The organism is Nonomuraea sp. NPDC002799 (assembly GCF_053592075.1).
On sequence record NZ_JBSFVA010000029.1, the window covers coordinates 74171 to 131841 of the forward strand.

The 57671-nt window shown below is 70.3% G+C and carries 51 protein-coding genes (1 of these 51 cut by a window edge); 35 read left to right on the forward strand and 16 right to left on the reverse strand.

What is annotated here, in order from left to right; all coding sequences use genetic code 11:
* The 3 genes from ACWD0F_RS37860 to ACWD0F_RS37870 form a co-directional block, all read right to left on the reverse strand.
* Window positions 1–1187 (reverse strand): High-affinity nickel-transporter (locus tag ACWD0F_RS37860; RefSeq protein ID WP_449884999.1); only part of this gene is annotated, 1187 nt, incomplete at its 3' end.
* Window positions 1184–2383 carry a tetratricopeptide repeat protein gene (locus ACWD0F_RS37865; RefSeq protein ID WP_449885001.1) on the reverse strand — a complete coding sequence of 400 codons (1200 nt, stop codon included), beginning with the start codon at window positions 2381–2383 and terminating at the stop codon, window positions 1184–1186. The genes ACWD0F_RS37860 and ACWD0F_RS37865, both read right to left, overlap by 4 nt.
* Before the next feature lie 150 nt (window positions 2384–2533).
* The gene (locus tag ACWD0F_RS37870; RefSeq protein ID WP_449885004.1) at window positions 2534–3835 is read right to left on the reverse strand and encodes a DUF4331 domain-containing protein; all 1302 of its coding nucleotides are present in this window, start codon (window positions 3833–3835) and stop codon (window positions 2534–2536) included.
* Window positions 3836–4138: 303 nt separating this feature from the next.
* Here ACWD0F_RS37870 and ACWD0F_RS37875 point away from each other — a divergent pair, with 303 nt between their 5' ends.
* From ACWD0F_RS37875 to ACWD0F_RS37890, 4 genes are all read left to right on the forward strand, one after another.
* Window positions 4139–5845, forward strand: a complete 1707-nt coding sequence (locus ACWD0F_RS37875) for an ABC transporter ATP-binding protein (RefSeq protein WP_449885007.1) — start codon at window positions 4139–4141, stop codon at window positions 5843–5845.
* An 89-nt stretch (window positions 5846–5934) separates the two neighbouring features.
* Window positions 5935–6384, forward strand: coding sequence for a hypothetical protein (locus tag ACWD0F_RS37880; RefSeq protein WP_449885010.1), 450 nt, complete (start codon window positions 5935–5937; stop codon window positions 6382–6384).
* A 57-nt stretch (window positions 6385–6441) separates the two neighbouring features.
* Window positions 6442–8091: a urocanate hydratase gene (hutU, locus tag ACWD0F_RS37885; RefSeq protein ID WP_449885012.1), complete on the forward strand. Its 1650-nt coding sequence runs from the start codon at window positions 6442–6444 to the stop codon at window positions 8089–8091.
* 71 nt (window positions 8092–8162) lie between these two features.
* The gene (locus tag ACWD0F_RS37890) at window positions 8163–8996 is read left to right on the forward strand and encodes a MurR/RpiR family transcriptional regulator (RefSeq protein WP_449885015.1); all 834 of its coding nucleotides are present in this window, start codon (window positions 8163–8165) and stop codon (window positions 8994–8996) included.
* Here the strand turns inward: ACWD0F_RS37890 and ACWD0F_RS37895 are convergent.
* Window positions 8976–9725, reverse strand: a complete 750-nt coding sequence (locus ACWD0F_RS37895) for an ABC transporter permease (RefSeq protein ID WP_449885018.1) — start codon at window positions 9723–9725, stop codon at window positions 8976–8978. The genes ACWD0F_RS37890 and ACWD0F_RS37895 overlap by 21 nt on opposite strands.
* Window positions 9722–10675 (reverse strand): ATP-binding cassette domain-containing protein, encoded by a 954-nt coding sequence (locus ACWD0F_RS37900; protein ID WP_449885021.1) that lies wholly within the window; start codon window positions 10673–10675, stop codon window positions 9722–9724. Before ACWD0F_RS37900 ends, ACWD0F_RS37895 begins: the two co-directional genes overlap by 4 nt.
* A 186-nt stretch (window positions 10676–10861) precedes the next feature.
* Here ACWD0F_RS37900 and ACWD0F_RS37905 point away from each other — a divergent pair, with 186 nt between their 5' ends.
* From ACWD0F_RS37905 to ACWD0F_RS37970, 14 genes are all read left to right on the forward strand, one after another.
* Window positions 10862–11548, forward strand: a complete 687-nt coding sequence (locus ACWD0F_RS37905) for an SDR family oxidoreductase (protein WP_449885023.1) — start codon at window positions 10862–10864, stop codon at window positions 11546–11548.
* 31 nt (window positions 11549–11579) lie between these two features.
* A complete protein-coding gene (locus tag ACWD0F_RS37910; RefSeq protein WP_449885026.1) occupies window positions 11580–12854 on the forward strand; it encodes an allantoate amidohydrolase in 1275 nt (424 codons plus the stop codon).
* On the forward strand, window positions 12845–14167 hold the full coding sequence (locus ACWD0F_RS37915; protein WP_449885029.1) for a formimidoylglutamate deiminase: 1323 nt from the start codon (window positions 12845–12847) through the stop codon (window positions 14165–14167). Before ACWD0F_RS37910 ends, ACWD0F_RS37915 begins: the two co-directional genes overlap by 10 nt.
* Window positions 14168–14302: 135 nt before the next feature.
* Complete coding sequence (gene hutI, locus ACWD0F_RS37920; protein WP_449885031.1) at window positions 14303–15448, forward strand: imidazolonepropionase; 1146 nt, start codon at window positions 14303–14305, stop codon at window positions 15446–15448.
* Window positions 15449–15554: 106 nt separating this feature from the next.
* Window positions 15555–16496 (forward strand): sigma-70 family RNA polymerase sigma factor, encoded by a 942-nt coding sequence (locus ACWD0F_RS37925; protein WP_449885034.1) that lies wholly within the window; start codon window positions 15555–15557, stop codon window positions 16494–16496.
* A 61-nt stretch (window positions 16497–16557) separates the two neighbouring features.
* Entirely contained in the window at window positions 16558–17301 is a 744-nt protein-coding gene (locus ACWD0F_RS37930; RefSeq protein WP_449885036.1) for an MOSC domain-containing protein, read from the forward strand.
* 206 nt (window positions 17302–17507) lie between these two features.
* The gene (locus ACWD0F_RS37935; protein WP_449885038.1) at window positions 17508–18818 is read left to right on the forward strand and encodes an ammonium transporter; all 1311 of its coding nucleotides are present in this window, start codon (window positions 17508–17510) and stop codon (window positions 18816–18818) included.
* Entirely contained in the window at window positions 18815–19153 is a 339-nt protein-coding gene (locus ACWD0F_RS37940) for a P-II family nitrogen regulator (RefSeq protein ID WP_020546578.1), read from the forward strand. The genes ACWD0F_RS37935 and ACWD0F_RS37940 overlap by 4 nt, the downstream gene beginning before the upstream one ends.
* A gap of 68 nt (window positions 19154–19221) precedes the next feature.
* Window positions 19222–19371, forward strand: coding sequence for a hypothetical protein (locus tag ACWD0F_RS37945; RefSeq protein WP_449885042.1), 150 nt, complete (start codon window positions 19222–19224; stop codon window positions 19369–19371).
* Entirely contained in the window at window positions 19362–21593 is a 2232-nt protein-coding gene (locus ACWD0F_RS37950) for a [protein-PII] uridylyltransferase (RefSeq protein ID WP_449885045.1), read from the forward strand. The genes ACWD0F_RS37945 and ACWD0F_RS37950 overlap by 10 nt, the downstream gene beginning before the upstream one ends.
* Window positions 21594–21817: 224 nt before the next feature.
* A complete protein-coding gene (locus ACWD0F_RS37955) occupies window positions 21818–24919 on the forward strand; it encodes a nitrate- and nitrite sensing domain-containing protein (RefSeq protein ID WP_449885048.1) in 3102 nt (1033 codons plus the stop codon).
* 21 nt (window positions 24920–24940) lie between these two features.
* Entirely contained in the window at window positions 24941–25363 is a 423-nt protein-coding gene (locus ACWD0F_RS37960; protein ID WP_449885050.1) for a roadblock/LC7 domain-containing protein, read from the forward strand.
* Window positions 25364–25389: 26 nt separating this feature from the next.
* The gene (locus ACWD0F_RS37965; RefSeq protein ID WP_449885053.1) at window positions 25390–25752 is read left to right on the forward strand and encodes a DUF742 domain-containing protein; all 363 of its coding nucleotides are present in this window, start codon (window positions 25390–25392) and stop codon (window positions 25750–25752) included.
* Window positions 25753–25759: 7 nt separating this feature from the next.
* Entirely contained in the window at window positions 25760–26308 is a 549-nt protein-coding gene (locus ACWD0F_RS37970) for a GTP-binding protein (RefSeq protein WP_449885139.1), read from the forward strand.
* An 80-nt stretch (window positions 26309–26388) separates the two neighbouring features.
* On the opposite strand, the gene ACWD0F_RS37975 is transcribed toward ACWD0F_RS37970, so the two are convergent.
* Window positions 26389–27153 carry a TetR/AcrR family transcriptional regulator gene (locus ACWD0F_RS37975; RefSeq protein ID WP_449885058.1) on the reverse strand — a complete coding sequence of 255 codons (765 nt, stop codon included), beginning with the start codon at window positions 27151–27153 and terminating at the stop codon, window positions 26389–26391.
* Window positions 27154–27237: 84 nt separating this feature from the next.
* On the opposite strand from ACWD0F_RS37975, the gene ACWD0F_RS37980 reads away from it, so the two are divergent.
* Entirely contained in the window at window positions 27238–28176 is a 939-nt protein-coding gene (locus tag ACWD0F_RS37980; RefSeq protein ID WP_449885060.1) for an ATP-binding cassette domain-containing protein, read from the forward strand.
* A complete protein-coding gene (locus tag ACWD0F_RS37985) occupies window positions 28173–28985 on the forward strand; it encodes an ABC transporter permease (protein ID WP_449885063.1) in 813 nt (270 codons plus the stop codon). The genes ACWD0F_RS37980 and ACWD0F_RS37985 overlap by 4 nt, the downstream gene beginning before the upstream one ends.
* A 12-nt stretch (window positions 28986–28997) precedes the next feature.
* Here ACWD0F_RS37985 and betA read toward each other — a convergent pair whose 3' ends face one another.
* The 5 genes from betA to ACWD0F_RS38010 are packed head-to-tail and all read right to left on the reverse strand — an operon-like array spanning window position 28998 to window position 35519.
* The gene (gene betA / locus ACWD0F_RS37990) at window positions 28998–30644 is read right to left on the reverse strand and encodes a choline dehydrogenase (RefSeq protein ID WP_449885065.1); all 1647 of its coding nucleotides are present in this window, start codon (window positions 30642–30644) and stop codon (window positions 28998–29000) included.
* Complete coding sequence (locus tag ACWD0F_RS37995) at window positions 30620–31555, reverse strand: ABC transporter substrate-binding protein (RefSeq protein ID WP_449885068.1); 936 nt, start codon at window positions 31553–31555, stop codon at window positions 30620–30622. Before ACWD0F_RS37995 ends, betA begins: the two co-directional genes overlap by 25 nt.
* 54 nt (window positions 31556–31609) lie before the next feature.
* Window positions 31610–32584, reverse strand: coding sequence for an ABC transporter substrate-binding protein (locus ACWD0F_RS38000; protein ID WP_449885070.1), 975 nt, complete (start codon window positions 32582–32584; stop codon window positions 31610–31612).
* Entirely contained in the window at window positions 32581–34494 is a 1914-nt protein-coding gene (locus tag ACWD0F_RS38005) for an ABC transporter permease (protein WP_449885073.1), read from the reverse strand. Before ACWD0F_RS38005 ends, ACWD0F_RS38000 begins: the two co-directional genes overlap by 4 nt.
* Window positions 34491–35519 carry a quaternary amine ABC transporter ATP-binding protein gene (locus ACWD0F_RS38010; RefSeq protein ID WP_449885141.1) on the reverse strand — a complete coding sequence of 343 codons (1029 nt, stop codon included), beginning with the start codon at window positions 35517–35519 and terminating at the stop codon, window positions 34491–34493. The genes ACWD0F_RS38005 and ACWD0F_RS38010 overlap by 4 nt, the downstream gene beginning before the upstream one ends.
* A 364-nt stretch (window positions 35520–35883) precedes the next feature.
* Here ACWD0F_RS38010 and ACWD0F_RS38015 point away from each other — a divergent pair, with 364 nt between their 5' ends.
* From ACWD0F_RS38015 to ACWD0F_RS38030, 4 genes are read left to right on the forward strand one after another with little or no spacing between them, the layout of a single operon-like run.
* Entirely contained in the window at window positions 35884–38814 is a 2931-nt protein-coding gene (locus ACWD0F_RS38015) for a nitrate- and nitrite sensing domain-containing protein (protein WP_449885076.1), read from the forward strand.
* Complete coding sequence (locus ACWD0F_RS38020; RefSeq protein ID WP_449885079.1) at window positions 38811–39233, forward strand: roadblock/LC7 domain-containing protein; 423 nt, start codon at window positions 38811–38813, stop codon at window positions 39231–39233. The genes ACWD0F_RS38015 and ACWD0F_RS38020 overlap by 4 nt, the downstream gene beginning before the upstream one ends.
* A gap of 12 nt (window positions 39234–39245) precedes the next feature.
* Window positions 39246–39614, forward strand: coding sequence for a DUF742 domain-containing protein (locus tag ACWD0F_RS38025; protein WP_449885082.1), 369 nt, complete (start codon window positions 39246–39248; stop codon window positions 39612–39614).
* Window positions 39595–40161, forward strand: coding sequence for a GTP-binding protein (locus ACWD0F_RS38030; RefSeq protein ID WP_449885085.1), 567 nt, complete (start codon window positions 39595–39597; stop codon window positions 40159–40161). Before ACWD0F_RS38025 ends, ACWD0F_RS38030 begins: the two co-directional genes overlap by 20 nt.
* Window positions 40162–40229: 68 nt before the next feature.
* On the opposite strand, the gene ACWD0F_RS38035 is transcribed toward ACWD0F_RS38030, so the two are convergent.
* Both ACWD0F_RS38035 and ACWD0F_RS38040 read right to left on the reverse strand, forming a co-directional pair.
* Entirely contained in the window at window positions 40230–41189 is a 960-nt protein-coding gene (locus tag ACWD0F_RS38035; protein ID WP_449885088.1) for an SIS domain-containing protein, read from the reverse strand.
* Window positions 41186–42283, reverse strand: a complete 1098-nt coding sequence (locus ACWD0F_RS38040; protein ID WP_449885091.1) for a hypothetical protein — start codon at window positions 42281–42283, stop codon at window positions 41186–41188. Before ACWD0F_RS38040 ends, ACWD0F_RS38035 begins: the two co-directional genes overlap by 4 nt.
* 176 nt (window positions 42284–42459) lie before the next feature.
* Here ACWD0F_RS38040 and ACWD0F_RS38045 point away from each other — a divergent pair, with 176 nt between their 5' ends.
* The 4 genes from ACWD0F_RS38045 to ACWD0F_RS38060 are packed head-to-tail and all read left to right on the forward strand — an operon-like array spanning window position 42460 to window position 46267.
* On the forward strand, window positions 42460–43581 hold the full coding sequence (locus ACWD0F_RS38045; protein ID WP_449885093.1) for a polyamine ABC transporter substrate-binding protein: 1122 nt from the start codon (window positions 42460–42462) through the stop codon (window positions 43579–43581).
* An 11-nt stretch (window positions 43582–43592) separates the two neighbouring features.
* Entirely contained in the window at window positions 43593–44459 is an 867-nt protein-coding gene (locus ACWD0F_RS38050; protein WP_449885096.1) for an ABC transporter permease, read from the forward strand.
* Window positions 44452–45231, forward strand: a complete 780-nt coding sequence (locus tag ACWD0F_RS38055) for an ABC transporter permease (protein ID WP_449885099.1) — start codon at window positions 44452–44454, stop codon at window positions 45229–45231. The genes ACWD0F_RS38050 and ACWD0F_RS38055 overlap by 8 nt, the downstream gene beginning before the upstream one ends.
* Window positions 45218–46267, forward strand: coding sequence for an ABC transporter ATP-binding protein (locus tag ACWD0F_RS38060; RefSeq protein WP_449885102.1), 1050 nt, complete (start codon window positions 45218–45220; stop codon window positions 46265–46267). The genes ACWD0F_RS38055 and ACWD0F_RS38060 overlap by 14 nt, the downstream gene beginning before the upstream one ends.
* On the opposite strand, the gene ACWD0F_RS38065 is transcribed toward ACWD0F_RS38060, so the two are convergent.
* The gene (locus ACWD0F_RS38065; RefSeq protein ID WP_449885105.1) at window positions 46261–46866 is read right to left on the reverse strand and encodes a TetR/AcrR family transcriptional regulator; all 606 of its coding nucleotides are present in this window, start codon (window positions 46864–46866) and stop codon (window positions 46261–46263) included. The two genes, ACWD0F_RS38060 and ACWD0F_RS38065, sit on opposite strands and share 7 nt — an antisense overlap.
* A 125-nt stretch (window positions 46867–46991) precedes the next feature.
* Here ACWD0F_RS38065 and ACWD0F_RS38070 point away from each other — a divergent pair, with 125 nt between their 5' ends.
* From ACWD0F_RS38070 to ACWD0F_RS38095, 6 genes are all read left to right on the forward strand, one after another.
* Window positions 46992–48263: a glycosyltransferase gene (locus ACWD0F_RS38070; RefSeq protein ID WP_449885108.1), complete on the forward strand. Its 1272-nt coding sequence runs from the start codon at window positions 46992–46994 to the stop codon at window positions 48261–48263.
* 29 nt (window positions 48264–48292) lie between these two features.
* Entirely contained in the window at window positions 48293–49690 is a 1398-nt protein-coding gene (locus ACWD0F_RS38075) for an aminobutyraldehyde dehydrogenase (RefSeq protein ID WP_449885110.1), read from the forward strand.
* A 252-nt stretch (window positions 49691–49942) separates the two neighbouring features.
* Entirely contained in the window at window positions 49943–53218 is a 3276-nt protein-coding gene (locus ACWD0F_RS38080; protein WP_449885112.1) for a nitrate- and nitrite sensing domain-containing protein, read from the forward strand.
* Entirely contained in the window at window positions 53215–53637 is a 423-nt protein-coding gene (locus ACWD0F_RS38085; protein ID WP_425570490.1) for a roadblock/LC7 domain-containing protein, read from the forward strand. Before ACWD0F_RS38080 ends, ACWD0F_RS38085 begins: the two co-directional genes overlap by 4 nt.
* 20 nt (window positions 53638–53657) lie before the next feature.
* Window positions 53658–54062 (forward strand): DUF742 domain-containing protein, encoded by a 405-nt coding sequence (locus ACWD0F_RS38090; protein ID WP_241564763.1) that lies wholly within the window; start codon window positions 53658–53660, stop codon window positions 54060–54062.
* Window positions 54043–54621 (forward strand): GTP-binding protein, encoded by a 579-nt coding sequence (locus tag ACWD0F_RS38095; RefSeq protein ID WP_449885117.1) that lies wholly within the window; start codon window positions 54043–54045, stop codon window positions 54619–54621. The genes ACWD0F_RS38090 and ACWD0F_RS38095 overlap by 20 nt, the downstream gene beginning before the upstream one ends.
* Window positions 54622–54803: 182 nt before the next feature.
* Here the strand turns inward: ACWD0F_RS38095 and ACWD0F_RS38100 are convergent, their stop codons facing one another.
* Entirely contained in the window at window positions 54804–55268 is a 465-nt protein-coding gene (locus ACWD0F_RS38100) for a MarR family winged helix-turn-helix transcriptional regulator (protein ID WP_449885119.1), read from the reverse strand.
* A gap of 120 nt (window positions 55269–55388) precedes the next feature.
* On the opposite strand from ACWD0F_RS38100, the gene ACWD0F_RS38105 reads away from it, so the two are divergent.
* Entirely contained in the window at window positions 55389–56831 is a 1443-nt protein-coding gene (locus tag ACWD0F_RS38105) for a glycoside hydrolase family 6 protein (RefSeq protein ID WP_449885122.1), read from the forward strand.
* A gap of 78 nt (window positions 56832–56909) precedes the next feature.
* On the opposite strand, the gene ACWD0F_RS38110 is transcribed toward ACWD0F_RS38105, so the two are convergent.
* Window positions 56910–57671 carry the 3' portion of an ABC transporter ATP-binding protein gene (locus ACWD0F_RS38110; RefSeq protein WP_449885125.1) on the reverse strand. 9 nt of this gene lie beyond the right edge of the window, so only the last 762 of its 771 coding nucleotides appear in the window; the start codon falls outside the window, past its right edge; its stop codon occupies window positions 56910–56912.

Here is a 57671-nt window from a genome sequence, read left to right on the forward strand (position 1 = left end):
TGCCCATGCCCATGCCCATGCCCATGCCCATGCCCATGCCCATGCCCATGCCCATGCCCATGCCCATGCCCATGCCCATGCCCATGCCCATGCCCGTGCCCGTGCCCGTGCCCATGGCCGTGGCCGTGGCCGTGGCCGTGTTCGCCTTGGGTGGAGCGGCGGGCGTTCAGGAGGAGGCGGAGGCCGATGACGGCGATCAGCGCGCCGCTGGCCACCCCCAGCCAGGCCAGCACCGACTCCCCGGCCAGCGCCGTGAACACGCTCAGCAGCAGCCCCACCACCAGCACCCCGGCCGTGTGCGTGGCCGTCACCGTGGCGCCCACCACGACGGCGTCGCGGGGCCGCCCGCGCCGGCCCGCCAGGTACGCGGCCATGATGGTCTTGCCGTGCCCGGGGATCAGGGCGTGCCCGGCCCCGAGCACCACGGCCAGCCCGACCGCCAGCAGCCCGAGCGGCACCGTCAGCGAGTCCGAGCCGACCAGCGCGGTGAACGTCCGGTCCAGGGCCGCCAGCGCGTCCCCGACGGGCCCGAGCCCGCTGAGGTCGAACCCGCCGGGCAGGGTGCTGACCGGAGTCCCGGAGTCGTCCTGGGAGCCAAGGCCGGTGACGGTCATCGTGGCGGTCCGCTGGTCGAGCGGGTCGGTCAGCAGGTCGCCCGGATAGACCCGGAGCTCCTGGCTCACGCTCGTGGCCGGCACGGAGGAATCGGCCAGCCCGACCCCGTCCCCGACGGCGGTGATCTCCCGCCAGCCGATCCGGTCCTGCTCGAACCCGTCGGTGAACTCCACGGCCCCTGAGACGTGGACTTCGGCGACGAGCCGGCAGGTCAGGCGGCTGGTCTGGAGACCCCCTTCGCCGGGCTCATAGGCGAACTCCGAGCTCGCCACGCGCCACGGCACGGCCGCGCCGGCGACCGTGAGCCGCTGCGCGCCGGCCAGGGCGGCGCAGCGGCGGGCCGCGTACCCGGCGTCCACCTCCGGCGCGGCCTGCAAGGTCGGCAGTTCGGCCAGGTCGACGACGGCGAGGTTGCGCACGTCGGTGGCGGAGATCCGCAGGCCGTTGTAGTGGTTGACGGTGAAGTTGCCCAGCGGGTGCGCCTGCGCGGCGCCCGCCAGCAGCGTGGCGGCGAGCAGCGACAGGAGCACGCCCGCCACGGCGGAGACCAGGCCGAGCCGGAGCGCTCTCATGAGAACCTCGCCAACGCCGACAGAGCAGGATCGAAGCCGGGATCCACCCGCGCGGACCGGCCGAGCGCCTGCTCGACCCGGGCGCGGTGGTAGGTCAGCAGCGGGTTCTGCCAGCCGGTCGCGGTGGCCTTCTTCGCGTAGGTCAGCGCCTCGTCCGGCTTGCCCGCCTTGAACAGGGCCCAGGCCAGGGCGTCGGCGGCGACGAGGTTCGGGGAGCGCGCGTATTCGGCCCTGGCGTGCCGCACGGCCGCCGCCGGGTCCCCGTGGTCGGCCTCGAACTCGGCCCACGTCAGGTCGTCCCGCACGCCGGCGGCGGCGAAGAGCTTCCGCTGGGCCTTGAGCAGCGTCCAGTCGGCGGGCCTGCCCGCCTTGAGCCGGGTCTCGCCCTGCTCGATGAGGTACTGGGGGAGCGGCAGCCGGGCGACGACCTGGTCGTAGAGGCCGAGCGCCTCCGGCAGCCGGCCGCTGAGCGCGGCGGTCCTGGCCTGCCCGGCGAGGGCCGGGGTGTAGGCGGGGTAGGCCTGCAGCGATTTGGCGTACCAGCCGGCCGCCGTGGTCAGGTCGCCCGCGTGCAGGGCGAGCTCGCCCAGGTAGTAGCGGGCGTAGGCGACGTCGCCCGGCACGAAGGCGTCGTCGTGGGCCAGCTCCAGGTACTTACGGGCGCCGTCCCGGTCGCCGCGGAGCTCGGCCGCGTACGAGGCGCGGGCGAAGGCCGCCACCCCGGGGCGCAGGTTCATCATCTTGTCCACGGCCCGCTGCGCGCCGCGCAGGTCCCCGAGTTGTGTCCTGGCGTCCGCCAGTACGCCGTAGGCCGCGGCGCTGTACGGGTTGACGCCGATGGCGCGCTCCGACAGGCGTACCGCGTCGGTGAACTCGTGGCGGCCGGCGGCCAGCGCCGCCTGGCCGGTGAGCACCAGGTCGTCGTCCGGCCGCAGTCCGGCCGCGGTGGCGAGCGCGCCTTCCGCCTTGGTGTAGTACGCCGGGTCTCCGGTGACCCTGGCCTGGTCGACGTACTGGGAGGCGAGCTGGGCCCAGCCGCGGTAGTCGCCGGGCAGCCGCCGCAACCGCTCCTGGAGCGTCTCGGTGGCGGGCCGGTCCGCCGGCGGCACCGACTCGGGCGCCGCGGAGAAGGAGAGGATCGTGAAGACCATGGCCCCGACCAGGACCAGTCCGATGAGCAGGACGAGCGAACGCATCAAAGGCTCCAGAGCTGAGTGCGGGGCCGGCCGGCCGTGACGGGGACACGGCCGGCCGGCCCTCTTGTCAGGCGGCAGACGATGGGAGACGGGGGTCTGCCGCCAGGGTGGACCGGCCGGTTCTGGAGAGGGAGCCGGCCGGTCGGGTCCTTAGCGCTGGTTCACAGCCACGTTGCTGGGCAGCGGGATGTACGGGAACGACTGCAGGAAGGGCTTGTCGTTCTTGTCCACCTTGTCGGTCAACCCGGGCACCAGCTTGCCGGTCAGCGCGGCGCCGGCCACGGCCTGCAGTTCGATGTCCACGACGTCGTCGCTGAGACGGCGGCCGTTCGGGAAGCCCTGCAGGTCGCCGGCGAGCACGCCGAGCCTGTTCGGGTCCTTCGCGGGCGGGATCGACATGTTCAGCCGGAGCTGCTCGGAGGGACGGAACTTGCCCGCGTCCTTGTTGAGAACCTGCGAGTTCAGGTCGGCCTTGATCGGGCCGTTCTGCTTCGCGATGCCGGTCAGGAAGATCTCGACCAGGTCGTTGCGCGGGGTCGCGGGCGCCTTGATGCCGTAGATGGCCTGCAGCAGCCGGGCGACCTCGGGGTCGGTGACCCGGTCGACCAGAGCCTGGACGTCGGCGTCCTGCGACGGGTCGAGGGCGTTGTAGGCGTCCTTCAGGCCGGCCGGGGCGACGACCTCGTTCACCAGCGGGTTGCACAGGCGCGAGACCTGCACGAACGAGCTGCCGTTGTACTTGTCGGTGGTCGAGCAGACGCCGATCACCGGGTTGCGCTTGGCATCGCCCTTGAGCGCCAGCTCGGAGGAGGGCACCTGGAGCGCGACGCTGTTGACGTTGTAGCCCTTGGTGGTGTCCTGGCCGACCTCGGACAGGTTGCCGCCGTAGACGAAGTCGAAGATCCGCAGGTCCAGGAAGAACGCCTCGTCCGACTGTCCGGCGAACGTCTTGCCGCCGCCGGGCAGGCTCTTGATGGACTGGGCGCGCAGGGTGCCGTAGTTGGGCATCGAGGCGGGGCCGACGTTGCTCGGCGCGACGATCCCGTCGTCGACCAGCGTCTTGGTGTCGTCAGGGGTGATCCGCTTGAGCGTGTAGCGCTGGCGGAAGAGCAGGTTCTGGTCGTTCAGCGAGGTGACGGGGCCGTCGTTGTACAGGAACGTGACGTTGCCCCGCTTGTCCTCGTTGCGGAACGTCCACTGGTAGGTGATGTCGGTCTTGGCGTCACCATCGTTGTCGATCTTGATGTTGTATCGGGACTTGACGGCGAACGGATAGAAGTTCGGGCCCCCCTGGGGCTCCTCGAACGGGATCCAGTTGGCCAGCAAGGTCACTGTGTCGGCTTTGTCGGGGCTGACGAACGCGTACACGTCGGTGTTGTCGTGAAGCGGGTCGCCCGAGATCATCGGAGCCTCGCGGTGCGAGGAAGCGGTGCCGGAGTCGGTACGGAGCACGGCCAACGACGACGCGGCGATTGCAGCGGCGAGGCCAAGTCCGACTAGAGCGCGCCGGTTGATCCGGAGCTCCATTGTTCGGTCCTTTCGAAGGTGTTGATCGGTCCTGCGAGGTTCCGGCCGGGTTCCTCGACGGCCTATTCGTCCACGGGCGGCCTCCGGATGTCGTCTCCTCCTCAGGAAGGAGACGTCAACCAAAGTTGACATACTTAAGTCGTCAATTTAGGTTGACTTGCGAACGGGGTGCGGATCGACCGGTCCCGTTCGTTGGTCGATTCGGGATATGTCGTGAAAGGGGATGCGGTGGTCAAGGACTTACTCGCCTACGTCCGCCCGCACAGGAAGATCTTGATCCTGGGCGGGCTGCTGGGCTTGATCGGCTCAGCGGCGGGTCTCGCGATGCCGTTGCTGGCCAAGTACGTGGTGGACGCGTTCGGGCAGAACCAGTCCATGGCGGGGCCCCTGCTGGGGCTGAGCGTGGCCGTGCTGATCGGGGCCGTCGTGTCGGCCGGGGGAAGCTACCTGATGGAGCGCACGGGCGAGGGCATCGTGCTCGGCGCCCGGCGCAAGCTCGTCGACCGGCTGTTGCGGCTGCGGGTGGCCGACGTGGACCGGCTCAAGCCCGGCGACCTGCTGTCGCGGGTGACCAGTGACACGACGTTGTTGCGCGCGGTGCTGACCAACGGCGTCGTCGAGTCCGTCAGCGCGGCGTTCATGCTGGTCGGGGCGATCATCCTGATGGCGACCATGGACGGCGTGCTGCTGCTGGTCACGCTGCTCGTGGTGGTGGTGATCGGCGGTCTGGTGACGCTCATCATGCCGAAGATCCAGCGGGCGCAGCTCGCCGCCCAGGAGGCCGTGGGCGACATGGGCGCGGTGCTGGACCGGGCGTTGCAGGCGTACCGGACGGTGAAGGCGAGCGGCGCGGAGGAGCGGGAGATCGCCGTGGTCGGCGACGCCGCCGTGCGCGCCCGAGACAGGGGGCTGCAGGTCGCCGGCTGGACCTCGCTGGCGGGGGTGGCGACCTGGATGGCGGTGCAGCTCGCGTTCCTGTGCGTGCTGGCGGTCGGCGGCGCGCGGGTCGCCTCCGGCACGCTGGAGGTCTCGTCGCTGATCGCGTTCCTGCTGTACCTGTTCTACCTGGTGCCGCCGATCGGGCAGCTCGTCCAGGGCGGCGTGCAGCTCCAGAACGGCCTGGCCGCGCTGAAGCGCATCAAGGAGATCGAGGACCTGCCCGCCGAGCCGGTCAGCGCCGCGGTCGTGAGCGCCGCAGAGCCGGTGGGCGTGACGTTCGGCGACGTGGTCTTCCGGTACGGCGAGGACCGGCCGCTCGTGCACGACGGTGTCAGCTTCGAGGTCTCGTCCGGCGGGCTGACGGCGCTGGTGGGGCCGTCGGGAGCGGGCAAGTCCACGGTCTTCGGGCTGCTCGAACGTTTCTACGACCACCAGGACGGCTTCATCGGGATCGGCGGCAGGGACATCCGCGACTGGCCGCTGGGCGAGCTGCGCGCCACCCTCGGGTACGTCGAGCAGGACGCCCCCGTGCTGGCCGGCACCCTGCGGGAGAACCTGCTCTTCGCCGCCCAGGACGCCACCGACGAGGAGCTGCGCCGCGCCGTCGTCAGGACCAGGCTCGACGACCTGGTCGCCCGGCTCCCCGAGGGCCTGGAGACCGCGGTCGGGCACCGCGGCGTGTTGTTGTCGGGCGGCGAGCGCCAGCGCGTGGCCATCGCCAGGGCGCTGCTGCGCAAGCCCAGGCTGCTGCTGCTCGACGAGGCCACCTCGCAGCTCGACGCGGTCAACGAGCTGCGGCTGCGCGAGGTCATCGCCGAGGTCGCGGCCGAGACGACCGTCCTGGTCATCGCGCACCGGCTGTCCACGGTGACGAACGCGGACCGGATCATCGTCATGGAGGGCGGCGGCGTGCGGGCGATCGGCACCCATGATGAGCTCGTCGGCGGGGACACCCTGTATCGGGAGCTGGCGGCCACGCAGTTCCTCGTGAGTTAAGGATCTTGTTGATTTCCGGACATCCGAAATAGGGGATCGACCCCTACGGTCCGATCTTGACCTGTTTCGATCCCCATGAGGAGATTTCCGTGAAATTCGCCAAGATCGGCATCGCCGCCGCGGCCCTGGTGGGCGCCAGCATCGCTCCGCTCGCGCTCGCCGGGCCCGCCAGCGCCGCCACCTGCAGCGGCTCGCTGATCGACAACATCGCCGTCAAGAGCGGCAACACCACCTACGGCACGCTGAAGCTCTACTACAACTCGTCCACGGGCAACAACTGCGCCCGGCTCGACCGCGTGGTCAGCTACGGGACCGCGAAGGGCATGATCCTCTCCCTTTACGGCTGTGGCAGCGGCTGGACCGTGAGCAAGTGTCACCAGAGCTTCTACGACATCGGCCAGGACAGCGGCCAGTTCGGCCAGTACGCCGGGCCGGTGTCGGTCTACGGCAAGGGCCGCTGCGTCCAGGTCGAGGCGAGCGTGCAGGCCGCCAACAACTCGTGGGCCAACTACCACAGCCCGGTGTTCCACTGCGGCTGACGTCCCCGGCGAGGGTTAGTCTCTTCGTGAATGGGTTCATTCACGAAGGGACCGCCCATGAGCAGGACCGTCCGCGCCCCGCGAGGCACCAGCATCACGGCGAAGGGCTGGCCGCAGGAGGCCGCGCTGCGCATGCTGCAGAACAACCTCGACCCCGAGGTGGCCGAGCATCCCGAGCAGCTGGTCGTCTACGGGGGATCCGGCCGGGCGGCGCGTGACTGGCCCTCGTTCGACGCGCTGGTCAGGACGCTCACGACGCTGGAGGGCGACGAGACGCTCCTGGTCCAGTCGGGACGCCCTGTGGGCGTGTTCCGCACCCACGAGTGGGCGCCCCGGGTGCTCATCGCCAACTCCAACCTGGTGCCCGACTGGGCCAACTGGGAGGAGTTCCGGCGGCTGGAGGCGGCCGGGCTCACCATGTACGGGCAGATGACCGCCGGCTCCTGGATCTACATCGGCACGCAGGGCATCCTGCAGGGCACCTACGAGACGTTCGCGGCCGTGGCCGCCAAACGGTTCGGCGGCTCGCTGGCCGGGACCATCACGCTGACGGCCGGGCTCGGCGGCATGGGCGGCGCCCAGCCCCTGGCCGTCACCATGAACGGCGGCGTGGCCGTCTGCGTCGACTGCGACCCCCGCTCGGTCACCCGCCGCATCGAGCACGGCTACCTCGACGTCCAGGCGGACTCGCCGGAGGAGGCGCTGCGACTGGCGTACGAGGCGCGCGACGCCCGCCGGCCGCTGTCGGTCGGCGTCGTCGGCAACGCCGCCGAGCTCCTGCCGGACCTGCTGGCCGGCGGGGCCGAGATCGACATCGTGACCGACCAGACCTCCGCGCACGACCCGCTGATGTACCTGCCGCTCGGGGTGGCGTTCGAGGACATGGCGCAGGCGCGGGAGAAGGATCCGGCCGGGTTCACCGAGCGGGCCAGGACCTCGATGGCGCGGCACGTGGAGGCCATGGTCGGGTTCAAGGACGCGGGGGCGGAGGTGTTCGACTACGGCAACTCCATCAGGGGCGAGGCGCGGCTGGCCGGATACGCGCGCGCCTTCGACTTCCCCGGGTTCGTGCCCGCCTACATCAGGCCGCTGTTCTGCGAGGGGAAGGGCCCGTTCCGGTGGGCCGCGCTGAGCGGCGACGCCGCGGACATCGCGGCGACCGACCGGGCGATCCTGGAGCTCTTTCCCGACAACGAGCCGCTGGCCAGGTGGATCAGGAAGGCCGGGGAGCGGGTGCACTTCCAGGGCCTGCCGGCGCGCATCTGCTGGCTCGGCTACGGCGAGCGCGACGTCGCGGGGGAGCGGTTCAACGACATGGTGGCCTCGGGCGAGCTCCAGGCGCCCATCGTGATCGGGCGCGACCACCTCGACAGCGGGTCGGTGGCCTCGCCCTACCGCGAGACCGAGGCGATGGCCGACGGTTCCGACGCCATCGCCGACTGGCCGCTGCTGAACGCCATGCTCAACACGGCTTCGGGCGCCTCCTGGGTGTCGATCCACCACGGCGGCGGGGTCGGCATCGGGCGCTCCATCCACGCCGGGCAGGTGACCGTGGCCGACGGCACCGCGCTGGCGGGGGAGAAGCTCAATCGGGTGCTCACCAACGACCCGGGGACGGGGGTCATGCGGCATGTGGACGCGGGTTACGAGGAGGCCGCCGAGGTGGCCGCCGTGCGGGGGGTCCGGATTCCCATGCGGGAGTCCTGACCTCACGGTCTTTCACGGGGCATTCTCAGCAAGAGGGATGAGAATGTCGGGCGGACGACGTTGGAGGTGGCGTGGCGGACGGATATCACGGTGGGCTGAGCGTGCTGCTGGATGGCCGGAGGTTGTCGCCCGTGCAGCGGCGGATCGCGCATTATCTCAGCGAGCATCTCGACGAGGCGATCTTCCTGTCGAGCGTCGAGCTGGCCGAGCGCGCGGGGGTCAGCCAGCCGTCGGTGACGAGGTTCGCCATGGTGCTGGGCTTCGCCGGATATCCCGAGCTGCGGCAGGCGCTGCGGCCGCTCGTGCTGGGCGGCGACGTGGCGGCGCCGCAGGAGAGCCTGCTGCGCGGGGCGATCGACGGCGAGATCCGCAACCTCGCCGTCGTCAGGGAGCGGCTGACGGCCTTCCCGCTCAAGGAGCTGGGCGAGCAGCTCGCCGTCACCGAGCCGCTGCCCGTGGTGGGGCTGCGCGTCTCCTGCGGGCTGGCCACCACCTTCGCCTACTACGCCCGCCGCATCCATCCCGACGTGCGCCTGCTCACGCACGGCGGGTCGGAGCTGGCCGACGGGCTGCACGCGGCCCGGCGGGCGGGGGCGGAGTGGGTGGTGGCCGTGGTGCTGCCGCGCTATCCGACGGAGGTCGTGCAGGCGCTGGAGTACGCCGGGAAGCTCGGTCTCCGGGTCGCCGCCATCACCGACAGGGCCGACTTCCCGGCGGAGATCGTGCTGGACGCGCCCGTCGGCGACCGGCTGGTGTTCGACTCGCACGCGGCGCCGCTGGCCCTGGCCATGGCCCTGGTCGAGGCCATGGCCGACGCGGCGCCGCTGCGTACGCGGGCGCGGCTCGAAGAGTACGAGCGGATGACCGACGAGACCGGGACGTTCCTATCCGGCGATCCGGCGTAGCGACCGCATCGACCAGATCGTGGTGAGCACCGCCAGCACGACGAACACCCCGAACGCGATCGGGATCGACGAGTCCGTCAGCCGGCCGTCGAACAGCGCCCGCCCCGCCTCGACCGCGTGATAGAGCGGGTTGAGCGGGGCCAGAGTCCGCATCCAGTCGGGCGCGAAGGAGATCGGCACGAACAGCCCGGCCAGCAGCATGATCGGCAGCATGAACAGGTTGAGCGTCTGCGACATGCCGTTCTCGTCGCCCAGGGTCAGCGCCAGCCCCTGGGACAACCCGGAGGCGAACAACCCCGTCGCCGCCATGAGCAGCAGCACGAGGACCAGCTCGACGACCCCGATGCGCACGCCCATCGCGATGGCCACGACCAGCACCAGGATCGCCTGGCAGACCAGCACGATCATGTCCTTGGCCACCCGGCCGAGCACGATGGCCGGGCGCCAGGCGGGGCTGACGGCGTACCTCTCCAGCGAGCCGTTGCGCAGCTCGGCGATCAGCCCGAACCCGGAGAACAACGAGCCGAACACCGCGATCATCATCATCGACGCCGGCGTGAACATCCGCAGCGCGTCCACGATCGTGCCGCCCGGCGTCATCGTCCGCAACAACGGCGCGAACATCAGCAGGTACAGCACCGGCTGCATGAGGCCGAACAGCGGCCAGATCGGGTTGCTGAACGACTTCTTGAGCTCGTAGCCCGTGAACAGGGCGGTGTGGCGGATCATGCGTCGGCTCCGGTGTCACGAAGGGTCCGGCCGGTCTTGGCCAGGAAGACGTCGTCGAGCGTGGACCGGTCGAGCGCGATCGAGCTCAGGCCGATGCCCCGCTCCTCCAGCGCCCGCAGCAGCACGGGCAGCGTGTGCTCGCCGTCGTCCACGTAGACCCGCAGCAGGTCCTCGTCCACGCGGGTCTCGCGGGCCAGCGGCTTGAGCGTCTCGGCGGCGCGTTCCAGCTCGTCCACCCGCAGCGTGATCACGTCGCCGGAGACCTGCCGCTTGAGCTCGCCGGGCGTGCCCTCGGCCACGACCAGGCCGTGGTCGACGATCATCAGCCGGTCGCACAGCACGTCGGCCTCGTCGAGGTAGTGGGTGCTGAGCAGCACGCTGGTGCCCGCCTCGCGCAACTGCTTGATGCGGTCCCACAGGTTGGCGCGGTTCTGCGGGTCGAGGCCGGTGGTGGGTTCGTCGAGGAAGAGCAGCGGCGGGTTGTGCACCAGCCCGATCGCGATGGCGACCCGCCGCTTCTGGCCGCCGGACAGCGTACGGCCGGGGCGGTCGGCGATCTCGTCGAGGTCGAACCGCTCCAGTATCCCGGCCGTGGCCCGCTTCGCATCGGCCATGGCGTGGATCCTGGCGGCCATCAAGATCTGCGCCCTGGCGCTCGTGGTCTCCTCCACGCCGCCCGCCTGGCTCACGTAACCCAGCTCGCGCCGGATGGCGGCGGGCTCCTTGAGCAGGTCGTGGCCCGCGATGGTGGCGCTGCCCGCGTCGGGGGCGATCAGCGTGGCGAGCATCCTGATCGTGGTGGTCTTGCCCGCCCCGTTGGGGCCGAGCACACCGAAGATCTCGCCCTTGGCCACCGTGAGGTCCACGCCGCGCACGGCCTCGACGGTCTGTGCGCCCTTCCTGCTCCTGGTGGTGAACGTCTTACGCAATCCCGTAGCTTCGATGATCATTGGGAGGCCGACTCCTTCAGAGCACGCTTAGCTTGAGCTGATGCATCCTGCCATAGAACGTGTTGCGGAATCTCCTGAGTTTCCGGCCGGTCCGGCACCGTCCAGGGGCCGCTCGGAACGGGCCGGCGATCGGCTCGGCCTCGTGCCGGGCGGCAGCCGATCGACAACCTCAATATGCTGATCTTCATGAGTGAACGACCGACGGCGCTGGTCACCGGCGCCTCCCGGGGGATCGGCGCGGCCGTCGCCGCCGCCCTGGCCCCGACGCACCGCCTCATACTCGGCGGCCGGGACGAGAGCGCGCTCGCCGCCGTGGCGGCCGGCCTGCCCGACGCCCGGCCCTGGCCGGTGGAGCTGACGCGGGTCACGGAGGCGGACGTCGCCGGGATCGAGCGGCTCGACGTGCTCGTGCACAGCGCGGGGATCAGCCTGCTCGGCCGGATCGGCGACCTTCCCGCCGCCACCTGGCGCCGGACCATGGAGGTCAACGTCATCGCGGTCGCCGAGCTGACCCGGCTGCTGCTGCCCGCCCTCAGGGCGGCGGCCGGCCACGTCATCTGCGTCAACTCGGGCGCGGGCCAGCGGGCCAACCCCGAGTGGGGCGCCTACGCGGCGAGCAAGTTCGCGCTGCGGGCCTTCGCCGACGCGCTGCGGCTGGAGGAGCCGAGGCTGCGGGTGACGACCGTCTATCCGGGCCGTACGGCCACCGACATGCAGCGCGGGCTGCGCCGTTACGAGGGCGGCGAGTTCGAGCCCGAGAAGTACCTGACGTCCGAGAGCGTGGCGCGGGCCGTGCTGGCCGCCGTCCAGGCGGGTCCCGACGCCCATCTCACCGAGCTGACCGTTCGCCCGCGAGGCGGCCCGGTCAACTGACCTGAATGGATCCATTCACTACAGTGGGATCATGCTCGAACCACTCGCGCGCATAGGACGGGATCCGGCGACCGGCGGCTACGTCAGGGACGCCTGGTCGAACGCCGACATGGAGCTGCGCGAGTGGTTCGCGGGCGAGGCCGCGCGGCGGGGGCTCGACCTGCGCGAAGACCGTAACGGCAACCTCTGGGCGTGGTGGGGCGATCCCGCGCGCCGGCCGGGGGTGGTGACGGGCAGCCATCTCGACTCCGTACGGCAGGGCGGGGCCTTCGACGGGCCGCTGGGCGTCGTGTCGGCCTTCGCCGCCCTGGACATCCTGAAAAATCGCGACATAACGCCGTCGCGGCCCTTGGGCGTCGCCTGTTTCACCGACGAGGAGGGGGCCAGGTTCGGCGTGCCGTGCATGGGGTCGCGGCTGCTCACCGGCGTGCTGGCGCCGGACCGCGCCCTGGCGCTCACCGACGACGACGGCGACACGCTGGCGGACGTGCTGACGAGGGCGGGGCGCGCGCCGCACGCGATCGGGCGGGACGACGAGACGCTGGCCGCCATCGGCACGTTCGTGGAGCTCCACGTCGAGCAGGGGCGCGGGCTCGTCGAGCACGGCCGGGCGGTGGGGGTGGCGCGGGCGATCTGGCCGCACGGGCGGTGGCGCTTCGACTTCCTGGGGCGGGCCGACCACGCGGGCACCACGCTGCTGGGCGACCGGGACGACCCGATGTTGCCGTTCGCCCGCCTGGTGCTGGCCGCCCGCGACACCGCCGCGCGGCTCGGCGTGGTGGCCACGGTGGGCAAGGTGCGCGTCTCGCCCGGCAACGCCAACGCGATCCCCGGGCTGGTGACGGCCTGGCTGGACGCCCGCGGCGCGGACGAGGGCGCGGTGCGCGAACTCGTCGCCCAGCTCACGCGGATGGCGGCGACCGCGACACCGGCTGCGGCCCTTCCCTCTCCGGGCACGATCAGCGACCCGGGCGTAGCGCGCGCCGGCGGTGGAGCGGGGGCCGGCGGGAGCCCAGCTGACAAGGCAGAGGTGCGGGAGGAGTCGTGGACGCCGGTGGTCGAGTTCGACGTGGCGCTGCGGGATCGGCTGGCGCGGGTGGCCGGGGGCGACACGCCCGCGCCGATCCTGCCGACCGGAGCGGGTCACGACGCGGGAATCCTCGCCACGGCAGGCGTTCCGAGCGCCATGCTCTTCGTCAGGAACCCCACGGGCGTGTCCCATTCCCCCGACGAGCACGCCGAGCGGGCAGACTGCGAGGCGGGAGTGGTGGCACTCGCGGACGTGCTGGAGGATCTGTGTCGCTGACCTACTGGTGCGAGCAGGCCTGGCTGCCCGGCGGCGTGACGGACGGCGTGCTCGTCGAGGTCGACGGCGAACGGATCACGCGGATCGGCCAGGGCCCGCCGGGCTCGGCCGAGCGGCTGGCCGGGCTCACCATCCCCGGCCTGGCCAACGCCCACTCCCACGCCTTCCACCGCGCGCTGCGCGGCCGGACCCAGCAGGGCAAGGGCGACTTCTGGACCTGGCGCGACCGGATGTACGAGGTCGCCGACCGGCTCGATCCCGACGGCTACCTCAAGCTCGCCAGGGCGGTCTACGCCGAGATGGCGCTGGCCGGGGTGACGTGCGTGGGCGAGTTCCACTACCTGCACCACGCGCCGCACGGCAGGCCGTACGAGGATCCGAACGTGATGGGCCACGCCCTCATCAGCGCCGCCCGTGACGCCGGCCTGCGCATCGCGCTGCTCGACACCTGCTACCTGGCGGGCGGCTTCGGCGCGCCGCTCGCCGGCGCGCAGCGGCGCTTCGGCGACGGCGACGGCGACGGCTGGGCCGCCCGCGCCGAGCAACTGGCGTTCGCGTACGCCGGGCAGCCCGACGTCGAGATCGGCGCGGCCATCCACTCCGTGCGCGCGGTGCCGGCCGACCAGATGCCGATCATGGCCGAGTTCTCCCACCGGTTCACCGCGCCCCTGCACGCGCACGTCTCCGAGCAGCGGGCGGAGAACGCGGCCTGCGTGGAGATGTACGCGGCCACGCCGATGCAGGTGCTGCACGAGCGCGGGGCGCTGGGGCCGCGCTCGACCGCGGTGCACGCCACCCACCTGACCGACGTGGACATCGAGTTGCTCGGCCACTCCCGCGCCTACGTCTGCATGTGCCCCACCACCGAGCGCGACCTCGCCGACGGCGTCGGCAGGGCCAGGGCCCTGGCCGATCGCGGCGCGGGGATCACGCTCGGCTCCGACAGCCACGCCGTGATCGACCTGTTCGAGGAGGCGCGGGCGGTGGAGCTGGACGAGCGGCTGGTCAGCGAGAAACGCGGCCACTGGCGCGCCGCCGACCTGCTCGCCGCCGCCACCGGTGTGGGTCACACCTCCCTGGGCTTCCCCGACGCGGGGCTGCTCGTGCCCGGCGCGTGGGCCGACCTGGTGTCGGTGCGGCTCGACTCCGTACGCACGGCGGGCGCCGCCGGGATCGAGGCCGTGGTGTTCGCGGCCACGGCGGCGGACGTGCACTCGGTCATCTCCGGTGGCCGCCGGGTGGTCACGGACGGGCGGCACCGGCTCGGCGACGCCGGCGCACTGCTGGCCGAGGCGGTGGGCGGGCTGTGGTGAGGGCCGCCGGGGTGACGGGCGAGCCGGAGCGCGCCGGGGTGAGGGCCGCCGGGGTGATGAGGGAGCCGCGGTGATCTTCGCTGGGGCGATGAGGACGATCATGATGACGGCTGCCGAGGCGATGGGACACTCGCGATGACCACGACACTGATCGACGGCATTGGGCTGCTCTACACGGGAGATCCCGAGCGCGCGGAGATCCCCGACGCGGCCGTGGTCGTGGCGGACGGCCTCGTCGCCTGGACCGGCCCCGCAGCCCAGGCGCCCGACGCCGACGAGCGGGTGGACGTCGGAGGCCGCGCGGTCATCCCCGGCTTCGTGGACAGCCACGCCCACCTGGTCTTCGCCGGAGACAGGACGGCCGAGTTCCAGGCCCGGATGTCCGGCGAGCCCTACACCGGAGGCGGCATCAGGACCACCGTCGCCGCCACCCGGCGGGCCGGCGACGCCGAGCTGGCCACCCGCACGCTCGCCCTGGTGAACGAGATGCTCGCCCAGGGCACCACCACCGTGGAGATCAAGAGCGGCTACGGGCTGACCGTCGAGGACGAGCGGCGCTCGCTGGAGATCGCCACCGGGGTGACCGACGAGACCACCTTCCTGGGGGCGCACATCGTGCCCTCCGACATGGACGCCGACTCCTACGTGCGGCTCGTCGCCGGGGAGATGCTCGAAGCGTGTGCCCCGTACGCGAAGTGGGTGGACGTGTTCTGCGAGCGCGGGGCGTTCGACGGGGACCAGACGCGGGAGATCCTCGGCGCCGGGCTGAAGGCGGGGCTCGGGGCGCGGGTGCACGCCAACCAGCTCGGCGAGGGGCCGGGCGTGCGGATCGCCTGCGAGCTGGGCGCGGCCTCGGCCGACCACTGCACCCATCTGACGCCGGGCGACGTGGACGCGCTGGCCTCCTCGGACACGGTGGCGACGCTGCTGCCGGGGGCCGAGTTCAGCACGCGGTCGCCGTACCCGGACGCCAGGCGGCTCATCGACGCCGGTGCCACCGTGGCGCTGGCGACCGACTGCAACCCGGGCTCGTCGTTCACGTCGTCGATGGCGTTCTGCGTGGCGCTGGCCGTCCGCGAGATGGGCATGACGCCGCTGGAGGCGATCAGAGCGGCGACGTACGGCGGGGCCCGCGCGCTGCGGCGTACGGACGTAGGCTGGTTGCGGCGGGGAGCGCGCGCGGACCTCGTCGTGCTGGACGCCCCCTCCTACGTGCATCTGGCCTACCGGCCCGGCGTTCCCCTTGTCCACCAGGTGTTTCACGACGGTCTCCTCCTTTAGGAGGACATTCAGAACCCTCCCTCGGACGTAGTGCTTTAGGGAATCTTTGCCTGTGGCCGGACGTTGGCCGGGTATAGAACGTAGCTGCGGAACGAGGTGCCTGGGGATGGCAAGGCCTACGGGGAGTCGCACGCAGGAGCAGCACGTCGCTGAACGCGATCTGCTGGGGACGTATCTGGCTGAGATCGGCCGCGTTCCGCTGCTCACGGCGGAGGAAGAGGTGGAGCTCGCCAAGCGGATCGAGGCAGGACTCCTCGCGGAGCACCTGCTCGACAGAGGGGGCTCGGAGCCGCGGATCGGGGACGTGGCGGACGAGGAGCTGGAGCGCCTGGCCGTTTCGGGGCAACGGGCGAAGGACGAGTTCATCCAGGCCAACCTGCGTCTGGTGGTGGCGGTGGCCAGGAAATACTCCGGCCGGGGGATGCCGCTGATCGACCTGGTCCAGGAGGGGAACCTGGGCCTGGTTCGCGCGGTGGAGAAGTTCGACTATCAGCGGGGCTACAAGTTCTCCACCTACGCGACGTGGTGGATCCGGCAGTCGGTCGGGCGGGCCATCCACGAGCAGGCGCGGCCGGTGCGGCTGCCGACGCACGCCGGGGAGCAGATGACCCGGCTGATGCGGGTGCGGCGCGACATGCTGGCCGAGTTCGACGCCGAGCCCACCGACGACGACCTCGCCGGGCTGCTCGACCTGCCGGTCGAGCGGGTGCGCGAGCTGCGCCGATGGGCCTCCGACCCGGTCTCGCTGCAGCTCGGCGTGGGTGATGAGGACGAGACCGAACTCGGCGACATGATCGCCGACGAGACCTGGGCCGATCCTGAGCAGCAGGCCATCGACATCCTGGAGCGGGAGCGGCTCGATCAGTGGCTCACCGGGCTCGAAGGCGACACCAGCGAGATGTTGCGCTGGCGCTACGGGCTGGTGGACGGGCGCGAGCACACGCTCACCGAGGTCGGGGAGCGCTACGGGATCGGCCGCGACCGCGCCCGGCGGATCGAGCGCGACGCGCTGGCCCGGCTACGAAAGATGGCCATGGCCGCCGCATGAGCGCACCGGTGGGTCCGCGTCATGCGTGGTGAGACGGTGAGGGCACCGGTGGGTCCGCGTCATGCGGGTTGAGGTGCTGCGCCGTTATCCGGTTAAGTCGATGCTGGGCGAGGAGATCGCCGAGAGCGGGGTGACCGAGCGCGGGCTCGACGGGGATCGGGCGCGCGCGGTGCTCGACGTCGCCACCGGAAAGATCGCCAGCGCGAAGAATCCACGGCTCTGGCGTGACCTGCTGACGATCGAGGGCGCCGATGTCCCCGGCGACGCGGAGTTGTCCGCGTTGCTCGGACGCGAGGTCCGGCTCATCGACGTACCGCCGCCCGGCGCGGAGTTCGAGCGTTCCGTCCCCGAGCGGGTGCTCGCCGACGGGATCGAGGCGGAGGTGCCCTATACCGTCGGGCGGCTCGGCGGGGCGTCCCCCGAGGGGACGTTCTTCGACTTCGCGCCCGTTCACCTGGTCTCCACGTCGGCGCTCGACCGGGTCGGCGCCGCCGCCCTGCGCTACCGCCCCAATCTGGTGATCGGGACGGAGGAGGACGGCTTCGTGGAGAACGGCTGGGTGGGCCGCGAGCTGCGCGTCGGCGACAGCGTGCTGCTCCAGGTCATCGTGACGAGCCCGAGGTGCGCGGTGCCGACCCTGGCGCACGGGCCGCTCGGCCGCGACACCGGTGCTCTGCGGATGGTGGCCAGGCACAACCGGGTGCCGGTGCTGGACATGGGGCCGCAGCCCTGTCTAGGCGTGTACGCCCGCGTCACCCGGCCCGGCCGGATCGCGCAGGGCGACCCGGTCACCCTGGTGTCCTGAAAGCGGCTTTCTTGATGCCCCCTTTAGAGACTCCTGGCTGTCTCATGTCCGCTTTGGCATCGCCGATATCGGCTATGTGAGTGGCCCGAAACTTAGGTGAAACACCCGCGTGGCGAGATTCACGAATGTGAAACACACCTGGTCGAGCCACGAAACCCCAGGCGAACACGCTGTGGCCACACGTCACATGTAAGGAGGGTCGCGTCGTGAAGATCGATAGCGGCACCACAGCCTGGATGCTCGCGGCCACCGCGTTGGTGTTGCTGATGACGCCGGGGCTCGCGTTCTTCTATGGGGGCATGACCAGGGCCAAGAGTGTCCTGAACATGATGATGATGTCGTTCGGCGCCATCATCACGGTGACCATCGCCTGGGTGCTCTTCGGACACTCACTGGCATTCACCGACAATGCCAACTCGGCGCTCAACAACGTGGTCGGCGGCTTCGACGCCCTCGGCCTGCAGAGCTTGGTGGACACCGCCACCAAGGACGACGGCACCGGCATGCCGAGCCTGGTCTTCTCCGCCTTCCAGCTGACGTTCGCCATCATCACCGTCGCTCTGATCAGCGGCGCGATCGCGGACCGGGCGAAGTTCGGGGCATGGATCGTTTTCAGCGTCATCTGGGCGACCCTGGTCTATTTCCCGGTCGCGCACTGGGTCTGGGGCACCGGCTGGCTCAACACCATGGGCATCGAGGACTTCGCCGGCGGCACGGTCGTCCACATCAACGCCGGCGCCGCGGCACTGGCGCTGGCCCTGGTCATCGGCAAGCGGCAGGGCTGGCGCAAGGAGCCGATACGGCCGCACAACCTCACGCTCGTCCTGCTCGGCGCCGGCCTGCTGTGGTTCGGCTGGTTCGGCTTCAACGCCGGGTCCGAGCTCGCCGTGGACGGCACCGCCGGCCTGGCGTTCATGAACACCCAGATCGCCGCCGCGGTCGCCGCCGGCGCCTGGCTCGTCGTGGAGAAGCTCCGTGACGGGCACGCCACCAGCCTCGGCGTCGCCTCCGGCGCGGTCGCGGGCCTGGTCGCCATCACCCCGGCCTGTGGTTTCGTCGACCCGTGGGCCGCGCTGGTCATCGGCCTGCTGGCCGGCGCGATCTGCGCCTACGCGGTCGGCCTGAAGTACAAGCTCGGTTACGACGACTCGCTCGACGTGGTGGGCGTGCACCTGGTGGGCGGCGTCATCGGTGCCGTCTCGCTCGGCTTCCTGGCCGCCTACCCCTTCCTCGACCAGCAGAGCGAGGGCCTGTTCTACGGAGGCGGCTTCGGCCAGCTGGGCCTGCAGGTGCTCGGCCCGATCGCCGTGGGCGGCTACTCCTTCATCATCACCTGGATCATCGGGAAGATCATCGACAAGACGATGGGCTTCCGGGTCCCCGCCGACGACGAGGTCACCGGCATCGACGTCACCACCCACGCCGAGACCGGATACGACCTCGGCACCGTCTACGCCTCCGGCGTGGCGTCCTCCAACGGTCCCTCCGCCCCCGCTCAGAAGAAGGTGGACGCATGAGGCTCATCACAGCGATCATCAAGCCCTTCAAGCTGGATGACGTGAAGGCCGCGCTCGAACAGTTCGGCATCAAGGGAATGACGGTCAGCGAGGCGAGCGGCTACGGCCGCCAGCGTGGCCACACCGAGGTCTACCGCGGTGCGGAGTACCAGGTCGACCTGGTGCCGAAGGTCAGGCTGGAGGTCCTCGCCGAAGAGGATGACACCGAGGACGTGATCGACGTCATCGTCAAGGCCGCGCACACCGGCAAGATCGGTGACGGCAAGGTCTGGTCCGTGCCCGTGGACACCGTCATCCGGGTACGCACGGGAGAACGAGGTCCGGAAGCCCTGTGATGGATCCGCAGCGAAGCGAGGACATCCGGCTCAGGACGTCCTCGCGGAGCGAGGCCATCAGACCCGCGATGGTTCCGCGGCGAGGCGAGGACGTCCGGTGTCACCGGGTGTCCTCGCGCGGCGGGGTCGTACGGCACGGCTGGGTTTTCACGATGTATCCGTGGCGCGGCTCGGACGACGACGTCCGGGCGGTGCTCGGCAAGGGGGCATGGCAGTGAGGGGAGAGGCCCGTTCGTATTCCGCGGCCCGCAAGGAGCGGGCCACGGACACCGACCGCTGGCTCAAGGATCTCTTCCGTACGGCGAGCGACGGCGACCACATATCCCTGGTCGCCGTCGGGAGCCTGGGCCGCGGAGAGCTGGCGCCGGGCAGCGACCTGGACCTGGTCCTGCTGCACAACGGCCGGGCCGACGTCGCCAGGGTCGCCGACCGGATCTGGTATCCGATCTGGGACTCCGCCGTCAGCCTCGACCACTCGGTCCGCACGGTGGAAGAGGCGGTCTCCGTCGCCCGGCAGGATCTGAAGGCCGTGCTCGGCCTCATCCAGGCCAGGCACGTGGCCGGGGATCCCGAGCTGACGCGCAAGGCCAGGGAGGCGGTGCTGGCCGAGTGGCGCGCCGACTCCAGGCGCAGGCTCGGTGAACTGCGTGACGCGGCCGACAAGCGGGCCCAGGTCAGCGGCGAGCTGGCGTTCCTTCTCGAACCGGATCTCAAGGACGGGCGCGGCGGGCTCCGTGACGTTCAGGCCATGCAGGCCGTGGCGGCCGCCTGGGTCGCCTCCGCGCCGGGTCCCCGGGCGCGCGAAGCCTACGAGTTCATCCTGGACGTGCGGCACGCGCTGCACGTCGTCACCGCCCGCAGCACCGACCGGCTGGTCCTGCAGGAGCAGGACGCCGTGGCGGGGCTGCTCGGGCTGCTCGACGCCGAGGCGCTGATGCGCCGGCTCGCGGAGGCGGGACGGACCATCTCCCACGCCTTCGACGCCACGTGGCGAACGGTTGACAGGCTGGTGTCAGGTCCGGCTCCCCGAGGCCGTCGCCCGCTGGCGGACGGCGTGGTCGAGCACGGCGGCGAGGTGGTGCTCGCCCGCGGGATCGAACCGCGCAAGGACCCGGTGCTGGTCCTGCGCGTCGCGGCCGCCGCGGCCGACTCCGGGCTGCCGCTCGCGCCCGCCACCATGTCCGTTCTCGCAGCTCAGTCGCCACCCATGCCGGTTCCGTGGCCGGAAGAGGCCCGTGACGCGCTGGTGTCGATCCTCGGCGCAGGGCGAGCCGCCGTGCCCGTGTGGGAGGAGCTCGACCAGGCGGGCATCCTTGTCAAACTGCTTCCTGACTGGGAGCGCGTACGCCACCGTCCCCAGCGCAATCCGATCCACCGCTTCACGGTCGACCGGCACCTGATCGAGGCCGCCGCGAACGCGGCCAGCCACACCCGTGAGGTCTCCCGTCCCGACCTCCTGCTGATCGGGGCGCTCCTGCACGACGTCGGCAAGGGCTGGCCCGGCGACCATTCGGCGACCGGCGAGGTCGTGGTGCGCGACATCGCCACCCGCATCGGCCTGCCGCCGCGTGACGTGGAGACCCTGGCCACCGTCGTACGCCACCACCTGCTGCTGCCCGAGACCGCCACCCGCAGGGATCTCGACGACCCCGTCACGATCGAGAAGGTCGCGGCCACGGTCGGCAGCCGCGAGGTGCTCGACCTGCTGGCCGCGCTGGCCGTCGCCGACGGCAACGCGACCGGGCCCGCCGCCTGGAACAGCTGGAAGGCCGGGCTGGTGGCCGATCTGGTGCGCCGGGTCAGGTCCGTGCTGGCCGGCTCGGCGCCGCCCAAGCCGCCCACCCTGTCGGCCGCGCAGGCTTCGCTCGCCCGCCACGGCGGCGGCGCCATCCGCGTCAACGGGGGAGCGGTGACCGTCGTCGCCCCCGATCGGGTGGGGCTGTTGTGGAGCGCGGCCGGCGTGCTCGCCGCGCACCGGCTCGTCGTCCGCTCGGCCTCGGCCGCCTCCGCGGGCTCCACCGCGGTGATCGAGTTCTCCGTCATCCCCGAATACGGCTCCCCGCCGGACCCCGCCACCCTGGAGGCCGACCTCCGTCTCGTCCTTGCCGGCCGCCTTGACATCGAGCAGCGCCTGGCCCGCCGCACCCGCGCGATGCGACCCCCCCGTGTACCCGTGGCTCCACCTCGGGTAACTTTGGTCGACGACGCCTCCGCGACTGCCACAGTGGTGGAAGTCAGGGCCCATGACAGGCCGGGACTGCTGTGGCGCATCGGGCGGGCGTTCGGGGAGTGCGCTCTTGACGTGAGGGCTGCTCGGGTAGAAACTCTCGGCGCAGAGGCGGTAGACGTCTTCTACGTAGTAGATCGCGCCGGTCGCCCCCTCAGCGACGACGCGCAGAGGGCCCAAGTTCGCGATCAGGTGCTGGCCGCGCTCCGATAACCAGCAGCACACGGCACCCGGACTAATTTGTAACGATTGTGTCCGATATGCCGGTTAAGTTAAAAGCTGCGGTTACCTTGTGGACGGCTTTAAGGCCCGTTGGTGGACGGGACGATTGAGGGGTATCGGAAGCAGTGACAACGGGGAACTCCGACAGCGGCCTCGCCGCGAGGCGGGACCGCGGGAAGCGGTCGCTGCCGCGCCTTGGCCTGCGAAACTGGCGCGTGAGGTGGCGGCTGACCGCACTCATCCTGGTGCCCACCATCGCCGCGGTCGTGCTCGGGGGTGCACGCGTCGTGGGGTCGGTGCAGAGCATCTCCGACTACGACCGTACGGCCGTCGCGGCCGAGCAGGCCGGTCGAATCCGCGACCTCGTGCAGGCGCTCGGGCTGGAGCGTGACACGGCCGGCTGGATCGGCGCGACGGCCACGATGCGCAAGAAGCTCGCCCAGCCGCTCGCCCAGCGCAAGGCCGCGGTGGACCGGCTGGCCCAGAGCGTCCGCGCAGACCTCGGCACCATCGACGACACCTATGGCCCGCGCGCGCTCAAGGCCGCCGGGCAGGCCGGCTCCGACCTGAGCAGGCTCGCGCGGATCCGCGCCGAGGGCCAGGCCAACACCAGCCGCTACGACTTCCTCTCCGACAGCCTGCTCAAGCTGCACGAGGAGCTGAGCCTGCTGTCCACCGACCCGGAGATCGTCGGCCAGCTCCGCGCCCTGAGCGCGATCGCCTCGGCCAAGGAGGAGATCTCCCGCCAGCGCGTCCAGCTCATGCGGGCCTCCTACGACTCCCGGAACGTGGACGCCCAGGAGGTCGAGCAGTTCATCGCCTCCAACGCCCGCCAGCAGAGCGACATGGCCGCCGTCGGCGCGGAGGCCGGCGTCGAGACCGGCCTGAAGTTGTGGCAGCAGCTCACCGCCAAGCCCCAATACGTCAACCTCCAGCTCACCAAGTCGCGCGCGATCACCCTGGCGAGCGGCAGGACTCCCGGCGCGCAGATCACCGAGAACCTGATCTCCGCCAAGGCCGAGCGCGAGGAGTGGTTCGAGGGCAACACGGTCGCCATCGACGTCCTGCACGGCATCGAGCGGGAGCTGGCGGCGAAGGTGAACCTGCGCAGCCAGGAGCTGCGCTCAGCCGAGATCCGCAACGCGATCATAGCGGGTGCGCTGATCTTGGCGCTCCTTCTGCTGGTCCTGCTGCTCACCGTGGCCATCGCCCGCTCCATGGTCGGCCCGCTGCGCCGGCTGCGCACCGAGGCCCTGGAGATCGCCGGCTTCCGGCTCCCCGACGTGGTGCACCAGCTCCGGATCAGCGGCGACACGACGGTCAGCGAGATACGGCCGATCGAGGTCGAGGGCAACGACGAGATCGGCGAAGTGGCCAGGGCCTTCGACCAGGTGCACCGGCAGGCCATCCGCCTGGCGGGCGAGGAGGCCGACCTCCGCAGCAACATCAGCTCGATGTTCGTCAACCTCTCGCGCCGCACGCAGACGCTGGTCGAGCGGCAGATCTCGCTGATCGACGGCCTGGAGAAGGGCGAGCAGGACGGCGGCCGGTTGTCCGACCTGTTCAAGCTCGACCACCTGGCCACCCGCATGCGCCGCAACTCCGAGAACCTGCTGGTCCTGGCCGGCCACGAGGCCGCGCGCCGGCGCAGCCAGCCGGCCAAGCTGGTCGACGTCGTCCGCGCCGCGTTGTCGGAGGTCGAAGGCTACGAGCGCGTCCAGGTCAGGGTGCACCGGGCCACCTCGGTGCTCGGCAGCGCCGCCAACGACCTCGTCCACCTCGTCGCCGAGCTGGTCGAGAACGCCATCCAGTTCTCCCCGAAGAACTCCCAGGTCATCGTCACCAGCAGCCTCATCGAAGGCGGCGGGGCGCTGTTGTCGGTGAGCGACACCGGCATCAGCATGACCGAGGACGAGCTCGCCGAGGCCAACCGGCGTCTGGCCGAGCCCCCGGTCGTGGACGTGTCGGTCTCCCGGCGCATGGGCCTGTTCGTGGTCGGCCGCCTGGCGCTGCGCCACGGGATCCGGGTGCAGCTCAGGAAGGGCGAGGGCAGCGGCCTGATCGCCATGGTGCTGCTGCCGCCCGCGTTGATCGCCGACGGCACGCAGCCACCGCTGCCGCAGCGGCCCGCGTTCGGCGGCGGAACCGTGCCCGCCCAGACGCCGGCCGGGCCGGTCGTGCAGAACGGGACGTTCAGGTCGTTCGGCAGTTTCGACTCGATCGACGGCGGCCTGCCCCGTACCGGTCCCAGCGGCCCCAATGGCCCCAGCAGTCCTGGAGCCCCTGGCCGGCACTCCGACGGTGGCTCCCTGCCTCAGCGGCCCCCCGGCGGCCCTCCGCCGCTGCGCCACGGCACCGGCCCGCAACTTCCCGGCACCGGCCCTCAGCCGCAGCGGCCGGGGGTGTTCGACAGCGGTCCGGCCCAGCAGCGGCCCGGGGCGTTCGACAGTGGTCCGATGCCGCAGCGGCCGGGGGTCTTCGACAGCGGTCCGCCTGCACGGCAGCCAGGGGTGTTCGACACCGGCCAGGGGGCCGCGCCGGGCCGCGGATCGGGTCCGGGCCAGGGCAACGGGCCGGCCGGCGGGCAGGGCAGCGGGCAGGGCAGTGGGCAGGGCTCGGGTACGTTCGACAGCATGCCCGGCGCACCCAGGCCGTCGTTCGGCGCGTTCAACTCCGACCCGGGCCGGGCGGGTGTCGGCGGCTTCACCGCGGACACCGACGGCGGCTCGTACCGGCGGCAGAACCCCTCGTTCGACTCCGGCACCTACCCTTCGTATCCCGGTTCGGGGGCTCCGCCATCCGGTAATGGCGCGTTCCAGACGCCGCCGCCGCTGCCGACGTATCCGACGAATGACGTGCGCCGGCCGGACCCGATCCCGTCGGTCGAGATGTCGCCGATGGAGCCTGAGCAGGAGGAATTCCTGCCGATCTTCGCATCGGTGGAGTCCGCCTGGTTCCGCAGGCCCCCCGGTGAGGTGGCGGACGCGCCGGTCGAGGGTGAGGCCAAGCCCGCGCAAGCCGTACCCTCTGGGGAGGAAGCGTGGCGAACGGCCGCAGACGCCGGATGGCAAGCGGCGGCCGCAGCCAGCGAGCCCAGTCTCGGCGGCATCACCGCCGCCGGGCTCCCGAAGCGCACCCCCAAGGCCAACCTGGTGCCCGGCACGGCAAGCCAGCCGGAGCAGCCCCAGCAGCCGCGGCAGCAGGCCCCGGCGCCACCGGTCTCAGCGGACCGGACGCGCAGCCGGATGGCCAGCTACCAGCAGGGTGTGCGACGGGGCCGCCAGGAAGTACGTGGACAGGAGGAACAGAGTGATTGAGCGTCCCGTCGGGGAGGATGCGTGACAACCCTTAGTCATGAGGCGCACAGGTTCGACTGGCTGATCACCGATTTCGTGCGTAACACGCCCGGAGTCGCGCATGCCGTCGTCGTCTCAGCGGACGGCCTGTCCCTGGCCACCTCGGAAGGCTTCCCGCCCGACCGGGCGGACCAGCTCGCCGCGGTCTCCGCGGGCCTGCTGAGTCTGACCGTGGGCGCGTCGAGGGTGTTCGAGGGCGGCGCGGTGACGCAGACCGTCGTCGAGATGCAGCGCGGGTTGCTCATCGTCATGGCGATCAGCGACGGCTCCGTGCTGACGGTGCTCGCGGGTCCTGATTGTGACATGGGCTTGGTGGCGTACCAGATGACCTTGCTGGTAGACAGGGCGGGTCAGGCGCTCACGCCGGCTCTGCGCGCCGAGCTTCAGGCCGCAAGGACCCGGTGATGTGATGGAACTGATGGGAGAGGGCCGTGTACGGCGCTGACGGAGCCGGGGACGATGAGCCCCTGTTCCGTCCTTACGCGGTGACGGGCGGCCGATCAGAGCCGCGCTATCACCTCGCAATGGAGACGTTGATCTCGTCCATGTCGATCGCCGACGACGAGATGGCCCTGCTCACCCCCGAGCAGGAGGCCATCATGCAGCTCTGCAGGTCGTTCCGATCGGTGGCCGAGATTTCGGCCCTGCTCCGCGTCCCGCTGGGCGTGGCCCGGGTGCTTGTGGCGGACATGTCCGACGAAGGGCTTGTCCGCCTGCACCAGCCACGCCTCAGCCAGGGGCAACCAGACCTCAACATGCTCGAAAGGGTGCTCAGTGGACTACGCAGGCTCTAGCCCCGGGCTGACGTCGACGAAGATCGTCGTCGCCGGTGGGTTCGGCGTCGGCAAGACGACGTTCGTGGGGGCGGTCTCCGAGATCCTTCCGCTCACCACCGAAGCGGTGATGACCGACGCGTCCGCGGGCATCGACGATCTCGGCATGACCCCGAACAAGCAGACCACGACCGTGGCCATGGACTTCGGGCGGCTCTCGCTGGACCGTGACCTGATCCTCTACCTGTTCGGCACGCCCGGGCAGCACCGGTTCTGGTTCATGTGGGACGACCTGGTGCGTGGCGCGATCGGCGCGGTGGTGCTGCTCGACACGCGCCGCCTGGCCGACAGCTTCCCCGCCATCGACTACTTCGAAGAGGCCAAGCTGCCGTTCGTGATCGGCATCAACGGCTGGGACGGGCATTTCGCGCACTCCGACGTGGAGGTCAGGGAGGCGCTGGCGTTGTCGCCGCACGTGCCCATCGTGCGCACCGACGCCCGTAACCGCGACTCGGTCAAGGGCACGCTGATCTCGCTCGTCGAGCACGTCGTACGCCTGCGTGCCGCCGTGAGCTAGTCGAGCACCGACCGCGCACCGACCGCGCAGGCCGGAGCGGTGCCGGACGTTCGTGCGTTCGCGACCCCTTGGCGTCCGCGTCAGGCTGAGCGGCTGTTCACCAGGGCTTCGACGCCGTCGAGCACCCGCTGGAGCCCGAACTCGAAGGCGTGCTCCGGGCTGTAGGCGGCGTTGAGCGCCTCGCCCGCGGCCTGCCCGACCCTGGACGCCGTCGGAAAGGTGCGGGCGTCGGTGATCCGGCTGAGGAAGGGCGCGTGCGCGGCCCACCACTGCTCGTCGGTCATGCCCGTCTGGCTCTCCGCCTGCGCGGCCTCCACGGCGCCCCTGGCGGCTCCGTGCACGAAGCCGGTGACCAGGGTGATCACCGAGTCCATCTCCAGGTCCGACAGGCCGATGCCGTCCACGGCGCGCAGCTCGTAGTCGTACTTGGCCGTGACGTTGGGCCCGAGCACCGGGCGGCTCGCGGCCACCCGCAGCAGCCAGGGGTGACGCAGGTAGAGCGCCCAGTTCTCCCTGGCGATCTGCTCCAGCCGGCCCCGCCAGCCGCCCGGCACGTCCTCCGGCCTGGCGGTCTCGCCGTAGACCATGTCGAGCATGACGTCGAACAACTCCGGCTTGCCCGGCACGTACGTGTAGAGCGACATCGTCCCCACACCCAGCCGCTCGGCGACCCGGCGCATGGACAGCGCCTGGAGTCCCTCCGCGTCGGCCACCTCGATGGCCGCGCGCGCGACGCGGTCGACGCTCATTTCGGGCCTGCCCTTGCGGCTGGCCCGCTCGCTGGTGCGCCAGAGCAGCGCGAGGCTCCGCGCCGGATCGCCTTTTCCGGAGTACTCAACGGTCACCTGCGTACGGTACACCGTACGGTTGCCCACTCGAAGCGTATGTTGTACGGTACGGCGTACGATTCGTCGGACGGGAGGCGGCCCATGCCTGCGGTGCTCACCCAGGGCTTACGCAAGACCTACGACGGGAAGGCGGCGCTGGACGGCGTCGACCTGGAGGCGGACCCCGGCACGGTGATCGGCCTGCTCGGCCCCAACGGCGCGGGCAAGACCACGCTGGTGCGCATCCTCACCACGCTGCTGCGCCCGTCCGGCGGCCGGGCGGAGGTGGCGGGCTTCGACGTGGCGGCCCAGCCCCGCCAGGTGCGCCGCACCATCGGTCTCGTCGGCCAGCACACGGCGGTGGACGAGCTGCTGACCGGCCGGCAGAACCTGGAGTTGTTCGGCCGCCTCTACCACCTGAGCGGTCCGGCGGCCCGCGCCAGGGCCGCCGAGCTGCTCGACCGGTTCGGGCTGGAGCACGCGGGACCGGCCAAGGAGTATTCGGGCGGCATGCGGCGCCGGCTCGACCTCGCGGCCGGCCTGATCCTGGCCCCGCGCGTGCTCTTCCTCGACGAGCCGACCACGGGGCTCGATCCGCACAGCAGGGCCGAGATCTGGCGCGCGGTGCGCGACCTGGTCGCGGGTGGCACCACGGTGCTGCTGACGACGCAGTATCTGGAGGAGGCCGACCAGCTCGCGGACCGGATCTCCGTGCTCGACGCCGGGCGGGTGATCGCCGAGGGCACGCCCGACGAGCTGAAGTCCAAGCTCGGCGGCGACCGGCTCGACCTGGTGATCCACGATCCGGCGCGGTTGCCGGAGGCGGCGGGAATCCTGGGCCGGGTGGCGTCCGCGCCGGCCGAGGCCGACCGGGACACCCGGCGTGTGCGCGCGCCGGTGCGCGAGCGGGTGCGGGCGCTCGCCGAGACGCTGGAGGCGCTGTCGGCGGCCGGGATCGAGGTCGAGGACGTCGCGCTGCGCCGTCCGACGCTCGACGAGGTCTTCCTCAACCTCACCACCGCGGAAGGCGGCGCGAAATGACGATCCTCGCTGAGAACCCGGCGGCGCGGCTGCGGTGGGCGCTGGCCGACGGCTGGACGATCGCCCGCCGCGACCTGATCCACTGGGCCAACCAGCCGATGACGGTGGCGTTCGGGGTGCTGTTCCCCGTGGTGATCACCCTGGCCTTCGGTTACCTGTTCGGCGGCGCGATCGAGGTGCCCGTAGGGGCGGACTACTTCGCCTTCCTCATGCCCGGCATGTACGGCATGACGATGCTCTTCGGACTCAGCGCCACCATGATCGCGGTCGCCGCCGACGCCTCGAAGGGCGTCACCGACCGCTTCCGCTCGATGCCCATGGCTCCGTCGGCGGTGCTGATCGGCCGGGCCGTCGCCGACCTGCTCAACTCGGTCCTGATCCTGGCCGGGCTGCTGGTCTGCGGCCTGGCGGTCGGCTGGCGGCCGGCCACGTGGCCGGGGGCGCTGGCCGCCGTGGGCCTGCTGCTGCTCCTGCGCTTCGCCCTGTTGTGGGCCGGCGTGTACCTGGGGCTGGTCGTCAGGGATCCCGGCGGGGTGGTGGCGGTGCAGACGCTGGAGTTCCCCGTCGGGTTCCTGTCCAACGCCTTCGTCGCCCCCGGCACGATGCCGGGCTGGCTGGGGGCGATCTCGGAGTGGAACCCGCTGTCGTCCACGGTGGCGGCGGCCAGGGAGCTGTTCGGGAACCCCGGGTGGGGCGGGGACTCGTGGGCGGCCCGGCACGCGGTCCTGCTGGCCGTGCTCTGGCCGCTGGCCATCACCGTCGTGTTCTTCGTCCTGTCGGTCCGGCGCTACCAGCGCCTCGACCGCTGAGCCGGTGCCGGGTCACCGATGGCGGTGGAAGTCCACCGGCTCCGGCGCGAGCGGGGTGTTGCCGAGGACGAGGTCGGCCGACTTCTCCGCGAGCATCATGACGGGGGCGTAGATGTTGCCGTTCGTCACGTACGGCATCGCCGAGGCGTCCACGACGCGCAGGCCGTCGAGGCCGTGCACGCGCATGGTCTCGGGGTCGACGACGGACATCTCGTCCACGCCCATCCGGCAGGTGCACGAGGGGTGCAGGGCGGTCTCGCCGTCGCGGGCCACCCAGTCCAGGATCTCCTCGTCCGTACGCACGCCGGGACCCGGCGAGAGCTCGCCGCCGTCCAGGTCCGCCCAGGCGGGCTGGGACAGGATCGCCCTGGCGTGCCGGACGGCCTCCACCCACTCCGTGCGGTCCTGCTCCGTGGACAGGTAGTTGAAGCGCAGAGCCGGCTTGCGCCGGGGATCGTCCGACGTGATGCGGACCGAGCCGCGCGCGTCGGAGTACATCGGGCCGATGTGCACCTGGTAGCCGTGGCCGCCGGCCGGCGCGGAGCCGTCGTAGCGGACCGCGATCGGCAGGAAGTGGAACATCAGGTTCGGGTAGGCCACGTCGTCGTTCGACCGGATGAAGCCGCCGGCCTCGAAGTGGTTCGTGGCCCCGGGGCCGCTGCGGCGGAAAAGCCAGTCGGCGCCGATGAAGGGCCGCCGCCACCTGGCCAGGGAGGGTTGTTGCGAGACCGGCCGCGTGCACGCGTGCTGGACGTAGACCTCCAGGTGGTCCTGCAGGTTCTCCCCGACGCCCGGCAGGTCGTGGACGACGGCGACGCCCACGCTCTCCAGCAGCGCGCGCGGGCCGACGCCCGAGAGCTGCAGGAGCTGCGGGGTGTTGACGGCGCCGCCGCAGAGGATGACCTCCGCCGCCTCGATCCGCTCGCCGCCGCACTGCACGCCCACCGCCCGGGTGCCCTCGAAGAGCACCTTCTCGACGAGGGCGCGGGTCCTGACCGTGAGGTTGCGGCGCCCGCGCACCGGATGCAGGTACGCGCGGGCCGCGCTGAGCCGCCGGCCCCGGTGCACATTACGGTCGAAGGCGGCGAAGCCCTCCTGGCGGTAGCCGTTCACGTCGTCGGTGAGCGGGTGGCCGGCCTGCTGGACCGCCTCGAAGAAGGCGTCGAACAGCGGCCCGCGGGCCGGGCCGCGCTCCAGCTTCAGCGGGCCGTCACCACCGCGGAAGGCCGTGCCCGGATCGGCCAGGCAGGTCTCCATCCGCTTGAAGTACGGCAGGCAGTGCGCGTAGTCCCAGTGCTTCATGCCCGGGTCGGCCGCCCAGCGCTCGTAGTCGAGGGGGTTGCCGCGCTGGAAGATCATGCCGTTGATGCTGCTGGAGCCGCCCAGCACCTTGCCGCGGGCGTGGTAGATCCGGCGGCCGGCCATGAACGGCTCCGGCTCCGACTCGTACTTCCAGTCGTAGAAGCGGCTGCCGATCGGGAACATCAGGGCGGCCGGCATGTGGATGAACACGTCCCACCGATAGTCGGGCCGGCCGGCCTCCAGGACCAGGACCGACACCGCCGGGTCGGCGCTCAGCCGGTTGGCCAGGGCGCAGCCGGCGCTGCCGCCGCCCACGATGACGTAGTCGAACCTCAACGGGGGATCCAGTCCTTCCACACGATCTTGTTCTCCTCCACCCACCGCTTGGCGGCCTGGTCGGCGGACATCTTCTGGTTGATCATGTCGCTGGCCACGGTGTTCTGGTCGTCGTTGGTCCAGGTGAAGTTCCGGACCAGCTCGTACGCCTGCCCGCCGGTCGTCGCGAACCGCCGGCTGACGATCTTGTCCAGCAGGTACGGCGGATAGTCGCAGGCCACCTTGGCCGGATCGTCGTCGCAGCCCACGGCATACGGGGGCAACGAGATCTTGACCAGTTTGACCTTGGTGAACAACCATTGCGGCTCGTAGAAATACATCAGCAGCGGCGTGCGGTTCTTCGTCGCGAACTGCGCCGCCTTGATCAGCGCGGCCTCGCTTCCCGAGTAGACGACCCGGTAATTGAGGCGGAGGTTCTTGACGATGGCCTCGTCATTGGTGACGAAGGTCGGGTCGCCGTCGAGGATCTGCCCGGCATTGCCGGTTTTGTCGGTCCGGAAAAGGCTGGCGTATTTATTGAGGTTTCGGTAGTCCGTAATATCGGGGTACTTTTTGACCATCCACTCGGGGACGTACCAGCCGATCACGCCCTTGTTCCCCGTGAGGCCGGCCGACAGCGCCACCTTCTTCTCCTCGATGTAGACCTTCTTCCAGTCGTTGTGACCCCAGCTTTCGGCGATCACGTCGACCTTCCCGGTCTCGAAGTCCTTCCAGGATTGGTCCTCTTTCGCCGCCCGCTTGTTCACCTTGTAGCCCAGCTCGTGCTCCAGCAGGTAGGCCAGCACGGCGGCCTGGGCCTCGTACCCGACCCAGGCGTGCACGTCCATGTTGACGGTCCCGCGGGCCCCGGTGGCGGTGCTGGGCTCGCCGCTGGAGCAGGCCGTCAGGAGCAGGGCCGCGACGAGCGGCCCGATGAGCGTCTTCTTCGGCATGAGAGTCTCCGCGACCGCGGCTCCCCGGCCAGGGGAGCCGCGGTCAGGCAGGGGTCACTTGGGAATCCAGGCCTGCCACTTGGCCGTGTTGGCCTCGACCCACTTCTTGGCGGCCTGCTCGCCGGTCATGGCGTTGTTGGTCATGTCGTCGGCGACGGCGTTCTGGTCCTCGTTGGTCCAGGTGAAGTTCTTGACCAGCTCGAACGCCTTGCCGCCGGTGTCGGCGAACTTCTTGCTCACGATCTTGTCGAGGTCCATCTCCGGGTAGTCGCACGCCACCTTCTTCGGATCGGCGTCGCAACCCTCGGTGTAGGCGGGCAGGTTGACCCGGACCAGGTCGGTCTTGCTGAAGAGCCAGTGCGGGTCCCAGAAGTAGAACAGCAGCGCCTTCTTCTGCTCCTGCGCCTGCTGGGCGCCCTTGATCAGGGCCGCCTCGCTGCCGCCGACCACGACCTTGAAGTTCAGCTTGAGGTTCTTGATCAGGGCATCCTCGTTGCTGACGTACGACGGGTCGCCGAAGAGGAGCTGGCCCTTGCCGCTCGACTCCGAGGTCTTGAACAGGTCCGCGTACTTGTTGAGGTTCTTGGAGTCGATGATGTCGGGGTGCTCGTCGGCCATCCACTTGGGGATGTACCAGCCGATGACGCCCTTGTTGCCGGTGGAGCCGGCCTCCACCGCGGTCTTCTTCTCCTCGATGAACTGCTTCTTCAGGTCCGGATGACCCCAGTTCTCGATGATGACGTCGACGTCACCGGTCTCGAAGCCCTCCCAGGCGAGCTGCTCCTTGATCTCGGGCAGCTCGACGGTGTAGCCGAGCTCGTTCTTCAGCAGGTACGCCACGACGTTGGCGCTGGCCTCGTAGCCGACCCACGGGTTGATCGCGATCTTCACCGTTCCACCGGCGGCGGAGGAGGCGGAGCCGGCCGGAGGCGCCGAGGAGGTGCCGGCGGAGGGCTCGACCGTGGCGCCCCCGCAGCCCGTGGCGGCGAGCCCCAGCGTAAGCAGGCCTGCGAGCAGGCGAATCTTCATGTGAACGTCCTCTTTCGGGGGGAAGAGCGCCTGTCGGCGCCCTGCGTGATGCGGTCGAGCATGACTCCGAGCAGCACTGTCGCGATGCCCGCCACGAAGCCCATGCCGAAGTCGGTCCGCTGGGAGAAACCGGTGACCACGTCGTAGCCGAGCGCCCCGGCCCCGACCAGGCCGCCGACGACGACCATGGCCAGCGTCATCACGATGCCCTGGTTGGCCGCGAGCAGGATCGCCCGCCGGGCCATGGGCAACTGCACCTTCCACAGGAGCTGGCCGGAGGTCGACCCGGCCGAGGCCGCCGCCTCGACGACCGTGGCGGGCACCGCCTTGATGCCGTCCTCGACCAGGCGCACCACCGGCGGCACCGCGTAGATGATCGAGGCGAAGATGGCGGTGAACCGGGTCGTCTCGAACAGCGCCAGCGCCGGCAGCAGGTAGACGAACGCGGGCATGGTCTGGGCGGCGTCCAGGATGGGCCGCTGGATCGCGGAGTAGCGCGGCGAGCGGGCCGCGGCCACCCCGAGCAGCAGGCCGATGAGCAGGGTGACCAGCACCGCGACGGCGACCGTGGTCATCGTCTGCATGGTGTGCTCCCAGACGCCGAGCAGCACGATCCCCAGCAGGCAGGCGAGCGACGTCAGCGCCGGGCGTACGCCGCTCACCCGCCAGGCGAGGGTGCACACCGCCACCGCGACCAGCCACCACGGGGCCGAGGTGAGCAGCGTCTCCAGGGGGTTGAGCAGGGCGTTGGAGGTGAGGTCCTTGATGAACGTCGTGACGCCGAACCAGTTGGTCTCGGCCCAGCGGACGACCGCGTTCACCTCGGTGACGAGGTTGATGGTCAGGCTCTCCGGCCACAGGCGCGGCAGGACCGGGATGAGCGCGAGCCCGATCGCGGCCAGCGCGCCCGCCGCGATCAGGTCCACCCTGCCGAGCCTGGCCTGGGGGTCGCGCCTGGCGACGGCCGTCATCATCCGGTCGAGCACCACCGCCATGATCACCACGGCCACGCCGGCCGGGAGCATGATGCCGACCTGCGCCCGCGACAGGCCGCGGATGATGTCACCGCCCAGCCCCGGAGCCGAGATCAGGTTGGCGATGACCACCATGGACAGGGCCATCATGATGGTCTGGTTCACCGCCAGCGCCATCGTGGACCTGGCCAGCGGCAGGTAGACCTTGACCAGCGTCTGCGCGCGCGTGGCGCCCAGCGAGGCCGACGCCTCGACCGCGGTCGGCGAGACCCCGGAGATGGCCAGCGCGGTGATGCGGATGGCGGGCGGGATCGAGTAGATCATCGTCGCGATGGCCCCGGCCGGCGCGCCGATGTGGAAGAACAGCGCCAGCGGCGCCAGGTAGGCGAACGTCGGCATGATCTGCATGACGTCCAGCACCGGCGTGATCGCCCGCCGCGCCCGGCTGGACAACCCCGCCCAGATGCCGATCGGGACGCCGATCACCAGGGACAGCAGCACCGCGACCGCGACCAGGGCCAGCGTGTCGACGCTCGACTGCCACAACCCGAGGACGCCGAACGCGCTCACGCCCGAGACCGCCAGCAGCGCGATGCGCCAACTGCCCGCGAGCCAGCCCAGCGCACCCATGACGCCGGTGATGCCCGGCCAGCCCAGCGCGTACAGGAAGGTCTCGAAGGTGTCGTAGAGCCAGCCGACACCGAGCCGGATGTAGTTGAGGAAGTACAGGAAGAGCGGATTGTCGTTGCGGTGGTCGTCGATCCACTCGCGCAGGCCGGTGACCGCCAGGAACTGCGGCGCCTCCTTGTCGTGCGGCAGCGTCCCCGAGCCCCGGAAGACCAGGTACGCCGCCACGAACGCCAGCGTCACCCCCGCCGGCGCCGCCCACCTGGGCAACCTGAGCCTGGAGGGTGTGCTGACGACCGTGCTGCTCATGCACCCGCCCGGACTGAGACGTCCTGTCCCGACAGGAAGGTCAGCAGGTCCACCCGGTCCACGACGCCCACCAGCTCGTCGCCGTCCACGACCCGGATCGGGCGGGAGGAGACGGAGGAGGCGCCGATGGCGTCCTTGATGAGGGTGGTGGCCGGCAGGGCCGGCCCGTCCAGCGGCTCGCCGGGCTCGGGGACGCGGGCGATCCAGCGCAGGGTCAGCACGTGACTCCTGGGCACGTCGCGGACGAAGTCGGCCACGTAGTCGTCGGCGGGCGCGCCCACCAGCTCCTCGGCCGTGCCGAGCTGCACGATCGAGCCGGCCCGCATGATCGCGATGCGCTCGCCCAGCTTGAGCGCCTCGGACAGGTCGTGGGTGATGAACAGCATCGTCTTGCCGACCTCGCGGTGCAGGCGGATCACCTCGGCCTGCATGTCGCGGCGGATCAGCGGGTCGAGCGCGCTGAACGGCTCGTCGAAGAGCATCACCTGCGGATCCACGGCCAGCGCCCTGCCCAGGCCCACGCGCTGCTGCATGCCGCCGGAGAGCTCGTCAGGGTAGGCCGCGGCGCAGCCGTCGAGGCCGACGAGGGAGAGGATCTCCGCGGCCCGCGCGTGCCGGGCGGCCTTGGGGGTGCCCTGGATCTCCAGGCCGTAGGCGACGTTGTCGATCACCTTGCGGTGCGGGAGCAGGCCGAAGTGCTGGAAGACCATGCTGACCCGGTGGCGGCGGAGGTCGCGGAGCCTGGCGGGGGAGGCGCGGCCGACGTCCTCGCCGCCGATCGTGATCTCGCCCGCGGTGGGCTCGATGAGCCGGGTGAGGCAGCGGACGAGGGTGGACTTGCCGCTGCCCGACAGGCCCATGACCACGAAGACCTCTCCGGGGCGCACCTCGAAGCTGACGTCACGGACGGCGGCGGTGCAGCCGGTCTTCTCTTTCAGCGCAGCGGGATCGAGATGCTTGTCATCGCTGTCCAGCACTTTGTGCGCCCTGGAACCGAAGATCTTCCAAAGGCCGGCAACGGTGATAGCTGCACTGTCGGGAGAAACCCCCACACTCGCCTCCTTGTTTGACGTCGCTCAACATATGGGTGAATAACGCCAATCTCAACGCTGTGACCGTCCGGAGATCGGGGTGCTCCTCGCGCGTTACGCTATTGGAACGCGCTAATCGCCCATAGGCGGACATGGCTCGTGTTAAAGGTTTATTTCTCGCTTCGCGCTCTTCTCTGGATGGGACTCCAGCCTCTAGGCTCAGGAGTCCCACCACTCGAATTTTGTCGCGTTATGTTCGGTTGGCCACTGGCCGGTGGATGTGTTCCAATAACCCGCACTTACTGATTTTCAAGGGGCGCAGGCCCTCATATACGCCGATTCGGGCGAGGTGCGTTCGGTGAGTACAGAGCTGGGCGAGAGACAAGCCAGCGAGGGTGGCTGGCGACTGCGCAATTGGCGGGTCCGCGCACGCCTTGTCGCCCTCATCCTGATCCCGACAGCCGCCGCGGTGCTGCTCGGGGGCATCCAGGTGCTCTCTTCGACGGCCGCCGCCGGCGACCACGCGCGGACGAACCAGCTCGCCAAGCTCTCCGCCGAGCTGGGCGAGCTCACCCATCTGGTCTCCACCGAGCGGGCCACGGCCTCCTGGTACATCGCGCGCAGCCGGCCCGCCGACGGGCTGGCCTCGGTGCAGGCGCAGATGGGGCAGGCCGACCTGTCCGTCAAGCGGGTCCGCGACGTCGCCAGGCAACTGCTGGCCGACGCGGGCGGGCGTACCGCCGACCAGCTCGAGAACCTGCTCAGCCGCCTGGACGACCTGACCGACCTGCGCAAGCAGGCCCTCGACGCCAACCTGCTGCCGGGCCCCTCCGTCGAGCTCTACACGACCGTGATCGACGAGCTGCTGTCGGTCCACGACGAGCTGGTCAAGGGCAGCGGCGACGACGAGCTGTTCCGCCAGACCGGCATGCTCGACCGGCTCGCCAAGGCCAAGGAGAGCGTCTCCTACCAGCAGGCGCTGGTCACCGTCGTGCTCACCGAGGGCGCGTTCGACCAGGACCAGCTCAAGCGCTTCCTCGGCGAGCAGTCCAAGGAGGCCAACGAGCGCAAGGGCTTCGCCGCCGAGGCCACCGCGGCGGAGCGCCGCGTCTTCGACGAGGCCGTCAACGGCAGGTCCGCCGAGCGCATGTTGTTCCTGCGCGAGCTGATCCTGATCCGGGCCACGAACGGGCTGCCGCTGCGCGATCTCGACCTGGCCAAGGGCGACGACGCGCGCGACTGGTTCGACGCGGCCAACGTGGTCGTCGACGCCATGCGCCAGGTCGAGGAGCGTCAGGCCCAGGGCATCGTGACGCGCAGCGAGGCGCTGAGCGCCGACGAGCGGCAGCGGGCGATCGTCACCGCGGCCGCCGTGCTGGCGCTGCTGCTGATCGTCCTGCTGATCACCACCGGGGTGGCCCGGTCGCTGGTGCGCCCGCTGCGCCGCCTGCGCGGCGAGGCGCTGGAGATCGCCGGCCGGCGGCTGCCCGACTTCGTGCAGCACCTGCGGGAGTCGCGTGACGGCGCGGTCGACGCCGAGGTGCCGCCCATCGGCATCTTCTCCAAGGACGAGGTCGGCGAGGTCGCGCGCGCCTTCGACGAGGTGCACCGCGAGGCCGTACGGCTGGCGGGCGACGAGGCGCGGTTGCGCTCCAACGTGAACGCCATGTTCGTCAACCTGTCCAGGCGCAGCCAGACGCTGGTCGAGCGGCAGCTCACCCTGATCGAGAAGCTGGAGCGCGGCGAGCGCGACGACACCAGGCTCGGCGACCTGTTCCGGCTCGACCACCTGGCCACCCGCATGCGCCGCAACAGCGAGAACCTGCTCGTCCTGGCCGGTCAGGAGGCGGCGCGCAAGTGGAGCGAGCCGGTCGAGCTGATGGACATCGTGCGCGCCGCGCTCGGCGAGGTCGAGAGCTACGACCGGGTCAGCATCCAGGTGCAGTCGGACGTCGCCATCGCCGGCCAGGCCGTCACCGACGTCGTCCACCTGCTCGCCGAGCTGGTCGAGAACTCGGTCTCGTTCTCCTCACGCGACACCAAGGTCGTCATCTCCAGCAGCCGCATCGACGGTGGCAGCCTGATGATGTCGGTCACCGACCACGGGATCGGCATGAGCCCCGAGGAGCTGGCGGAGGCCAACTGGCGCCTGGCCAACCCGCCGGTCGTGGACGTGTCGGTCTCGCGGCGCATGGGACTGTTCGTGGTGGGGCGGCTGGCGCTGCGGCACAACATCAGGGTCCAGCTCCGGCCGCAGGACGTCGGCGGGCTGACCGCGATGGTGCTCATCCCGCCCATGCTGCTCACGGCGGTGCCGGGCACAACGTTGGGTGCGGCGCCGGGTGCAGTGTCGGATGCGGGGCCGGGCACAGTGTCGGGTGCAGGGCCCGGCGACCCGCAACTTCGCCTGCAGGTGCCCAGGCAGGCGACCTCCTCTGCCACGGGGCCGGGGTCGGTGCCGTCCTTCGGGCCGGGGTCCTCGCCCGGGCCCGCTCTCCAGCCTTCCGCCGGGCCTTCTTCCGGGCCTTCCGCCGTGCCTTCTTCCGGAGCGCCCACCGGACCGCCCTACGGACCGCCCACCAGACCACCCCACGGACTGCCCACGAGATCGCCCAATGGATCGCCCGCGGGTGTGCCCGCGGGTCCGTCCGCTGGGGCGCCCATGGGACCGTCCTTCGCCGGGCATCCGTCGCTGGACGGCGCGCCGGCGGCGCCCGAGCCGTCGTCCTGGTTCAGCTCCCAGCACACCAACTCGGTCGAGCGGTCGCCGGGGGACCTGGGCGGGCCGGCGTACCCGTCGTTCGCCACGCCGGGCCCGGCCAAGGACGAGTTTCTGCCGATCTTCGCCTCGGTCGAGGACAGCAGCTGGTTCACCAAGCCGGCGCCGACGGCCGACCACCGCGAGCCGGACGGCTTCCCGGACTGGACGTCCGAGCACGCCCTTGACCGGTCACCCGAGCACGCCTTGGGCCGGGCCCCCGAGCAGGCCCCGGACCGGTCACTCGACCGGGCCCCCGACCGGTCGCCCCAGCGGGCCCCCGAGTGGGCCACGCCTGCCGACGGCGGATGGCAGGCCGCCAGCGCCGTCGCGGAGCCGGCCAAGAACGGCACCACCAACTCCGGCTTGCCGAAACGGACGCCGAGAGCGAATCTGGTACCGGGAACCGCGAACCCACAGCCGCGCCCCATTCCGGCTCCTCCGCCGTCCCCTGATCGACTGCGCAACAGACTGGCCAACTACCAGCAGGGTGTGCGCAAGGGACGTGCGGAGCTGGAGGAGGAGTCATGAAGGAGATGAGCCAGGCCGCCAGAGACATCAACTGGCTGGTCAGCGCCTTCGTCGAGGAGGTCCCCGGCGTCGCCCACGCCGTCGTCGTCTCCGCGGACGGCCTGCCGATGGCCTTCTCCCGGGGCTTCCCCCAGGACCGCGCGGACCAGCTCGCCGCCATCTCGGCCGGGCTGGTCAGCCTCACGCAGGGCTCCGCGCGGGTGTTCGAGGGCGGGGGAGTCACGCAGACCCTCGTCGAGATGGAACGCGGCCTGATGCTGGTGATGTCGATCAGCGACGGCTCCTGCCTGGCGGTGCTGGCCGCGCCCGACTGCGACATGGGCCTGGTCGCCTATCAGATGACGATCCTGGTCGAGCGCGCGGGGCAGGTGCTCACGCCGGCCGTGCGCGCTGAGCTGTCGGCCGGCCGCCCGTGGTGATGGGAGTGGACGTTGGCATCGTGGCATAGCGGCGAGCCCGAGCCCGAGCGCAGCGCGCTCGTCCGGATGTACGCCGTCACCGGCGGCCGGACCACCCCGCGCACGGAGCTCGCCATGGAGGCGCTGGTGTCGTCGGCGACGTCGGCGCAGCTCGGCACGACCTACGCCCGCGAATACCGCGTGATCAGCGACCTGTGCCGCCAGGTGCGGTCGGTGGCGGAGATCTCGGCGCTGCTGGGCGTGCCCCTCGGGGTGGCGCGGGTGCTGGTCGCCGACATGGAGGCGGACGGGCTGGTCAAGGTGTACCAGCCGCAGCTGGACGCGGGCCTTCCTGACAGGGGCCTGCTCGAAAGGGTGCTCAGTGGACTCCGCAGGCTCTGACCGGCTCACCTCAACCAAGATCGTCGTAGCGGGCGGCTTCGGTGTGGGCAAGACCACGTTCGTCGGCTCGGTGTCCGAGATCATGCCGCTGACCACGGAGGCGGTCATGACGGACGCCTCGCAGGGCATCGACGACCTCGGGCTCATCCCCGGCAAGACCACGACCACCGTGGCCATGGACTTCGGCCGGGTCTCGCTGGCCCGCGACCTGATCCTCTACCTGTTCGGCACGCCGGGGCAGCACCGGTTCTGGTTCATGTGGGACGACCTCGTGCGCGGGGCCATCGGGGCCGTCGTCCTGGTGGACTCCCGGCGGCTGGCCGACAGCTTCCCCGCCGTGGACTACTTCGAGGAGTCCGGGATGCCGTTCGTGGTCGGGCTGAACGGCTGGGACGGGGAGTTCCCGCACATCGAGACCGAGGTGCGGGAGGCGATGACGCTCTCGCCGCACGTGCCCATCGTGCGGACCGACGCGCGGGCCCGCCAGGCGGTCAAGAACACGCTCATCACGCTGGTCGAGCACGCCCTCGCCGTCCGCGCCCACTGACCGGTCGAGCACGCTCTCCCCGAACACGCCTGCCGGGCCGGCTCACTGGGCCGATCTACTGGGCCGATCTACTGGGCCGACCACCAGGAGGCCGCCACCAGCTCCGCCACCAGTGTCTCGGTGAGCAGCGCCACGTCCGGGTCGTCGTCGTGCCGGTAGCGGATCGCGGCCGTGGCGTCCTTCACCTCGGCGCCCACCGTGATCACCATGGACTGTCGCTGACGTACCCAGTCCATGGCCTGGGCGTCGTAGCGCGAGCCCGGGTAGAGCAGCGCGCGGTAGTCGAGGGTCTTGGTGAGGTAGACGTCCACGTGCGACCAGTCGCCGCTCTCGCAGGCGTCGGCCGGGCGGCGCGGGCCCTCCCTGAACATCAGCGCCGACTGCTCGGCCGACGACAGGCGCTCGGCGGGCGCGATGGTGTAGACGCCGCGCTCGCCGTCGAGCAGCTCCATGGCCCGCGGCAACCACTCGTCCCTGCGGTCCAGGAGGTCGGCCGTGGCCTCCGCTGCCCGCCTGACCAGGGCCGGGACGTCGCGGCCCGCTCCGGTGACGTGGGATTCGAGGGCCAGGAGGAGGGCCAGGGTGTGCTGGAACGTCCGGCACGCGACGCCGCCGCGCTCCTCGCCCGCGTGCATGGGGATCACCAGGTCGGCCGCCTCCCCGAGAGGGCTCGCCTCGGTGTTGGTGAGCGCGGCCAGGAAGGAGGGGCCGTCCGCGTAGCGGGCGGTGGCGTCGAGCGTCTCCCTGCTGGCGCCGGTGGCGGAGATCGGGATGACCAGGGTGTCCGCCGTCGCCGGGAAGGTGGCGGCGGCGGAGGCGTAGTCTGCGTAGGCGTCCACGCCCGCGGCGCGCAGCCGGAGGGCCGCGACCCCGGCGGCGTAGCGGGAGCTGCCCATCCCGAGGAAGAGCACCCGCCGGAAGTCCCGGGGCAGCCCGGCGAACGGGTCGCCCGTCTCCAGCAGGCCGGCCAGGCTCGTCAGGGCCGCCGGCTTGGCCTCCAGGTCGGACAGGTAGAGCTCGGAATTCACGCGTTCTTCTCCTTGGGATACCAGGTGCGCAGGACGCCCATGGGGGCGTAGCGCCAGCGGGGCAGGTGGCGGGCCGCGTAAATCAGCTCGCGGCACTCCTGCTCCACCTCGAACGGGCGGATCAGCCGCTCGTCCAGCAGGTCGGATCGGTGCCCGGCCGCCAGGCGGGAGGTGTAGGCGGCCAGCATCGCGGCCCGGGCCTCGGCCGCCCAGGCCGCCGCCCGGCCGGGCGGGGTGGCCCTGCGCTTGATCGCGACCTGGGCCACGTGCTCCAGGCTGGTGGTGAGCTGGGCGACGTCTCTGGCCGCCGGCTGGCACGGCGCGGCTCCGCTGAGTGTCGGGTTGCCGTCGAAGTCGATCACCGCGTAGCCGCGCCGCCACCTGAGGATCTGGCCCACGTGCAGGTCACCGTGGATCCTGATCAGCGGGCTGGTGACAGGCCGGCCGAGGGGGCTCAGCTCGCGCCGCAGGTCGCCGGCGCGCGCGGCCAGCCACGAGCCGTCCGCGCCGTCCGTCACGTCGAGCGCCTCGGTCAGCGCCAGCGCCGCCCGCGCCGGCAGGTCGCCCCCTTCGCCGCCGGTGGGCAGGCTGGCCAGGGCGAGGTGCAGGTCGGCGGCCAGCCGGCCCAGCTCGGAGGCGAAGCCGGTGGTGCCGGCCGCGGCTTCGTCCACGCACCACTCCCATCCGTCCCTGGCCTCCGGAAGATACCCCGTGACCAGGGCGAGCAGCTCCTCGCCACCGTCGACCGCGCGAGTCAGAGCCGCGTAAGGAGGGGCTGTGTCGTTGAAGCCCGCCTCAACGAGATGGGCGAGCAACTCCGGGGCCGGATGGGGCATCGGCGCGGGTGGGGTCAGCCACTTGACGACCACCTGGTCGTCCACGACCACCGAATAGTTGGTCTGGTCCACGTGCGAGCCGAAATCCCGTTCGGCTGGGGCCCCAGTGTGGAGATCTCCTGAGTCGTACGAGAAGGTGGGCAGTTGACGGAAGCGGCGGACCGCGAACGGCGGCGGCGCCTCGTCTCCCAACACCGTCAGCAGCGCGGCCGTGAGCCCGCGATCTCGTGCGGTGAGTGGCCTCTCACCCAGAGACATGAGGCGGCGACTTATTGAATCCCAGTTCAACAGTTGGACCAAACTTCCAGGTAGCAATGTGAGGAAAAGTCTTGCTCATGTTGATTTCTGCTGCAACACTCCTGGTCTGGTCGGCTGTGTCCGGTAAGGTCGCGCGACCTCTTTTTCGTGTCAAACTTCAGAAGGAGTAGTCGGCCTTGTCCCGTATCCGGTTCACCCGTCGTCTTCCGGCCGCCGTGGCGGTGGCCGGCCTCGCGCTTGCCGTCGCGGCGTGTGGTGGTGAGTCGTCGACAAGCTCAGATGGCACGGCTGTGGCGGCGGCGGACCAGCTCAAGCCCAACGCGGACCTGTCGCAGCAGAGCCTTCAGGTCACCGTATGGCCGGGCTACACGCCCGAGGAGCTGCCGCAGAAGGTCAAGGCGAAGCTCAAGGTCAAGGACATGAAGATCGCCTTGCACGACACCAACGAAATGGCGATGGTCAAGCTCACCGCCTCCGGTGACAGCGGCGTCGACGTGGCCTTCGTGTCCGGTCAGTATGCCCAGGCGCTCAACGCGCAGGGCCTGCTGGAGCCGATCCACCCTGAGTTGATCCCCAACCTGGCCAACCTCTATCCCGAGGCCACCCAGCTCTCCTATGACAAGGGCAACAAGTACTCGGTGCCCTACACCTGGGGCACGACCGGCATCTGCTATCGCAAGGACCTGGTGAAGGCCGTTCCGACGAGTTGGAACGATCTCCTCAAGCCGCCGGCGTGGGCCGACAAGAAGATCACCATGATGACCACCGAGCGCTGGCTGGCCCTGCCCGCGCTCAAGTCGCTCGGCTACTCGGTGAACACCGACAAGGACGAGGAGATCGCGAAGGCCAAGGCGCTGCTCCAGGCCGCCAAGCCTCACCTGCTCACCTTCGACGACACCACGTTCGGCGACCGGCTGGCCTCGGGCGAGACCGTCATGGCCGAGGCGTGGGACGGCTGGTGCCCGACCACCGACGCGAAGGGCAACATCGGCTTCGCGATCCCGAAGGAGGGCAGCGACCTCTGGGTGGACACCATGGTGATCATGAAGTCCTCCAAGAACAAGGAAGCCGCGCACGCCCTGATCAACTACATCCTCGACCCCGAGATCCACAGCTGGGCCGCCGAGAACATCAACTACAAGGTGCCGAACAAGGCCGCCATGGACCAGGTGAAGATCGCCAAGGGCTCGCTGCTCGGCACCCCGCCGGCCGAGCTGCTCAACGGTGAGTCCCTCGTCGACCTGGGCCAGGCGTCGGTGAAGTACACGCGCCTGTCGGAAGACATCAAGGCCGGATAGTCGTCGTTGCGGTGAAGTCAGAAGTCGAGGCCCGGCCGGTGTCCCGTTCGCGGGGGCGCCGGCTGGGCGCATTCGTTTTCCTGTCCCCCGGTCTGACGTACCTGGTGGTCCTGCTGCTGGTGCCGCTGGCACTGGTGATGAGCTACAGCGTCTTCCAGCGCGGGCGCTTCGGCGGCGTGGTCTACGAGGCCACGGCCGAGAACTTCGAGCGCCTCATCGACCCGCTCTACCTGAGCGTGGTCGGGTCCTCGCTGAAGATCGCGGGGCTCACGACGCTGATCGCCCTGCTCGTCGGCTATCCGACCGCCTACCTGATCGCGCAGTTGCCCCGGAAGTGGAAGACGGTGGCGCTGGTCGCCATCGTGTTGCCGTTCTGGACCAACTTCATCATCCGCGTCTACGCCTGGATCGTGTTGCTGAGCGGCCCCGGGCTGATCAACAGCGGGCTGAAGGCGCTCGGGCTCGGGCCGTTCGAGCTGCTCTACAACCAGGGCGCGATCGTCACGGGGTTGTTGTACTCCTACCTGCCGCTGATGGTGCTTCCGCTGTACGCCACGATCGAGAAGCTCGACCCGCAACTCCGGGAGGCCTCGGCGAACCTGGGGGCCTCGGGGTTCACCACGTTCCGCAAGGTCACGCTGCCGCTGACGGTGCCGGGTGTGCTGACCGGCTGCCTGTTCGTCTTCGTGCCGAGCTTCGGCAACTTCGTCATCCCCGAGATGCTCGGCGGCAGTAAGTCGATCATGGTGGGCAACCTGATCCGCAACCAGTTCCTGTCGGCCCGCGACTGGCCGTTCGGCTCCACGCTGGCGCTCGCGCTCATCGCGGTGCTGATCGTGTTGCTGGTCGCGCAGGCATGGGTGGCGCGCCGTGCGTAGATCCAAGCTGCTCTACGTCCCGTTCTGGGCCACGTATGTCTTCCTCTACCTGCCGATCCTCGTGCTCGTCGTCATGTCGTTCAACTCCGGCGAGTCCGCCTACACCTACGAGGGCTTCAGCCTCAAGTGGTACGGCGAGCTGGCCGGGGACGAGAAGGTCCTGGACGGCCTGGTCAACACGCTGATCGTGGCCACGGGCTCGACCGTGATCGCCACCGTGCTCGGCACCATGCTGGCGGTGGGGCTGGCCAGGCACACCAAGTCCAAGACGCTCGACGCCGTCGCCCTGATGCCGGCCGTGCTGCCGGACCTGGTGCTGGCCATCGGCATGCTGGTCTTCTACGGCATGATCCAGCTCACCCTCGGCCTGTACTCCGTGGTGCTGGCGCACGGCGTGTTCGCGATGGCCTTCGTGACCGCCGTGGTGCGCACCCGGCTGGCCGGCGCCGACACCTCGCTGGAGGAGGCCTCGCGCGACCTCGGGGCGGGGCCGGTGGTGACGTTCATGAAGATCACGCTGCCGCAGCTCGTGCCGGGCATCATCGCGGGCGCGCTGCTGGCGTTCACGTTGTCGCTGGACGAGTTCGTGATCGCCTACTTCACGATCGGCAACACCGAGCAGACGCTGCCGATCGTCATCTACTCAATGATCCGTTTCGGGGTGACCCCGGAGATCAACGCGCTGGCCGCGATCCTGCTCCTCGTGAGCTTCACGGCGGTGATCGCCGGGCAGCGCCTGACCAAGATCGGGGAATCACGTGCTGAGAGTTGACGGGGTTTCCCGCCGGTTCGGGAACGTCACCGCGCTCGACGACGTCTCGCTGGAGATCCGGCAGGGTGAGTTCTTCGCCCTGCTTGGGCCCTCCGGTTGCGGCAAGACCACGCTGCTGCGCATCATCGCCGGCTTCGAGCGGCCCGACGCGGGCACGGTCACGCTGGACGGGGAGGATCTGCTGGCCAAGCAGCCCAACCGGCGGCCGATCAGCCTCATGTTCCAGTCGTACGCGCTGTTCCCGCACATGACCGTGGCCAAGAACGTGGCCTACGGGCTGGAGCGGGAGCGCCTGCCCCGGCAGGAGGTCAGGCAGCGGGTGGGCGAGGTGCTGGAGACCGTCGGCCTGTCGGCGCACGCCGGGCGCAAGCCCGCGCAGTTGTCCGGCGGGCAGCGGCAGCGGGTGGCTCTGGCGCGTTCCATCGTCAAGCGGCCCCGGTTGTTGCTGCTCGACGAGCCGCTGTCGGCCCTGGACAAGAAGGTCCGCGCCGACATGCAGCTTGAGCTCAAGCGGCTGCAGAACGAGGTCGGCATCACCTTCGTGGTCGTCACCCACGACCAGGAGGAGGCGATGTCGCTGGCCGACCGCATCGCGGTCTTCGACAGCGGCTCCGTCCAGCAGGTGGACGAGCCGGTCGCGCTCTACGAGCGGCCCGGCTCGCCCTTCGTGGCCGACTTCGTCGGCGCCAACAACCTCTTCCCCGGCACGGCCAGCGGTCTCGACGGCCTCAAGAGCGACGAGTTCGGCATGTTGCCGGGCACGCCGCTCACGGAGCTGACGGCCGGCGACAAGGCGCTGCTCGCGGTCCGCCCGGAGAGCGTCGAGCTCGTGGCCGAGAGCGCGGCCAGGGGAGTGCCGGGCCGCGTCGTCGACGTCAGTTTCTACGGCGGGGTCTCGCACATCTCCGTGGACGTCCCCGGGCGCCCCAAGCCGGTGCTCGTCGCCGTCCAGGGCGCCAGCGGCGTCGAGACGGGCGCCAAGGTCAAGGTGCGCTGGAGCGCGCCCGACGCGGTCATCATGGCGGCCGGTCAGTGAGCCAGATCGTTTCCCGTGGCCGCGCGGGCGTAGGACAGGATCAGCTCGGCCGCCTCGTCCGGGCCGATCACCGGGTGCCTGGCCGTGATGCGGTAGCCGTAGGCGTCCTCCAGCGCCACCAGGTTGCGCGCGACGGTCAGCGAGTCGGCGCTCAGCCGGAAGACTCCCAGCGCGGCGCCGGTGTCCAGGATCGCCTGGTACATCGACACCTGACGGTCGTAGAGCGAGGTGAGCAGCACGCCGTAGACGCGGTTGCGGCCCGCGGCCCCGCCCAGCTCGTTGAGCAGGCGCACGTCGGGGTCGAGCGACCCGGTCGGCAGCCCCGACCGGACCGTGACGACCAGCTTCTCGACGGGGTCGGTGAGCCGGGAGAGCTGCCGCATGCGCTGCTCGTAGAAACGTTCCATGCCCGAGTGCTGCGCCTCGACCAGCAGTTCGCTGAGGTCGGGGTAGTGGTAGAGCACGGCGCCGGAGGTCAGGCCGGCCTCCTCGGCGACGTGCGAGAGCTGTACACCATCGATGCCATGACGGATGATGGCCCTGCGCGCGGCCTCGATCAAGTCGATACGCCGGTCACTGCGGCTCTTACGCTGAGCCACCCCCACCACCTTCACTCGTTTGGTTACTGTTCAGTTAGCCGTGCCCATATTGCCGGTAACTTGACCGACATGCTAGATCAGTTTTTGAATTCCTCTTCAAATTGATGAGTTCCCCCGGAGTCTCGATGTCTCTCACCGTCCTGTTCATGCCGGAAAGCGCCTACGGTCCCACCAACAACTGCATCGGCATCGGCGACATTCTGCGTCGCCGCGGTCACCGCGTCGTCTTCGCCGCGGAGGCGTCGTGGAAGGGCAAGCTCGAAGCGCTCGGCTTCGAGGAGGACCTGGTCGACCTCGCCCCGCCGCCCGAGGGCGACGTGGAGCAGGACCCCGGCCAGTTCTGGAAGGACTTCATCCGGGAGACCGCGCCCGAATATCGCAAGAGCACGCAGGAGCAGCTCGACACCGTCACCAAGCCCATCTGGGCCGAGCTGATCGACGGTGTGAAGTACTGCGAGCCGCAGCTCAAGGCCATCATCGAGCGCGTCAGGCCGGACGTGATCGTCGAGGACAACGTGATCACGTTCCCGGCGCTGCTCACGGCGGGCCAGAAGTTCGTCAGGATCGTCTCGTGCAACCCGCTCGAAGTGCGCGGCGACGGCATCGCGCCGGTCTTCTCCGGCCTGCCCGCGGACGACCGCTCCGCGTGGGAGGACTTCCGCGCCGAGTACGACCGCACCCACCGCGAGTTGTGGAGCGTCTTCAACGAGTGGTGCGCCGAGCAGGGCGCCGCGCCGCTGCCCGACCTCGACTTCATCCACGAGGGCGACCTGAACCTCTACGTCTATCCCGAGGTCCTCGACTACACCGGCGCCCGCCCGCTGGGCGAGTCGTGGCACCGTCTCGACTCCTCGGTCCGCGAGACCGACGAGGAGTTCGTGCTGCCCTTCGAGCGCAACGAGGGCTCGCTGGTCTACTTCTCGCTCGGCTCGCTCGGCTCGTCCGACGTGGGGCTGATGCAGCGGGTGATCGACGTGCTGGCCGGCACGCCGCACCAGTACATCGTCTCCAAGGGCCCGCTGCACGAAGAGATCAAACTTCCGGACAACATGTGGGGCGCGGAGTTCCTTCCGCAGACTAAGATCATTCCATTGTGTGACTTGGTCATCACACATGGCGGCAACAACACGACCACCGAGGCGCTCCACTTCGGCAAGCCGATGATCTTGCTGCCCCTCTTCTGGGACCAGTACGACAACGCCCAGAGGGTCGACGAACTCGGCTATGGTGTCAGGCTTTCGACGTACACCTTCACGGACGAGGAGCTCACGGGAGCGGTCACGCGCCTGCTCGGCGACACCGAGCTGCGTGCGAGACTCGCCGCCGCGGGCGAGGAGATCCGGCGTCGCGACGGCCTGCGCAAGGCCGCCGACCTGATCGAGCAGCTCGGTCAGTAGCACAACCCCCTGAGAGATGAAGTCTTCCCATGCGTGAACTGATCAACCCCGCCACCGGCCTCCCGTGTGCCGAAATTCCGGACACGCCGGTCGAGGGCGTGGCCGCGGCCGTCCAGACGGCCCGCGCGGCCTTCGCGGAGTGGTCGCAGACCACGCCGGCCGAGCGGGCCCGCCTGCTGCTCCGGCTGGCCGACCTCGTGGAGGCCGACGCCGAGGAGCTGACCAGGCTCGAAGTGGAGGAGACGGGCAAGCCGGCGTCGGTGTTCAGGGACGGCGAGCTGCCGTTCGCCGTGGACAACCTGCGCTTCTTCGCCGGCGCCGCGCGCTCGCTCGACGGTTCGGGCGCCGGGGTGTTCAGCCCCGGCTACACCTCGGTCATGCTGCGCCGCCCCGTCGGGGTGGTGGGGTCGATCGCGCCGTGGAACTTCCCGTTCGTCATGGCCGTCTGGAAGGTCGGCCCGGCCGTGGCCGCGGGCAACGCCGTGGTGATCAAGCCGGCGCCGCAGACCCCGCGCACGACGCTGCGGCTGGCCGAGTTGTTCGCCAAGGCCGGCGCGCCGGACGGGCTGGTCCAGACCATCACCGGCGGCGCCGAGGCCGGCCAGGCGCTGGTCACCGATCCGGGCGTGGACATGGTCAGCGTCACGGGCTCCACCGAGACCGGCCGGGCCGTGATGACCGGCGCCGCCGCCACGCTCAAGCGGGTGCACCTGGAGCTCGGCGGCAAGGCGCCCGCCCTGGTCTTCGAGGACGCCGACCTGGCGGAGATGGCCAGGGGCGTGGCCATGGGGGCGACGTACAACACCGGCCAGGACTGCACGGCCGCCACCCGCGTCTATGTCGCCCGGGAGAAGTACGGTGACGCGCTGGAGGCGATTCGGGCAACTCTTGCCGAAATCACCCCCGGCGACCCCTGGGATCCGGCCACGGACATCGGCCCGCTGATCTCGGCGGCCCACCGGGACCGGGTGCACGGGTTCGTCTCCCGGGCCGGCGGGCGCGTGCTGCACGGCGGCGCCCCGATCGACGGGCCCGGCTTCTTCTACCCGCCCACACTGGTGAGCGAGGTCACGCAGGACAGCGAAATCGTCCAGGGCGAGCTCTTCGGCCCCGTGCTCGTCGTGTTGCCGTTCGACGGCGAGGACGAGGCGGTCCGCCTGGCCAACGACACCAGGTACGGCCTGGCCTCCTCGGTGTGGTCGCGCGACGTCTCCAGGGCCATGCGTGTTTCGCACCGGCTCGACGTGGGCGTGACCTGGGTCAACGACCACCTGCCCATCGCCAGCGAGGCACCGCACGGCGGCGTCAAGGGCAGCGGTTTCGGCAAGGACATGAGCCAGGAGGCGGTGCAGGAGTATTCGGTGACGCGGCACCTCATGGTGAAGCACGCGGCGCCGGCGGAGCGGGATTCATTCCGGCCCGCCTGACAACGTGTACGGCGAAATACACCCCAAAGTCCCTCTTTGGGATGGTGTGATGGGATATGTTCGGTTGGCCGATCTGGTACGGGTTGTGTTCCAATTACCCAGCCGGACAGAATCCCATGCGCCACACGCGTGTCTGATTTCTTTCGAGCACGTACCGGCGAGAGGTTGCGAGAGCTAGTGAGGACGAAAGACCCCAGGCACACGAGGTCAGGGGAGTACACAGGCGGACGATTCCGGCTGGGGAACTGGCGTGTGCGCTCCAGGCTGGTCGCGCTGATCCTCATCCCCACGGTCGTGGGTGTGCTGCTCGCCGGTGTGCAGTTGGCCAACGCCATCGGCACCAGCGCGGACTACCGCCGGCTCACCCAGATCGCCGAGTTGGTGGACCGCATCGGAGCGCTCAACCACGAGCTCGGCAAGGAACGCACGCTCACCGCGTGGTACGTCGCCGACCGCCGCAGAGGCGGCCGCTTCGTCCAGCTCAAGACGCAGCGGCAGGCGACCGACAATGCCAAGAAGCAGGTGGTGAGCGCCGCCGCGGCGATCGACGCCACGCACTCGGCCCGCGTCCGCGAGGGCGTCGACAACATGCGCCGCTGGCTCGACGGTCTCAGCAGCCTGCGCGAGTCCATGGTCTCCAACGTGCCGCCGCGCGCCGCCATCAGCACGTACAGCACGATGATCGGCGTCTTCTCGACCATCGAGGCCGACCTGGGCGACGGCGTCGACAACGACAACCTCCAGGGCGACGTGGCCGCGCTCGGCTCGCTCCAGCGCATGAAGGAGGAGGTCTCGCGCCAGCAGATCATCCTCATCGTGTCGCTGGTGTCGAAGAAGCTGGACAAGGACGACCAGTCAGACTTCCTGGGTTCCTGGAACAAACAGCAGGCCGAGCTGGCCGCCTTCGAGCAGGAGGCCGCGCCCGCCGACCTGAAGTCCTACCAGCAGAGCGTCAAGGGAGCGGAGGTCGACCGCGCCGACGCCATGCGCCAGCGCGCGCTCGCCCAGGCCCGCCAGTACAACCAGCTCAAAGACCTCGAAGTCGCCTCCCGCCGCAGCGACGTCAACCTCTGGTTCGACAGCACCACCTCGACCGTCAACACCATGCGCAAGGTCGAGGAGAAGCTGGCCGCCAAGATCGTGGGCACCACCCGCGACCTGAGCGACACCGAGCAGCGCAGCGCCATCGTCTCCGGCGCGATGATCCTCGTGCTGCTGCTCCTCGTCCTGATCATCACCACCCGCGTGGCCGGCTCGCTGGTCCGCCCGCTGCGCCGGCTGCGGGCCGAGGCCCTTCAGGTCGCGACCACCCGGCTGCCCGAGACCGTCCGCGTGCTGCGCGAGTCCGGCGAAGGCGCCAACATCCCCGAAGTCCCGTCGGTCGGCGTCAACACCCGCGACGAGATCGGTGAAGTGGCGCGAGCGTTCGACGAGGTCCACCGCGAGGCGATCCGGCTGGCCGGCGACGAGGCCAAGCTGCGGGCGAACGTCAACTCGATGTTCGTCAACCTCTCCCGCCGCAGCCAGACGCTGGTCGAGCGGCAACTCCAGCTCATCGAGGGTCTGGAGCAGGGCGAGGAGGACGAGCAGCGGCTCGCGAACCTGTTCCGGCTCGACCACCTCGCCACCCGCATGCGCCGCAACAGTGAGAACCTGCTGGTCCTCGCCGGCCAGGAGGCCGCGCGCAAGTGGAGCGACCCGGTGCCGCTGGTCGACATCGCCCGCGCCTCGCTGTCCGAGGTCGAAGGGTACGAGCGGGTCCAGATCCAGGTCTCGTCCGGCACGCTGATCGTCGGCCCGGCCGTCACCGACGCCGTCCACCTGCTCGCCGAGCTGATCGAGAACGCCATCTCGTTCTCGCCGCGCGAGAGCAAGGTCCACGTCACCGCCACGGTCGTCGAGGGCGGCGTGCTGGTGTCGATCAACGACCTGGGCATCGGGATGAGCCAGGAGGAGCTGGCGGAGGCGAACTGGCGCCTGGCCAACCCGCCGGTCGTGGACGTCGCGGTCTCGCGCCGCATGGGCCTGTTCGTGGTTGGCCGCCTGGCGCTGCGGCACGGCATCCGGGTGCAGCTCAGCGTGCGGGAGACCGGCGGGCTGAGCGCGCTGGTGCTGATGCCCGACATGCTCATCAGCAACGGGCAGGGGCTGCCGCAGCAGGGCGGCCAGTACGAGGCGTTCACCACGTACGATCCGAGCACGTTCAACCAGTCGTCGCAGAACGGTTCCGGGTCCTACTCATCCGGACCGTCCCAGGACGGCCCCAACCAGGTGCTGGACACCCAGTGGCCGGGCTCGCTGCCCGCGCCGGGAACCGGCAACTGGCCGTCGTTCGGCGAACAGCCCGCCGCGTCCGGCTACGGCGAGCAGCAGCAGGGCTTCACCGACCAGCCCGGTTACGCCGATCAGACGGGGTCCTACGGCGAGCGGCCGGGTGGCTACGGCGAGCGGCCGGGTGGCTACGGCGAGCAGACGGGGGGCTTCGGCGAATCGTCCGCGCCCGCCGCTCCTTCGCCCTTCGCCGAACAGCCGCAGGGCGCGCAGGACGAGCCGCGCTGGCCGTCGTTCGCCGGCGAGCCGCCGGCTGCCCAGCAGTCCTTCGGCGAGCAGCGGTGGCCGTCCTTCACGGAGGAGCCGCCGGCCGCCAAGCCGTTCGCGGAGAACCAGTGGCCCTCCTTCGCGGAGCAGCCGCCGCCGCTGCCCGAGGGTGGCGAGGCGCGCTGGCCGTCGTTCGCGACCGAGCCGCCGCCGCAGCAGAAGTCCGCGGAGGACTCGCGCTGGTCGTCGTTCTCCGATCAGGGGCCGCGCAGGTCGCTGTTCGACGCGGAGGAGCGGTCGCAGCCGCAGTTCGGCGACGGTTACCAGTCGCCGTTCGAGGAGGAGCCCAAGCCGGCCGACCCCTTCCAGCAGAGCGGGCCGACCGACTACAGCCGGTTCGGGCCGGGCGACTACTCCTCGCAGGACATGACCGGGCCGCTGCCCGTGGTGCGCGGCTCCTCCATGGAGGAGCAGAGCGAGGAGTTCCTGCCGATCTTCTCGTCGGTGGGCTCCGACTGGTTCCGGCGACCCGAGCCCGAGCCCGAGCAGTTCAGGCCGTACGCCGAGCCCGAGCCGGAGATCACCGCCATCCACCCGGCCATTCCCGCGGACATGCCACCACCGCCACCGGCGGCGCCTCGGGCGCAGCCCGCGGCCGGTCCGGCGCCGGGCGCGTCCCCGCTGCCGCGGCGCACGCCGGGCCAGTCGGGCGCCGGGGCCACCTGGTCCTCGCCCGCCGACTCCGGTTTCCAGGCCGCGCAGGCCGCCGCGCAGCCCGCCCAGGGCGGCACGACGCCTTCGGGGCTGCCCCGCCGCGTTCCCAAGGCCAACCTGGTCCCAGGTACGGCCAGCCTCGCCGAGCCCCAGGCACAGTCACCGGCGCCGCAGATCTCACCCGAGCGGCTGCGCAGCCGGCTCTCCAGCTTCCAGCAGGGTGTCCGGCAAGGGCGAGCGTTCACCCGGGGAGACGAGAATGAGGAGGACAAATGAGAGAAATGAGCCAGGGCGCGCGTGGCATAAGCTGGTTGATCACTGACTTCGTGAACAACGTGCCAGGTGTCGCTCACACGGTCGTGGTGTCGTCTGACGGTCTGCCGCTGGCCTTCTCCGAGGGTTTCCCCAAGGATCGGGCCGATCAGCTCGCGGCGGTGGCCTCAGGTGTGATCAGCTTGACTCAAGGCGCCGCGCGGGTCTTCGAAGGCGGTATGGTCAGCCAGACCGTCATCGAGATGCAACGCGGACTACTGATGATCATGTCCATCAGTGACGGTTCCTGTTTGGCGGTCCTGGCCGCGCCCGACTGTGACATGGGCCTGGTGGCCTACCAGATGACCCTGCTGGTCGAGCGGGCAGGACAGGTGCTCACTCCGGCCGTACGCGCAGAGCTGCAAGCGACCCGTCCCCGCTAGCCGGGCGGTGACAGGAGATCATGGTGACAGGTCAGGGTTGGGCTGGTGATAGCACTCCGCCGCATCCGGCGGCTCCCCGTCCGCAGAAGCCGAGTTCCCTGGTACGGCCCTATGCCGTGACCGGGGGGCGCACCGCGCCGCGGATGAAGTTCGCCATGGAGGCATTGGTGTCCTCCGTGACGTCGGAATATCAAGACATTTCCCTACTGAGTCCGGAGTATCAGGCGATCATTCAACTGACCCGGAATGTCAGGTCGGTTGCCGAGATCTCCGCCCTGTTACGCCAGCCGCTTGGTGTGGTCCGGGTGCTGATCGCCGACATGGCGTCGGAGGGCCTGATCCGCGTGCACCAGCCTGCGCTGGACGCGGGAAAGCCGGACCTCAACTTGCTCGAAAGGGTGCTCAGTGGACTTCGCAGGCTCTAGCCCCGGCCTAACCTCGACGAAGATCGTCGTGGCTGGGGGCTTCGGCGTGGGTAAGACGACGTTCGTGGGTGCGGTGTCGGAGATCCTGCCGCTCACCACAGAAGCCGTCATGACGGACGCCTCGGCGCACGTCGACGACGTCTCCCTCACGCCGAACAAGACGACCACGACGGTCGCCATGGACTTCGGCCGGGTTTCGCTCGACCGTGAACTGATCCTGTACCTGTTCGGCACGCCCGGACAACACCGGTTCTGGTTCATGTGGGACGACCTGGTCAAAGGTGCCATCGGGGCGGTCGTGCTCGTGGACACCCGCCGCCTGGCGGACAGCTTCCCGGCCATCGACTACTTCGAAGAGGCCAAGCTGCCGTTCGTGGTCGGCATCAACGGCTGGGACGGCCAGTTCGCGCACGCGGAGGACGAACTCCGCGAGGCTCTGTCGATCGGCGGCCACACCCCGATCGTGCGGCTGGACGCGCGGCAGCGCGACTCCGTCAAGGGGACTCTGATCACCTTGGTGGAGCACGCCCTGACCCGCCAGATGCACACGCCCGTATAAGGGCGCCCAGATGCCGCCGGGAGCACCCGGCCCGGCGGCGTCTCGCGGTCACGCTTCGCGGTCACGCCTCACGGTCACGCTTCGCGGTCACGCCTCACGGTCGCGCTTCGCGATCACGCCTCACGGTCGCGCCTCACTGTCGCGCTGGGCGGTCGTCTCTCATGGCCGTCTTTCGCGGTCGCTCACGGTCGCGGATCCGCCCGCAGGCGGTCCATGTGCCGCTGCTGGTTCCGCAGCGCCAGCTCCAGGAAGCGCTCGATCACCTCCAGCTCGGCGACGCTGAGCCGGCCCAGCTCCGCCTGGGCGTCGGCCATGACGGGCCCCCAGATCTCCGCGCCGAGCCGCTGCGCGTGCTCGGTCGGCCGCACGAGCACCCGCCGCCGATCCGCCGGATCGCGCTCCCGCTGGGCCAGCCCGGAGCGTTCCAGCCGGTCGATGACGGTGGTCATCGCGCCGCCGGTCAGCCCGGCCGCCTCGGCCAGCTCGCTCGCCGTGAGCGGTCCGCGCACGCTCAACCGGCCGAGGCTGCGCAGATCCGTGCGGTTGATGCCCAGACGGCGGGCGGCGAGCTCCTCGACGACGTCCGTCGCGTCCTGCAGATCCTGTACGGCTCGGGCGATGGCGCCGATCCGAGATTGCTTCGACAATCTCATCCTTAGAACTTTGAAGTACTTCCGCGGAAATGATCATATCGCTCACGGGACCTCTTGACCTTGTCAGGACGAGTCAGTAATGATCAGCGGCGATACCCGCCGAAAGGTGATCACGTGCGATTCCGCGCAGGCACGACCGCGGCGTCAGCCGCCATCCTGACCGTCACCGCCGCCTTCCTGACCGTCACCGCCACCGTCCTTCCGCAGGCCGCCTCAGCCGCGACCCAGCTCATCGCGAACGGCGCCTTCACCGGCTCCACCACCCCGTGGACCGCGATCGGCCAGACGACGGTCGCGGCCGAATCCGGCCGCATGCGGGTGAACGTGACGAGTGTCGTCGCCAACCCGTGGGACGCCATGGTGGCCGCCCCCACCACCGCCGCCCTGAACCCGGGCAAGAGCTACACGCTCTCCTTCGACGCCTACGCCACCACCGCCTTCCAGGCCCGCGCCACCGTCCAGTACGTCGCCACGCCCAGCTCCAACCAGTCGCTGGCCACCGGCGTCCAGCTGACCACGGCGAGCAAGCGCTACAGCATCCCGTTCGTGGCCGCCGCGGCCACCAGCACGGCCGCCGAGGTGACCTTCCAGCTCGGCGGGTCCGGCGGCGCCCCGGTGGTCCGCTTCGACAACGTGTCGCTGCTGGAGACGCAGACCACCCGGCCGACCGCCCTGTACGTCTCCAGCCTGTCCAACCCCGCCAAGTGGGCCACCGCCAACCCCGGCACGACGGCGGACGCCATCAACGCGCACATCGCGAGCAAGCCGATCTTCGAATGGTTCGGCGGCTGGTTCGGCGACCTCACGCTGGCCGTGGACACCTACGTCGGCGCGGCGCAGGCCCAGGACCGGCTGCCGATGCTGGTGGCGTACAACATCCCCAACCGGGACGCGTGCGCGGGTCAGTCGGGCGGCGGCGCGGGTGACGCGGCGGGCTATCACGCGTGGATCACCGCGTTCGCGCAGGCGATCGGCACCAGGCACGCCCTCGTGGTGCTGGAGCCCGACGCGGTCCCCGCCGCCGAGTGCCTGCGCGCGCAGGGCAAGAACCCCGACGACCAGTACGCGATCCTGCTGGACGCCACCCAGGTGCTGCGCGCCCAGGCCCCGAACGCCTGGGTCTACCTCGACGCGGGCAACGCCACCTGGATCCAGCCCCCTGACCTGGCGCCCATCCTGGTCAAGTCGGGCATCGCCCACACCCGGGGCTTCTCCGTGAACGTTTCCAACTACCTCACCACCGGCGTCAGCACGACCTACGCGGACGAGGTCAACGGCTACCTGACCGCGACGGTGGGCGCCAAGAAGTACGTGATCGACACCAGCCGGAACGGCAACGGCCCGTACACGGACGCCACGCCGCAGGACAACTGGTGCAACCCGCCGAACAGGAAGCTGGGCGTCGCGCCGACGCGGCAGACGAGCGGCGCCGAATACCTGCTCTGGGTCAAGGTGCCGGGTGACTCCGACGGCCAGTGCGGCATCGCGCCGCCGCAGACCCCGGCCGGGACGTTCAGCCCCTACCTGGCCGAGGCCCTGATCAACGGCACGTCCTGACCCGCACGAGGACCGCCCGGCCCGGCGACCGCGACTCGACGCGTGTCACCGGGCCGCGGCCTCGCTGGAACCACTGGGTCAGACGGTGGCGTGGCCGCGCACGAGACGGCCCACCTCGGCGCGCAGGTGCACGAAGTCGGGGTGCTCACGCGTGGTGATCTGGTCGCGCGGCCCGGGCAGGTCCACCTTCAGGTCGCCCACCACGTGCGCCGGCGCCTTGGACAGCACCACGACCCGGTCGCCCACGTAAACGCTCTCGTCGATGTCGTGCGTGATGAGCACGATCGTCATCTGGTGGTGCCCGCGCACCTTGAGGACGAGGTCCTCCAGGTCCTCCCTGGTCTGCGCGTCCACCGAGCCGAACGGCTCGTCCATCAGCATCAGCGTCGGCCGGTAGGCCAGCGCCCGCGCGATGGCGACCCGCTGCTGCATGCCGCCCGAGAGCTGGAACGGGTATTTGCGGCCCGCGCCCTCCAGCCCCACCGACTCCAGAGCCTCGGCGGCGGCCTCGCGGCGCTGGCGCTTGTCCATGTTGCGGCGGCGCAGCGGCAGCGCGACGTTGTCGGCCACCGACATCCACGGGAACAAGGAGCGGCTGTAGTCCTGGAAGACGACGGCGAGGTTGTCCGGCGTCTGGCGCACGAGCTGGCCCTCGACCCTGACCTGGCCGCCGGTCGGCGTGATCAGGCCCGCGATCGAACGCAGCAGGGTCGACTTTCCGCAGCCCGACGGCCCGACGATGCACAGCAGCTCGCCCTCGGCGACGCTCAGGTTGAGCCCTTCGATGGCGTGGTGCGCGTTAGGACTCCCGCCACCGTAAACGTGGGAGAGGCTGTCTAT

Excerpts from the sequence above, each read along its gene's own strand:
- ACWD0F_RS37940 (WP_020546578.1), top strand. The coding sequence starts at position 18,815 with ATGAGGCTCATCACAGCGATCATCAAGCCCTTCAAGCTGGATGACGTG.
- ACWD0F_RS38020 (WP_449885079.1), top strand. The coding sequence starts at position 38,811 with ATGAAGGAGATGAGCCAGGCCGCCAGAGACATCAACTGGCTGGTCAGC.
- ACWD0F_RS38005 (WP_449885073.1), bottom strand. The coding sequence starts at position 34,494 with ATGAGCAGCACGGTCGTCAGCACACCCTCCAGGCTCAGGTTGCCCAGG.
- ACWD0F_RS38000 (WP_449885070.1), bottom strand. The coding sequence starts at position 32,584 with ATGAAGATTCGCCTGCTCGCAGGCCTGCTTACGCTGGGGCTCGCCGCC.
- ACWD0F_RS38040 (WP_449885091.1), bottom strand. The coding sequence starts at position 42,283 with ATGTCTCTGGGTGAGAGGCCACTCACCGCACGAGATCGCGGGCTCACG.
- hutI (WP_449885031.1), top strand. The coding sequence starts at position 14,303 with ATGACCACGACACTGATCGACGGCATTGGGCTGCTCTACACGGGAGAT.
- ACWD0F_RS37985 (WP_449885063.1), top strand. The coding sequence starts at position 28,173 with ATGACGATCCTCGCTGAGAACCCGGCGGCGCGGCTGCGGTGGGCGCTG.
- ACWD0F_RS37900 (WP_449885021.1), bottom strand. The coding sequence starts at position 10,675 with ATGATCATCGAAGCTACGGGATTGCGTAAGACGTTCACCACCAGGAGC.
- ACWD0F_RS38090 (WP_241564763.1), top strand. The coding sequence starts at position 53,658 with ATGGTGACAGGTCAGGGTTGGGCTGGTGATAGCACTCCGCCGCATCCG.
- ACWD0F_RS37925 (WP_449885034.1), top strand. The coding sequence starts at position 15,555 with ATGGCAAGGCCTACGGGGAGTCGCACGCAGGAGCAGCACGTCGCTGAA.
- ACWD0F_RS37865 (WP_449885001.1), bottom strand. The coding sequence starts at position 2,383 with ATGCGTTCGCTCGTCCTGCTCATCGGACTGGTCCTGGTCGGGGCCATG.
- ACWD0F_RS37980 (WP_449885060.1), top strand. The coding sequence starts at position 27,238 with ATGCCTGCGGTGCTCACCCAGGGCTTACGCAAGACCTACGACGGGAAG.
- ACWD0F_RS38075 (WP_449885110.1), top strand. The coding sequence starts at position 48,293 with ATGCGTGAACTGATCAACCCCGCCACCGGCCTCCCGTGTGCCGAAATT.
- ACWD0F_RS37995 (WP_449885068.1), bottom strand. The coding sequence starts at position 31,555 with ATGCCGAAGAAGACGCTCATCGGGCCGCTCGTCGCGGCCCTGCTCCTG.
- ACWD0F_RS37910 (WP_449885026.1), top strand. The coding sequence starts at position 11,580 with ATGCTCGAACCACTCGCGCGCATAGGACGGGATCCGGCGACCGGCGGC.
- ACWD0F_RS37945 (WP_449885042.1), top strand. The coding sequence starts at position 19,222 with ATGGTTCCGCGGCGAGGCGAGGACGTCCGGTGTCACCGGGTGTCCTCG.
- ACWD0F_RS37950 (WP_449885045.1), top strand. The coding sequence starts at position 19,362 with ATGGCAGTGAGGGGAGAGGCCCGTTCGTATTCCGCGGCCCGCAAGGAG.
- ACWD0F_RS37905 (WP_449885023.1), top strand. The coding sequence starts at position 10,862 with ATGAGTGAACGACCGACGGCGCTGGTCACCGGCGCCTCCCGGGGGATC.
- ACWD0F_RS38085 (WP_425570490.1), top strand. The coding sequence starts at position 53,215 with ATGAGAGAAATGAGCCAGGGCGCGCGTGGCATAAGCTGGTTGATCACT.
- ACWD0F_RS38070 (WP_449885108.1), top strand. The coding sequence starts at position 46,992 with ATGTCTCTCACCGTCCTGTTCATGCCGGAAAGCGCCTACGGTCCCACC.
- hutU (WP_449885012.1), top strand. The coding sequence starts at position 6,442 with ATGAGCAGGACCGTCCGCGCCCCGCGAGGCACCAGCATCACGGCGAAG.
- ACWD0F_RS37930 (WP_449885036.1), top strand. The coding sequence starts at position 16,558 with ATGCGGGTTGAGGTGCTGCGCCGTTATCCGGTTAAGTCGATGCTGGGC.
- ACWD0F_RS37895 (WP_449885018.1), bottom strand. The coding sequence starts at position 9,725 with ATGATCCGCCACACCGCCCTGTTCACGGGCTACGAGCTCAAGAAGTCG.